We start from the raw sequence: 56,360 nt of genomic DNA, 5'->3' as shown, positions 1-56,360 counted from the left end.
TCCCCGGCAATCTCACATCAAAAATCCGCTTTCAACACCACGCGGTAGCGGGCTTTGCCGTCACGCACGTGCTGGATCGCTTCGTTGATTTTCGACATCGGATACAGTTCGGTTGTCGGGGCCACTTTGGTGCGTCCGGCAAACTTCATCAGCTTGCGCAACTCGTACGGCGTACCGGTTGCAGAACCGGATATGCTGCGATCGCCGCCAATCAGGGTAAATGCCGGCACCGGCAGCGGCTTCATCACCGCACCCACGGTGTGGAAGTTACCGCCGTACGCCAGCGCTTCAAAGTACGGCTGCCAGTCGAGATCGACATTCACGGTGTTGATGATCAGATCAAACTGACCCGCCAGTGCGTTCAGTGCTTCCGGATCGCGGCTGTTCACCACTTTATCCGCACCCATCGCCAGCACTTCTTTCTCTTTCGCCGGGTTAGAACTGAATGCCGTCACTTCGCAACCCATCGCGTGCAGCAGTTTGATGGCGATATGGCCCAGGCCGCCAATACCGATCACGCCCACACGACTGGTGGCGGTGATATGGTGCATCAGCAGCGGTTTGAAGACGGTGATACCGCCGCACAGCAGCGGACCGGCGGATTCGATATCAATGCTGTCCGGCAACGGGATGACCCATTGCCAGTCGGCGCGCAGCTTATCGGCAAAACCGCCTTTATTCAGGATGGTGGGAACGGCACCTTCGAGGCAGTTGATCTGGTTGCCGCTGATACAGGCGTCGCAGTGACCACAGCTGCGTGCCGTCCAGCCAATGCCCACGCGCTGGCCTACCTTCAGCCCTTTGTCCTGCGCGGCGCTACCGAGCGCCACGACGCGGCCAATGACTTCGTGCCCGGCAACCAGCGGGTAGCTGGAGAAGCCCCATTCGTTGTCGATCATCGAGAGATCCGAGTGGCAGATCCCGCAGTAATCAACCTGTACTTCGACGTCTTCTGCTTTTAGTTCGCCCGCATCGTACTCGTACAGCTCAAGTTCTGCACCCGCCTGCGGTGCGGCGTAGCTTTTTATCTTCGACATCGTGTTTCCCCTGTTATGGTGTGAACTGTGAGTGTAGAGCATCCGGTTTACAGCCGCTTAACAGAAGAGGGCAGGAACGGAAGTTACAGACTTTTCAGCATTCTGACTTCGCAATCAACGTGGCCGGTACAGCCCAGCGGCGCATCAATATGCTCAAAGCCAAGATGCTCATACAGGCCGATGGCCTCTTTGAGGAAGGCTGTGGTTTCGAGGTAACAGCGTTTGAAACCCTGGGTGCGCGCGTGCTCCAGGGCGACCAGTGCCAGCTTTTTCGCCAGACCCTGCCCGCGAACCGACGGCAGAAAATACATTTTCTGCAGCTCACAAATATCCGGCTCGCTGCAGCTTAGTGGTGCCACGCCGCCGCCGCCCACGACCTTGCCATTCTGCTCGATAACCCAGTAGGCATGGCCCGGCTGGTTGTACAGATGGAAAAGCTCATCGAGATTAGGATCGGCCACGGTGTAGCCTTTATCGGCTGTCAGCCCATATTCGGCGGAAACCGTGCGGATAACAGCGGCAATGGCCGGGTTGTCCTGCTCAGTGATCCGACGCATTGTCGTCGCGACGGGGGTAATCACGCTCATAGCATTACTCATGACAAAAATTGACACACAACTGCTGTTAATAGCACTGCAGAAAGGGGAGTGCAAGCGAGGAGTTTTCAGGAAGGTTACCCCTTACGCCCTGGAGCGTAAGGGGTAAAAGCATTACAGAGCGGCAATAACCGCCTGCTGCTCAATCAGTTTGGTCTTCGCATCGGCGAAAGCAACCAGACGTTCACGCTCTTTGGCGATGACCGCTTCCGGCGCGCGGGCCACAAAGCCTTCGTTCGCCAGTTTGCTTTCGATTTTGCCAATTTCCACGTCGACTTTCGCCACTTCTTTCGCCAGACGCGCCAGTTCGGCGTCTTTGTCGATCAGGCCCGCCATCGGGATCAGCAGCTCGGCACCGTCGATGATTTTGGTCACGGAAACCGGACCTTTTTCATCAGCAGGCAGCACGGTGATGCTTTCCAGACGCGCCATGGTCTTGAGGAAGGTGTTGTTCTCGCTGACGCGACGCACAGCAGCCTCGCTGCAGCCACGCAGCAGCAGCTCCAGTGGTTTGCCCGGGGCAATGTTCATTTCAGCACGGATGTTACGTACCGCAACGATCGCCTGTTTCAGCCACTCGGTGTCCGCAGACGCCGCTTCATCAACCTTCGCCGCATCGAATTCCGGGAACGGCTGCAGCATGATGGTGTCAGCGTTGATGCCTGCAATCACCTTCACGCGCTGCCAGATGGTTTCGGTGATGAATGGAATGACCGGATGCGCCAGGCGCAGCAGACCTTCCAGAACGGTAATCAGCGTGTTGCGCGTGCCGCGCAGCTCCGTCTCAGAACCGCCGTTCATCACCGGCTTCGCCAGCTCCAGATACCAGTCACAGAACTGGTTCCAGGTGAATTCGTACAGGATGCCCGCGGCGATATCGAAGCGGTAGCTATCCAGCGCGTCGCGGAACGCTTTCACCGTCTGGTTGAATTCCGCCAGGATCCAGCGGTCCGCCAGCGACAGGGTCATTTCGCCGCCGTTGAAGCCGCAATCCTGATCTTCGGTGTTCATCAGCACGAAGCGGCTGGCGTTCCAAAGCTTGTTACAGAAGTTACGGTAACCTTCCAGACGCTTCATGTCCCAATTGATGTCACGGCCGGTAGAGGCCAGCGCCGCCAGGGTGAAGCGCAGGGCGTCGGTACCGTGAGACTCGATCCCGTTCGGGAACTGCTTCTCGGTGCGCTTGCGGATTTTCTCAGCCAGCTGCGGCTGCATCATGTTGCCGGTACGTTTTTCCAGCAGGTCTTCCAGAGAGATACCGTCAACCATGTCCAGCGGGTCAATAACGTTGCCCTTGGACTTGGACATTTTCTGCCCTTCGTCGTCGCGGATCAGACCGGTCATGTAGACGGTGTGGAACGGAACCTGCGGCTTGCCGTCTTCGTCTTTGATGAAGTGCATGGTCATCATGATCATGCGGGCAATCCAGAAGAAGATGATGTCGAAACCGGACACCATCACGCTGGTTGGGTGGAACTGACGCAGCGCGTCGGTGTTTTCCGGCCAGCCGAGCGTGGAGAAGGTCCACAGCGCGGAGGAGAACCAGGTGTCCAGGACGTCTTCGTCCTGACGCAGGGCAACATCCGCGCTCAGGTTGTTTTCCTGACGCACTTCGTCTTCGGTGCGGCCAACGTAGACATTGCCTTCGTTGTCGTACCATGCCGGGATGCGGTGACCCCACCACAGCTGACGGGAGATACACCAGTCCTGAATATCGCGCATCCAGGAGAAGTACATGTTTTCATACTGCTTCGGCACGAACTGGATGCTGCCGTTCTCAACCGCTTCAACAGCCGGTTTCGCCAGCACGTCGGCACGCACGTACCACTGGTCGGTCAGCATTGGCTCGATAACCACGCCACCACGGTCGCCGTACGGCACGGTCAGATCGTGAGGTTTTATCTCTTCCAGCAGGCCGAGCGCGTCGACGGCAGCCACAATCGCTTTACGCGCGGCAAAACGTTCCAGCTTCTGGAACTCAGCCGGGATGTCGCTGGAGTAAACGTCAGACTCTTCGCCTTTGGTGTCGTACACTTCTGCGCTTTCGCGGATATCGCCGTCGAAGGTCAGAATGTTGATCATCGGCAGGGCGTGACGACGGCCGACTTCGTAGTCGTTGAAGTCGTGCGCCGGGGTGATTTTTACGCAGCCGGTGCCTTTTTCCATGTCGGCATGTTCGTCGCCCACAATCGGAATACGGCGGTTTACCAGCGGCAGCACCACGAATTTGCCGATCAGATCTTTATAACGTGGATCTTCCGGGTTAACGGCTACGCCGGTATCGCCCAGCAGAGTTTCCGGACGAGTCGTTGCGACCACCAGGTAATCTTTGCCGTCGGCGGTTTTCGCGCCGTCGGCCAGCGGATAGCGGATGTGCCACATGGAGCCTTTAGACTCGCGGTTTTCCACTTCCAGGTCAGAAATTGCGGTGCGCAGTTTCGGATCCCAGTTTACCAGGCGCTTGCCGCGGTAAATCAGGTCTTCTTTATACAGGCGCACGAAGACTTCTTTCACGGCGTTGGACAGGCCTTCGTCCATGGTGAAGCGCTCGCGCTCCCAGTCCACGGAGTTGCCGAGACGACGCATCTGGCGGGTAATGGTACCGCCGGATTCTGCCTTCCACTGCCAGATTTTGTCGATGAACGCGTCGCGACCGTAGTCGTGGCGGGTTTTACCTTCTTCAGCGGCAATTTTACGCTCAACCACCATCTGGGTTGCGATACCCGCGTGGTCAGTCCCCGCCTGCCACAGGGTGTTTTTACCCTGCATGCGCTGGTAGCGGATCATGGTGTCCATGATGGTCTGCTGGAAAGCATGTCCCATATGCAAACTGCCGGTGACGTTCGGCGGCGGGATCATGATGCAGAAGGACTCTTTGCTTTCGTCGCCGTTAGGCTTGAAATAGCCCTGCTGTTCCCAGTGCTCGTAAAGCGGCTGTTCGATATCGCGTGGGTTATATGTCTTTTCCATTATTTCCAGGTTGCCGTATTCAGGTTAAAACCAGCCAGGCGGTACGCTTTATAGCGTTCGCGCGCCAGTTGTTTCAAAGATTCTTCGTAAGGGACAAAGTCTACCACTTCTGTGAAAGCGGTGGCAAAATCTGCAAAGTCTACCCGCAGGCTAATGAGAATATCGCGCGCGCTGCTGTTGCGCTTCTGCGGCCAGGCAATTTCAACCGGCGCTCCACCGCGCGGACCTTCGCCCGACAGGTTATGCGGCACAAAACTCTCCGGCGGGCGGGCCCACAGCGCTTCATCAAGGCGAATCGCCTGCTGCTCATCTTCACAGGCAATCAACACGCGTTTACCTGCGCGCCAACGTTCTGCGGCAATGTCACACACCAGCTGTTCGACGGCGCTGAGGCCATCCTGATGCGTGTCGTTGTCCAGAAGGTAGAACGTTGCATTCTTCATATATGGGGCTTCTTGTCGTGGATTTAAATGCAAAGCCGGGTGGGGCTACGCTTACCCGGCCTACGGTTGAGTGACGTTGTAGGCCGGGTAAGGCGAAGCCGCCACCCGGCGTTTTTCATCACTCGTCGCCGTTAAAACCCGCACGATTAAGCAGGAACTGCGACAGCAGCGCGACCGGACGACCGGTTGCGCCCTTGGCTTTACCGGAGCGCCATGCGGTGCCCGCGATATCCAGGTGCGCCCAGTTGTACTTGCGGGTGAAGCGCGCCAGGAAGCAGCCCGCGGTGATCGCACCGCCAGGACGACCGCCGATGTTCGCCATATCCGCAAAGTTGGACTCCAGCTGCTCCTGGAACTCATCGCCCAGCGGCAGACGCCACGCGCGGTCACCGGCCTGTTCGGACGCGCCGATAAGCTCGTGTGCCAGCGGGTTGTGGTTCGACATCAGGCCGGTGATGTGGTGGCCCAGCGCAATCACGCAGGCGCCGGTCAGCGTTGCCACGTCGATTACCGCTTCAGGTTCGAAGCGCTCAACGTAGGTCAGCACGTCGCACAGCACCAGACGGCCTTCGGCGTCGGTATTCAGCACTTCAACAGTCTGGCCGGACATGGTGGTCAGCACGTCGCCAGGACGGTAAGCGCGACCGCCAGGCATGTTTTCACAGCCCGCCAGCACGCCGATGACGTTAATCGGCAGCTGAAGCTCAGCGACCATGCGCATGACGCCGTAAACCGCCGCCGCACCGCACATGTCGTACTTCATCTCGTCCATGCCTTCGGCAGGCTTGATGGAGATACCGCCGGAGTCGAAAGTCAGGCCTTTACCGACGAGCACGATCGGGCGCGCGTCTTCGGATGGGTTGCCCTTGTACTCAATCACCGACATCAGGGATTCGTTCTGCGAGCCGTTGCCGACCGCCAGATAAGAGTGCATTCCCAGCTCTTTCATCTGCTGTTCGCCGATGACGCGAGTGATGACATTCTTGCTGTAGGAATCCGCCAGCTGACGTGCCTGAGAGGCCAGGTACGCGGCGTTACAGATGTTTGGCGGCATGTTGCCGAGATCTTTAGCGGCTTTAATACCGGCGGCAATCGCCAGACCGTGCTGAATAGCGCGCTCGCCGCTGGTCAGCTCACGGCGTGTAGGCACGTTGAAGACCATTTTACGCAGCGGGCGGCGCGGCTCGCTTTTATTGGTCTTGAGCTGGTCGAAGCTGTACAGGCTCTCTTTTGCGGTTTCGACGGCCTGGCGCACTTTCCAGTAGGTGTTACGGCCTTTGACGTGCAGTTCCGTCAGGAAGCAGACGGCTTCCATTGAGCCGGTATCATTCAGGGTATTAATCGTTTTCTGAATCACCTGCTTATACTGACGCTCATCCAGCTCACGCTCTTTGCCGCAGCCAATCAGCAGAATGCGTTCGGACAGGACGTTCGGAACATGGTGCAGTAACAGCGTCTGCCCAGGTTTACCTTCCAGTTCGCCACGGCGCAGCAGGGCGCTGATGTAGCCGTCACTGATTTTATCGAGTTGTTCGGCGATCGGGGAGAGTCGGCGCGGTTCAAACACACCCACAACGATGCAGGCACTCCGCTGTTTCTCCGGGCTACCGCTTTTTACACTGAACTCCATGCACTACGCTCCTGAATCTTAAAGACAACGGCGGCAGCTACGGATAGAATTGAAACCTTTCGTAACTCATGTCCGCGGTTGTGGTGACTTCGTGTTAATCTTACGTTACTACGGTTTCGGCACGTCATTAAATGTTCTGAAGCGCGAATCCGCCGGGTTTTTTAATCTTAGCGATGATTTCGACGACTCAAGAGAATAAATGACGTTTAAGCCATGAAACAAGCTAAATTCCTGCAAAAGACGAGTTTTAACGGGCGTATTTAAAGTGATAATCATAAGATATCTGGTGCGGGAGACGCTGAAGAGCCAACTGGCGATCCTCTTTATCCTTCTTCTGATCTTTTTCTGTCAGAAGCTGGTCAAGATCCTCGGCGCGGCGGTTGACGGTGAAATCCCAACAAATCTGGTGCTTTCTCTGCTCGGATTAGGCGTGCCTGAAATGGCACAGCTCATTCTGCCGTTAAGCCTTTTCCTCGGTTTACTGATGACGCTCGGTAAGCTGTATACCGAAAGTGAAATCACGGTGATGCACGCCTGCGGCTTAAGCAAAGCCGTGTTGGTGAAAGCGGCTATGGTGCTGGCGTTGTTCACGGGGATCGTTGCTGCCGTAAACGTCATGTGGGCAGGCCCGGCGTCATCCCGTCATCAGGACGAAGTGCTGGCGGAAGCAAAAGCTAACCCGGGGTTGGCCGCGCTGGCACAGGGTCAGTGCCAGCAGGCCACCGACGGTAACTCTGTTCTCTTTATCGAAAGCGTTGACGGCAGCCGCTTTAACGATGTGTTTCTTGCTCAGTTGCGTACTAAAGGTAACGCCCGTCCTTCCGTGGTGGTCGCCGATTCTGGTCAACTGGCACAGCGTAAAGATGGTTCCCAGGTTGTGACGCTGAACAAAGGGACGCGCTTTGAAGGCACAGCGATGCTGCGCGATTTCCGTATCACCGATTTCCAGAACTACCAGGCGATTATTGGTCATCAGGCCGTCGCGCTCGATCCGACTGACACCGAACAGATGGATATGCGTACCCTGATCAACACCGATACCGATCGTGCGCGTGCTGAACTGCACTGGCGCATCACGCTGGTATTCACCGTGTTTATGATGGCATTGATGGTTGTTCCGCTGAGCGTGGTGAACCCGCGTCAGGGACGCGTGCTGTCGATGCTTCCGGCCATGCTGTTGTATCTGGTGTTCTTCCTGCTCCAGACGTCAATTAAGTCCAACGGTGGCAAAGGGAAAATTGACCCGGTTGTCTGGACCTGGGTAGTGAATGGTCTGTATCTGCTGCTGGCGGTGGGCCTCAACTTGTGGGATACGGTGCCAATGCGTCGAATCCGTGCCCGGTTTACGCGTAAAGGAGCCATCTAATGCAGGCATTTGGCGTTCTTGACCGCTATATCGGTAAAACGATTTTTACCACCATCATGATGACCCTGTTCATGCTGGTGTCGCTCTCCGGCATTATCAAGTTTGTCGACCAGCTGAAAAAAGCCGGGCAGGGGAGCTATGACGCGCTGGGCGCCGGGATGTATACCCTGCTCAGCGTGCCAAAAGACGTGCAAATCTTCTTCCCGATGGCGGCTTTGCTCGGCGCGCTGCTGGGGCTGGGGATGCTGGCGCAGCGTAGCGAACTGGTGGTGATGCAGGCTTCCGGCTTTACCCGTATGCAGGTTGCGCTGTCCGTCATGAAAACCGCGATCCCACTGGTGCTGTTAACCATGGCGATTGGCGAGTGGGTGGCACCGCAGGGCGAACAGATGGCGCGTAACTACCGCGCTCAGGCCATGTACGGCGGCTCACTGCTCTCAACGCAGCAAGGTCTGTGGGCGAAAGACGGTAATAGCTTCGTCTATATCGAGCGCGTGAAAGGTGATGACGAACTGGGCGGTGTGAGTATTTACACCTTCAACGATGAACGTCGTTTGAAGTCTGTGCGTCACGCCTCCTCTGCAAAATTTGATGCTGAACACAAGCAGTGGCGTCTCTCTCAGGTGGATGAGTCTGACCTGAACGATCCGAAACAGATCACCGGGACGCAGACGGTTTCCGGTACCTGGAAGACCAACCTGACGCCGGACAAGCTGGGCGTGGTTGCGCTGGACCCTGATGCGCTCTCTATCAGCGGCCTGCATAACTACGTGAAGTATCTGAAGTCGAGTGGACAAGACGCCGGGCGTTATCAGCTCAATATGTGGAGCAAAATTTTCCAGCCGATGTCTGTCGCGGTAATGATGCTGATGGCGCTGTCGTTTATCTTCGGTCCATTGCGCAGCGTGCCGATGGGTGTGCGCGTCGTGACCGGGATCAGCTTCGGCTTTGTGTTCTACGTCCTAGACCAGATCTTCGGTCCGTTGACGCTGGTTTACGGTATCCCGCCGATTATCGGCGCGCTGCTGCCAAGCGCCAGCTTCTTCCTGATCAGCCTCTGGCTGCTGCTAAAACGTTCCTGATTGTTCTCTCCTCGCTTCCGGTTTGCCGGAAGCGAGGCTAATCTCCTGTTTCACCCCGCACTTTTTCTCACAACCTTCAACGCCTCGCTGCGAATTTGAGTATTATTGAGCGATAACGTCGTGAAGGGATCCCCTATGAAGCAAATTCGAATGCTGGCCCAGTATTACGTCGACCTGATGATGAAGCTCGGGCTGGTGCGTTTCTCCTTACTGCTGGCACTGGCGCTGGTCGTTCTGGCGATTGTCGTGCAAATGGCCGTGACCATGGTTCTGCATGGGCAGGTTGAAAGCATCGACGTGATCCGCTCTATTTTCTTCGGCCTGTTGATCACGCCGTGGGCGGTCTATTTCCTGTCGGTGGTAGTGGAGCAACTGGAGGAGTCCCGTCAGCGTTTATCAAAACTGGTGGATAAGCTGGAAGAGATGCGCGATCGCGATCTCAAGCTTAACGTCCAGCTCAAGGATAATATTGCGCAGTTGAATCAGGAGATTTCGGACCGCGAGAAGGCTGAAGCTGAACGTCAGGCTACGCTGGAGCAACTGAAAATCGAGATGAAAGAGCGCGAAGTGACGCAGATCCAGCTCGAACAACAATCCTCTTTCCTGCGCTCCTTCCTGGATGCCTCGCCGGATCTGGTTTTCTATCGTAACGAAGATAAAGAATTCTCCGGCTGTAACCGCGCAATGGAGCTGCTGACCGGCAAAAGTGAAAAACAGCTGGTTAACCTCAAACCGCAGGATGTCTATTCCGAAGAAGCGGCTGCCAAAGTGATGGAGACGGATGAAAAAGTCTTCCGCCACAACGTGTCGCTCACCTATGAACAGTGGCTGGATTATCCCGACGGGCGTAAAGCCTGCTTTGAGATCCGCAAAGTGCCGTATTACGACCGCGTGGGGAAACGCCACGGGCTGATGGGCTTTGGCCGCGATATCACCGAGCGTAAGCGCTATCAGGATGCGCTGGAACGCGCCAGCCGCGACAAGACCACCTTTATCTCAACCATCAGCCACGAGCTGCGTACGCCGCTGAACGGCATCGTTGGGCTGAGCCGTATTCTTCTCGACACCGATCTGACCGGCGAGCAGGAAAAATACCTCAAAACGATCCATGTCTCGGCAGTCACGCTGGGCAATATCTTTAACGATATTATCGACATGGATAAAATGGAGCGCCGTAAGGTGCAGCTTGATAACCAGCCGGTGGATTTCACCGGTTTCCTGGCAGACCTGGAGAACCTCTCCGGCCTGCAGGCCCAGCAAAAAGGGCTGAGCTTTGTGATGGAGCCAACCCTGCCGCTGCCGCATAAAGTGGTTACGGACGGCACGCGCCTGCGCCAGATCCTGTGGGACTTGATCAGCAACGCCGTGAAGTTTACCCAGAAGGGGCGGGTTGCGGTGCGTATTCGCTATGACGAAGGGGATATGCTGCACTTCGAGGTTGAGGACTCGGGTATCGGCATTCCGCAGGAAGAGCAGGATAAGATCTTTGCCATGTACTACCAGGTAAAAGACAGTAACGGCGGTAAACCGGCGACCGGGACCGGTATTGGTCTGGCGGTGTCGAAACGTCTGGCGAAAAGCATGGGCGGTGATATCACGGTTGCCAGCCATCCGGGCAAAGGTTCAACCTTTACCCTGACGGTGCATGCGCCTGCGGTGGCTGAAGAGGTGGAAGATACCTTTGAGAACGACGATATGCCGCTGCCCGCTCTGCATGTTCTGCTGGTGGAGGACATCGAACTGAACGTTATTGTGGCGCGTTCCGTACTGGAAAAACTCGGTAACAGCGTGGATGTGGCGATGACAGGTAAAGCGGCGCTGGAGATGTTTACGCCTGGCGAGTATGACCTGGTCCTGCTGGATATTCAGCTTCCTGACATGACCGGGCTGGATATCTCCCGTGAGCTTACGCGCAAATATGCTGCCGATGAGCTGCCGCCGCTGGTGGCGCTGACGGCGAACGTACTGAAAGACAAAAAAGAGTACCTCGATGCCGGTATGGATGATGTGCTCAGGAAGCCGCTGGCGGTGCCTGCCCTGACCGCCATGATCAAGAAGTTCTGGGATACCCGTGATGAAGAGGAGAGCACCATGACGTCTGTTGATAGCGCGAAAGCACATACCCTACTCGATACCGCAATGCTGGAGCAGTATATCGATCTGGTGGGGCCAAAACTGATTACCGATGGTCTGGCGGTTTTCGAAAAAATGATGCCGGGCTACTTAAGCGTGCTTGAGTCCAACCTGACGGCGCGCGATCGGAAAGGTATTGTTGAAGAGGGGCACAAAATCAAAGGTGCGGCCGGCTCGGTGGGGCTACGCCATCTTCAGCAGTTGGGTCAACAGATTCAATCGCCTGATTTACCTGCGTGGGAAGATAATGTTGGTGAATGGGTTGAAGAGATGAAACAAGAGTGGCAAAACGATGTGGCGGTGCTGAAAGCCTGGGTGGATGCCAGAAAAAAATGACCCCGGCTTAACCGGGGTGCGCGAATACTGCGCCAACACCAGGGAAATCGTGGCTGCGCCTGATTTTTCGTGTTGTTTTCGCTTGGACGCCGCCTGAATATTGAGGCCGCACGCAGATAAGATAGCAAATCTTAAATGGTTTGTTACATGAATCAGTGAAATGTGTGAAGCATAGCGGTTTAATCAGAATTTTTAATGTGCTTCAGCAGGTTGCAAAGAAGGGACGTCATAATGAAAAAGATTGGTGTCGTGCTGAGCGGTTGTGGTGTTTACGACGGTTCAGAGATACATGAAGCCGTATTAACGCTGCTGGCATTATCTCGTCAGGGCGCTGAAGCGATCTGCTTCGCGCCGGATAAAAGCCAGGCGGATGTGATCAACCATCTTACCGGCGAGCCGATGGCGGAAACGCGTAACGTCCTGATTGAAGCCGCGCGTATCGCCCGAGGCGCTGTCCAACCCCTGTCGCAGGCTGATTCCTCAACGCTGGATGCGTTGATCGTGCCGGGTGGCTTTGGCGCAGCTAAAAATCTCAGCACTTTTGCTTCGGAAGGGGCAGAGTGCCATGTCGATCCCGATTTAAAACGGCTTGCCCTGGCGCTGCATGCAGCAGGCAAGCCACTGGGTTTCATCTGTATTGCCCCGGCCATGCTGCCCCGGATCTTTGACTTCCCGCTGCGCCTGACCATCGGGACCGATATTGATACCGCAGAGATCGTCGAAGATATGGGCGGCGAGCATGTTCCTTGTCCGGTGGATGATATTGTGGTCGATGAAGACAACAAGATCGTCACCACGCCCGCCTATATGCTGGCGCAATCCATCGCTGAAGCTGCTACGGGCATTGATAAGCTGGTGGACAGAGTGCTGGTTCTCTCGCAATGAGCCGTAAATTTGTTGCGGGTACGTGGATAAAACGTACCCTGTTACGCGTTGTGCTTGTACTGGCCGTCTTCTGGGGCGGCGGGATCGCCTTATTCAGCGTTCTGCCGGTACCCTTTTCCGCCGTGATGGTTGAGCGCCAGCTCAGCGCGTGGTTGACCGGTGATTTCGGCTATGTCGCCCATTCGGACTGGGTAAGCATGGATGAGATCTCACCGTTCATGGGGCTGGCCGTGATTGCGGCAGAAGATCAGAAATTCCCGGAGCACTGGGGTTTTGACATGGCGGCCATCGAGAAGGCGATCGCCCACAACGAGCGTCATGAAAATCGCGTGCGCGGTGCGTCGACGTTGTCGCAGCAGACGGCCAAAAATCTGTTTTTATGGGATGGTCGAAGCTGGGTGCGAAAAGGGCTGGAAGCGGGGTTAACCCTGGGGATGGAAACGGTCTGGAGCAAAAAGCGCATTCTGACCGTCTATCTCAACGTCGCTGAATTTGGCGACGGCATATTCGGCGTGGAAGCTGCCGCGCAGCGTTATTTCAATAAGCCAGCCAGCCGTCTGAGTATGTCAGAAGCGGCGCTATTGGCCGCTGTTTTACCGAATCCCATCCGTTTTAAAGCGAGTGCGCCGTCAGGGTACGTGCGAAGCCGTCAGGCGTGGATCATGCGCCAGATGCGTCAGCTAGGTGGGGAAGGGTTTATGCAGCGAAATAATCTTATGTAGGGCGGGTAAGCACAGCGCCACCCGCCTGACTGGCAGACCTTAATCTTCGTCGAACCCTGCGTTGAACAGCGCAATCACCGCCGCCAGCGCTTCCTCTTCCTGGGGGCCGGTGGCCTCGACTTCAATCTGGCGACCTTTCGCTGAGTCCAGCATCAGCAGCGCAATGACGCTATTCGCTTCAGCTTCAGTGCCTTCGTCATTGCGCAGCAAAACGTCTGCATCAAAACCCTGCATCAGTTCAAACAATTTCATTGCCGGGCGTGCATGCATGCCCAGCTTGTTGGTGATCTCAACGGTTTGTTTTACGGTCATGTTTTACGTTTTTCCAGCGTGCGATGACGGGACTGAACGTTCTTTCCGCGTGAGCGGAAGTAGTCGGCCAGCTGTTCGGCGATATAAACCGAACGATGTTTACCGCCGGTACAGCCAATCGCTACCGTCAGATAGCTACGATTGTTTGTCTCCAGCATAGGTAACCATAGCTCAAGGTAGCTTCGCGTCTGGTAGATAAAATTGTGAACTTCTGTGTGTCTGTCGAGGAAGGCCGCCACGGGCTTATCCAGACCGGTCATTGGACGCAGTTTGGGATCCCAGTGCGGGTTCGGCAGGAAGCGCACGTCGAAAACATAATCCGCATCGATAGGGATACCGTGCTTAAAGCCGAAGGATTCAAACACCATCGTCAATTCACGCTCGCGTTTACCCAGCAGACGGGTTCGCAGCATTTCCGCCAGTTCGTGCACGGACATTTCGGAGGTGTCAACAATCAGGTCGGCCCGGGAGCGCAGTGGTTCCAGCAGATCGCTCTCTTCGTCGATGGCACTTTCCAGCGAAAGGTTTTTACTGGAAAGCGGGTGCAAACGACGGGTATCGCTGTAGCGACGGATCAGGGTGTTACGATCGGCATCAAGGAACAACAGCTGAGGCGAGAAGCACTCTGGCAGATTGCTCATGGCCTGTTCAAAGACCTCAGGTGATTCTGGCATGTTACGGACATCGATGCTGACGGCGGCAGAAATTTGTCTGTCCGCTAGCGTCCGCGCCAGATCGGGCAACAGCACCACCGGCAGGTTATCTACGCAGTAAAACCCCATATCTTCCAGCGCGCGCAGGGCGACGGATTTCCCCGACCCCGAGCGACCGCTGACGATCATCAGCACCATGTTCCGTTTCTCCTCAGGACAACAGATGTGAAGGCCATCTCCCGGTTACGCATCATCCTGATTGCCTTCTGCTTCAGTGATAATCTGGAAGAGCTCTTCATCACTTTGCGCTGAACGCAGTCGACGGCAAATGGTTTTATCGGCCAGGCGTTTAGCGACCAGCGACAACGTATGCAGATGGGTCTTTGTCTGGTCTGCTGGCACCAGCAGCGCGAAGAGGAGATCGACGGGCTGGTTATCAATGGCATCAAAGGCGATGGGTGTTTCAAGCTGCACAAACACGCCGACGGCACGCAAGGTGTCTTCTTCGAGTTTGCCATGCGGGATCGCGATGCCGTTGCCGATGCCGGTACTGCCCATTTTTTCACGGGTCAGGATAGCTTCGAACACCACCTGTGGCGGCAGGCCCAGCTGTTTTGCGGCCAGTTCACTGATGATCTCCAGCGCACGTTTTTTGCTCTGGCAGTGAACCCCACTGCGGGTACATTCCTGGTTAAGGACATTGCTCAGTTGAAGAGCCGAATCGTTGTTCATCATAATTTCACCTAAGCGCTAACTGTACAAATGGCCTGTTGTGTCGCACAACAGGCCGTCCTGCACCCGTTAACTGCCCGGACAATTAGTGTTGTTTCAGTTTATCTTTATGTTTATTGAGCTGTCGCGCAAGCTTATCAATCAAGCCGTCGATAGCCGCGTACATGTCTTGCCCTTCCGCACTGGCATGGAGTTCACCCCCGTTAACGTGCAGGGTTGCATCCGAGATATGAGTCACTTTCTCCACTTTCAACACAATATAGACCTGATTGATCCTTTCGAAATACTGTTCGAGCTTCGCGAACTTCGTGTTCAGAAACTCGCGTAAAGCCTCAGTAATCTCGACGTTGTGTCCTGTGATGTTGAGCTGCATAGTGTCTTCCTTATCGGTTGTGTCAAACCAGTTGTTTACGCTGGTTAGACGGCGGAATGGATAAAGACTCTCGATACTTCGCAACAGTACGACGTGCCACCATAATACCCTGGTCGGACAGCATGGTGGTTAACTTACTGTCACTCAGTGGCTTCGCGGGGTTCTCCGCGGCGATCAACTTCTTCACCAGTGCGCGAATGGCCGTTGACGAGGCTTCGCCGCCGCCTTCGGTATTCACATGACTGGAGAAGAAATACTTAAGCTCAAAAATACCGCGCGGACTGTGCAGATACTTCTGCGTGGTCACGCGAGAAATGGTTGATTCATGCATCTCGACGGCCTGGGCGATGTCCGCCAGTACCATCGGTTTCATAAACTCTTCGCCCTGCTCAAAAAAAGCCTGCTGTTGTTCAACAATACAGCGGCTCACGCGCAGCAGCGTGTCATTTCGACTCTCCAGACTTTTGATCAGCCAGCGTGCTTCCTGCAAATTGCTACGAATATATTGATTATCGGAGTCATTGCGCGCGCTGGTGCACATGGAGGCGTACTGCTGGTTGATTTGCAGGCGAGGAATGCTGTCTGAGTTCAGCTCGACCACCCAGCGACCGTTATGTTTTCTGACTAACACATCCGGAATGACATATTCCGGTTCGCTGGTCTGGATCGACTGGCCGGGACGCGGATCGAGAGACTGGATCAGATTCACCGCCTCTTTCAGCACCTCTTCTTTCAGACGCGTGACGCGCATCAGGGAGCGGAAATCGTGATTCGCCAGCAGATCAAGATGATCGCTGATGATTAAGCGGGCTTCTTCAATCCACGGCGTCTCTTTGGCGAACTGCGACAGTTGGATCAGCAGGCAATCGCGGAGATCTTTCGCGGCCACACCGACCGGGTCGAAACGCTGAATGCGCTTCAGAACCGCTTCGATCTCTTCGAGCTCGATCTCGTCGTCGCCGATACTTTCCAGGATGTCGTCCAGGGTTACGGTTAAATAACCCGTATCGTCAACGGCATCGACAATCGAGGTCGCAATGGCGCGGTCGGTATCAGAGAAGGGGGTCAACTCCACTTGCCACATCAGGTAATCCTGCAGCGACTGGGTGGTTTCACCCTGATAAACCGGTAGCTCGTCGTCCTGGTAGTCTGCACGCGTGCCGGAAGGGGTTCCGGCGGGGTAGATTTCATCCCAGCTGGCGTCCAGCGGCAACTCGTCCGGCATCTCTTTTTGTTCGAGCGCATCAGCGGTGTCGAGCGTTTCAGTGTCCTGCGTTTGCTGGGTTTCTACCTCGTCATGAAGATCGGTTTGCTCCAGCAACGGATTACTGTCCAGCGCCTGCTGGAGCTCCTGCTGGAGTTCTAACGTGGACAGCTGCAACAGACGAATCGCCTGCTGTAGCTGCGGCGTCATCGCCAATTGTTGGCTGAGCCTTAATTGCAAACCTTGCTTCATGTTCAGAGCATTTTTCTCCGGTTCGGCGTTACGTTACCTCTACCCTATCAGAGTCTGAAGTCTTCCCCAAGGTACACGCGCTTAACATGCTCATCTTCGAGGATTTGCTGCGGTGTACCGTGGGCAATCAGATGGCCCTGGCTTACAATGTAGGCGCGTTCACAGACGGCCAGCGTTTCACGGACGTTGTGGTCGGTGATCAGCACGCCAAGCCCGCTGTCGCGCAGGTGTTCGATAATGCGTTTGATATCAATAACGGAGATCGGGTCAACGCCCGCGAAGGGTTCATCCAGCAGGATGAATTTCGGGTTGGCGGCCAGCGCACGTGCAATCTCGACACGACGACGCTCACCCCCGGACAACGCCTGACCAAGACTGTCGCGAAGATGTTCGATATGAAACTCTTCCATCAGCTCGTTGGCGCGGTCGGTGCGCTGCTCGCTGGTCAGGTCGTCACGGATCTGCAGCACGGCCATCAGGTTGTCGTAGACGCTCAAACGACGAAAGATTGAGGCTTCCTGCGGCAGGTAGCCGATACCACGGCGCGCGCGCGCGTGCAGCGGCAGCAGGCTAATGTCTTCGTCATCAATGATGATGTTGCCAGCATCACGCGGCACAATGCCCACCACCATGTAGAAGGTGGTGGTTTTCCCTGCACCGTTAGGGCCAAGCAAACCCACAATTTCGCCGGAGTTGACGGTCAGGCTGACATCTTCGACGACACGGCGGCCCTTATACGCTTTCGCGAGGTTTTTTGCAGTTAATGTTGCCATAACGAATTAGTTACTCTTCTTTTGTGCCGGAGCCTGGCCTTTGCCTTTATCCTGCAGCTGCGATGGAACCAGCACGGTGGTGACGCGTTTGCCTTTCTCGCTGGAGGCCTGCATTTTCTGTTCTTTGACCAGATATGTGATCTTGTCGCCTGTAATATTGCTGTCCAGCTGTTCCAGATAGGCGTTACCGGTCAGGATGACCAGATCCTTCGCCAGCTCATAGTGCATATGCGAGGCGCGGCCTTTCACCGGTTTGCCGTTGTCCTGCATCTGGTAGAACGTGGCCGGATTACCATAGCCATCAATAATCTCTTTGCCCTGCTCGCCGCCCGGACGGGTAACGACCACTTTATCGGCGTTAATTTTGATGGTGCCCTGGGTCATCACTACGTTACCGGTGAAGGTGACGACGTTACCTTGCATATCAAGGGACTGAGTGTCGGATTCGATATGAATCGGCTGTTCGGTATCGCCAGTCACAGCAATCGCGGGAAGACTGGCCGCCAGCAGTGCGCTGGCGATAATGGCTTTAAGGCTGAGTTTGTTTGTTTTGAATTTCATAGGAGGTTCTAACCTTTTCAATCAGCTCGGCGTTTTTGCTGCGTAAGTTCCCGCGCATTCTTAAACCGCTGGAATTAAATGTTGTGCCATACAGTGTGACCAAATCTTGCGAAGTCACGTCCTGGGTCACCAGGTTGATCTGGGCGTTATCCGTCGTAATTTTGCGCAGCTGTGAGTCAGCGGTCAGGGCGTTGACTTCAACGTGGCCGTACAGATAAAGCATACGGTCATTTGTCAGTTTTGCCCGGTCTGACTTAATTGACCATGTCGGGTTTTTGTCAGTATCAAAAGTGGTCATCACCGGTTGGGTAAACCACGAGATACCGTCATCGGAAAAATATTCCACATGCTGGGCAATCAGGCGATAGTTCAGCGCACCTTCAGGGCTATACACCACAGTATCACTGTGATCGCTTTTATAGGTTGGGTCGCTCGTATTAACCACTTCTGTTTGTGCATCGTCACGGTCGGCAAGGTTCACGCCAATCAGTATCAATGCGACAAGCGAAAGCAGAATGATAACCCAACGTCTGGTTTTACTCATATCGATTGCCCTTTGGCCTCATCAAGCTTGCCCTGCGCGAGCAGAAGCAGATCGCAGACTTCACGGACCGCCCCACGTCCACCGTTGATCCGGGTGACGTAATCCGCGCGTGGGAGAAGCAGCGGGTGTGCGTCAGCAACCGCTACGCTCAGACCCACTTCAGCCATCACCGGCCAGTCGATCAAATCATCGCCAACATAGGCCACGTTCTCAGGTGCGATAGCCAGCTTCGCCAGCAAATCGTTAAAGGCGACCATTTTATCGGACTGCCCCTGATACAAATGGGTAATGCCCAGCGTTTCGCAGCGGTCTTCTAAAAGTTTAGCTTTCCGTCCGGTGATAATAGCAACTTCAATGCCGGACGTGAGCGCGCAACGAATACCGTACCCGTCGCGAACGTTAAATGCTTTCAGCTCTTCGCCGCTGTTGCCCATATAAATCAGGCCATCGGAGAGCACGCCATCCACATCAAGGATCAACAGACGGATGTTTTCCGCCTTTGCCATCATGTGCGCGCTTACCGGACCATAACAGGTTGCAAGGGATGCACCCGCATTACTCATTGTCTTATCCTTCATTACACTACGCCTGCGCGCAGAAGATCATGCATATGTACCACACCCAGCAACTGGTCGCCATCGGCAACCATCACTGCGGTAATATGACGGGACTGCATCAGGTTCAGGACATCTACCGCAAGGATGCCCGGACGCACGCGAATTCCGCCTGGCGTCATGACGTCTGCGATACCCAATGTGCGAACGTCCACGCCCATATCGAACACCCGGCGTAAGTCGCCGTCGGTGAATATTCCCTGAATTTTCATCAGATCGTCGCACACCACCGTCATACCCAGATTTTTACGGGTAATTTCCAGTAACGCGTCGCGCAGGGAAGCCTCTTTGCTGACGTGAGGGATCTCATCGCCCGTGTGCATAATATCGTTGACCCTGAGCAGCAGCTTACGGCCCAGCGCACCGCCTGGGTGAGAAAGCGCAAAATCTTCTGGGGTAAAACCACGGGCTTCAAGCAGCGCAACGGCAAGGGCATCGCCCATCACCAGTGCTGCCGTCGTGCTGGACGTTGGCGCAAGGCCAAGCGGGCAGGCTTCTTTGGGCACTTTTACGCACAGATGAATATCCGCCGCACGCGCCATGCTGCTTTCCGGGCGGCTGGTCATACAGATAAGCGGGACCTGTAGTCTCTTCAGTACCGGGATCAGGGCCAGGATCTCATTGGATTCACCGGAATTCGACAGTGCGATAACCACGTCCTGCGGGGTGACCATCCCGAGGTCGCCGTGCGCGGCTTCCCCTGGGTGCACGAAGAACGATGACGTTCCCGTGCTGGCAAAGGTCGCCGCCATTTTGCGTCCAATGTGGCCGGACTTGCCCATTCCCATTACCACGACTTTACCGGCACAGTAGAGTATCTTCTCACATGCCAGACTAAAATCCTGATTAATGTACTGATCTAACTGCGCCAGACCTTCACGTTCAATCTCCAGAACCTCTTTTCCTGCTTTCTGAAAGTCAAAACCCGGCTGCAATTCTATTTGCGACATAATGCGTTTCCGTTTACCCAGAGAGAAGCGGCGAGAGCCAGTACAGCATCGCCATCCATACGATAAATCCACCCGTCAGCAGTGCACCTGCGCCTTTGCCAATTTGTCGTTGCCGCCGCCAGCAGAGCAGGGCAAAAATGACGCTGACAAGCAACATCACTCCGTAATCGCGCGTGAACGCCATCGGGTTAAACGGCCCCGGTGAGATCAGGGCTGGCAGGCCCGTCACGATCGCGATATTGAAAATATTCGAGCCGATGATATTACCAATGGCGATATCATCTTCACCTTTGCGCGCGCCCGCGATGGCGGTGGCCAGCTCAGGCAGACTGGTACCGATAGCAATCACCGTCAGGCCGATTGTCAGTTCGCTCATGGCGAAATAGTTTGCCAGCACCGTCGCGTTATCGACGACCATGCGCGTTGCCATCGGCATAATGATTAGCGCGACGCCCAGCCACAATAACGCCACAGGCAGCGTACCTTCACGCGGGAGTTCGGCAACCTGTTCTCGGGTCAGGCTGTCGTGCCCCTGTTTTTCTGCCTGACGGGCGATTTTAACACTATACAGCAGCCATATCCCGGCGAGGGCGAGCAAGAAAATGCCATCATCGTAGCTCAGCACCCCGTCATACAGCACATAGCCCGCCAGCAAACTTACGATTAACATTAGCGGCAATTCACGGCGCAGAACATCGGAATGCACGCGAAATGGGTGCAGCAATGCGGCTAAACCTAAAATCAGTAGGATATTGACGATGTTGGAGCCAATCGCGGTGCCAATAGCAAGGTCTGTCTGGTCATGCAGCGATGCCGTGACAGAGACGATGATTTCAGGGAGTGAGGTGCCGACGCTAACAACCGTCATTCCGATGACGAGAGGGGGGACGCCAATCAGTCGGCACAAAATTGATGCGGCAAACACTAAACGGTCAGCACTGTAGACCACCAAAAGTAAACCAATTATTAACAGTGCTGTTGCTAAAAGCATCAAAAGTCCTTTCTTCAGGTATACTTGCCGGTCCACCGCGCAGGAATTGTTGGCGCTGCATACAGCCTGAGTCGTAACGAATTCCTAATTTTGACTTTATGCGCCGGAAAAGTAAAACAAATGCCAGCTTTCGCTAACCTCTACAGGCAATATTCTGTAAAAATGTGGCGTTTAGGGCTGATTTAAGCCTCATGCTTAGCCTGAGGCAGGGTAAGAAAGGAACCATAAATGAGCCAAACGATGGCGAATTTAGTCGATGTCCGTGGTGTCAGTTTCTCTCGCGGCAACCGATTGATATTTGATGATATTTCGCTGACTGTGCCGCATGGCAAAATCACCGCCATTATGGGCCCGTCAGGGATCGGTAAAACGACGTTGCTGCGTCTTATTGGAGGGCAAATCCCCCCGGACGGCGGCGAAATCCTCTTCGACGGCGAGAACGTCCCGGAGATGTCGCGCTCGCGTCTGTATACCGTCCGCAAACGCATGAGCATGCTCTTTCAGTCGGGGGCTTTGTTCACGGATATGAACGTCTTTGACAACGTGGCATACCCGCTGCGTGAACATACCCATCTACCGCCCGAACTGCTGAAAAGCACCGTCATGATGAAGCTTGAAGCTGTTGGTCTGCGGGGCGCGGCGAAATTGATGCCGTCTGAACTCTCTGGCGGTATGGCGCGCCGTGCCGCGCTGGCGCGTGCCATTGCGCTTGAACCCGATTTAATCATGTTTGACGAACCGTTTGTGGGACAAGACCCTATCACCATGGGCGTGCTGGTGAAGTTAATTTCTGAATTAAACAGCGCGCTGGGCGTCACCTGCATTGTGGTATCACACGATGTGCCGGAAGTGTTGAGCATTGCCGATTACGCCTACATCGTGGCGGACAAAAAGATCGTCGCACACGGTAGCGCCCAGGCGCTGCAGGAAAATTGCGATCCACGGGTGCGGCAGTTCCTCGACGGTATTGCCGATGGCCCTGTGCCATTCCGCTACCCGGCTGGCGACTATCGTGACGATTTACTGGGAATAGGGAGTTAAGCCACTCATGCTGTTAAATGCGTTGGCTGCGCTCGGACACCGTGGCATAAAAACCATCAGGACGTTCGGGCGTGCCGGATTGATGTTATTCAACGCGCTGGTCGGCAAACCGGAATTCCGCAAGCACGCGCCTTTGCTGGTGCGGCAACTTTATAATGTCGGCGTGTTGTCGATGCTGATCATCATCGTGTCCGGTCTGTTTATTGGTATGGTGCTTGGGCTGCAAGGCTACCTGGTGCTGACAACCTACAGTGCGGAAACCAGCCTCGGAATGCTGGTGGCGCTCTCGCTGCTGCGTGAGCTGGGGCCGGTTGTTGCCGCGCTGCTGTTCGCCGGACGTGCGGGCTCTGCCTTAACGGCAGAAATCGGATTGATGCGCGCTACCGAGCAACTTTCCAGTATGGAAATGATGGCGGTCGATCCGCTGCGTCGCGTCATCTCACCGCGTTTTTGGGCGGGTGTGATTTCGTTACCGCTGCTGACTATCCTCTTTGTGGCGGTCGGTATCTGGGGTGGGTCGTTAGTCGGCGTGCACTGGAAAGGTATTGATGCCGGTTTCTTCTGGTCCGCGATGCAGGACGCCATCGACCTGCGGATGGATCTTGTGAACTGTCTAATCAAGAGCGTGGTCTTTGCCATTACGGTCACCTGGATTGCGTTATTCAACGGGTATGATGCTATTCCAACCTCGGCAGGCATCAGCCGTGCAACGACACGTACCGTCGTTCATTCGTCGCTGGCCGTACTGGGTCTGGATTTTGTGCTCACCGCACTGATGTTTGGGAATTGAGTTCATGCAAACGAGAAAAAATGAAATTTGGGTTGGCGTATTCCTGTTACTGGCGCTGCTGGCAGCCCTGTTTATCTGCCTGAGAGCGGCGGATATCACCTCTGTCCGCACCGAGCCGACGTATCGCGTTTATGCCACCTTCGATAACATCGGTGGCCTGAAGGCGCGCTCACCGGTCCGTATTGGCGGCGTGGTGATTGGACGCGTATCAGACATTACGCTGGATGAGAAAACCTATCTGCCGCGCGTAGCGATGGATATTGAAGAGCGTTATAACCACATTCCTGATACCAGCTCACTCTCCATCCGTACCTCCGGTCTGCTTGGCGAACAATATCTGGCACTTAACGTAGGCTTTGAAGATCCTGAACTGGGAACGACTATCCTTAAAGACGGGAGCGTGATCCAGGATACGAAGTCCGCGATGGTGCTGGAAGATATGATTGGTCAGTTCCTTTATAACAGTAAAGGGGATGATAAAAAGTCTGACGCTGCCCCTGCGCAGAGTGAAGACCCTACCAATGTTGCGCCAACCCCTGGTGCTGCGAATTAATTTCAGGAGAAGTCATTCATGTTTAAACGACTGCTAATGGTTGCCATGTTGGTCATTGCCCCTCTCACTGCGGCACAGGCTGCAGATCAGAGCAACCCGTACAAACAGATGGACGCGGCCGCGAAGAAAACCTTCGATCGTCTTAAAAACGAACAGCCGAAGATTCGTGCTAATCCTGATTACCTGCGTGATGTGGTCGATCAGGAACTGTTGCCGTATGTGCAGATCAAATATGCAGGCGCGCTGGTGCTGGGCCGTTACTACAAAGATGCGACCCCTGCACAGCGTGAGGCTTACTTTGCTGCGTTCCGTGAATACCTGAAACAGGCTTACGGCCAGGCGCTGGCCATGTACCACGGCCAGACCTACCAGATTGCGCCTGAACAGCCGCTGGGCGATGCCACCATCGTGCCTATCCGCGTGACGATTAACGATCCTAACGGCCGTCCGCCGGTTCGTCTGGACTTCCAGTGGCGTAAAAACAGCCAGACTGGAAACTGGCAGGCGTATGACATGATTGCCGAAGGGGTGAGCATGATCACCACCAAACAGAATGAGTGGAGCGACCTGCTGCGCACGAAAGGCATTGATGGCCTGACCGCACAGCTGCAGTCTATCTCTCGTCAGAAAATTACCCTGGACGAGAAAAAGTAATGTCGCAGCAACTGAGCTGGTCGCGTGAAGGCGAGACGTTAAAGCTGTCTGGTGAGCTCGATCAGGATCTGCTGAACCCGCTGTGGGATAAACGCCACGAAGCCATGCAGGGCGTGACGCTGATTGATTTAAGCGATGTCTCGCGGGTCGATACGGCGGGTGTTGCGCTGCTCACGCATCTGATCGCAGTGGGTAAAACGCAGGGAGCAAGCGTCAGGCTTCACGGCGCGAGCGATAACGTCATGACCCTGGCGCAGCTTTATAACCTGCCTCAGGACGTTTTACCGCACTAATATTTTCAGTGCGTTACTTCTGAAAGCCCTGACAGTTTCATCGTCGGGGCTTTTTGCTTGTTTAAGACGACGCCACTTTGCTCTAAGATGTTGGGCTTGTTTTCACTATCAGATGATATAGACCCCATGGAAAATAATGAAATCCAGGCAGTGCTGATGAATGCACTCACCCTTCAGGAAGTCCACGTCTCAGGCGATGGCAGTCACTTCCAGGTTATTGCTGTGGGTGAGATCTTTGACGGGATGAGTCGTGTGAAGAAACAGCAGGCTGTCTATGCGCCGCTGATGGAATACATTGCGGATAACCGCATCCACGCCCTGTCGATTAAAGCGTTCACCCCGCAAGAGTGGGCACGCGATCGCAAACTAAACGGTTTTTGAGCTGAGGGCGAGACGCCCGCAGCACGGTTGAATTTATAAGAGAGCAATTACATGGACAAATTTCGTGTACAGGGGCCAACGCGTCTCCAGGGCGAAGTCACAATTTCTGGCGCAAAAAACGCTGCGCTGCCCATCCTCTTTGCTGCATTGCTCGCGGAAGAGCCGGTAGAAATTCAGAACGTACCTAAGCTGAAAGATATCGACACCACCATGAAGTTGCTCACCCAGTTGGGCACGAAAGTCGAGCGTAACGGCTCCGTCTGGATCGACGCCAGCAACGTGAACAACTTCTCTGCGCCATACGATCTGGTGAAAACCATGCGCGCATCCATCTGGGCGCTCGGCCCGCTGGTGGCGCGTTTTGGTCAGGGTCAGGTATCACTGCCGGGCGGCTGCGCCATCGGTGCGCGTCCGGTTGACCTGCACATCTTTGGCCTGGAGAAACTGGGCGCGGAGATCAAACTGGAAGAAGGTTACGTCAAGGCGTCCGTTAACGGTCGTCTGAAAGGTGCGCACATTGTCATGGACAAAGTGAGCGTGGGCGCTACCGTCACCATTATGTCTGCGGCGACGCTGGCAGAAGGCACGACCATCATCGAAAACGCCGCACGTGAACCGGAAATTGTGGATACCGCAAACTTCCTCGTGGCGCTGGGTGCGAAGATTTCCGGCCAGGGCACTGACCGTATCACCATCGAAGGCGTTGAACGCCTGGGCGGCGGTGTCTATCGCGTTCTGCCGGACCGTATCGAAACCGGTACTTTCCTGGTCGCTGCGGCGATCTCTGGCGGAAAGATTGTTTGTCGCAACGCACAGCCTGATACCCTGGATGCGGGGCTGGCTAAACTGCGCGATGCGGGTGCGGATATCGAAATTGGCGAAGACTGGATCAGCCTTGATATGCACGGCCAGCGTCCAAAAGCCGTCAATGTGCGTACTGCACCGCATCCTGCGTTCCCGACGGACATGCAGGCTCAGTTTACGCTGTTAAACCTGGTTGCTGAAGGCACTGGCTTCATCACTGAAACCATCTTCGAGAACCGCTTCATGCACGTACCGGAACTCATCCGTATGGGCGCACACGCTGAGATCGAAAGCAACACGGTCATTTGCCACGGCGTGGAAAAACTGTCTGGTGCGCAGGTGATGGCAACCGATCTTCGTGCGTCTGCAAGCCTGGTGCTGGCTGGGTGTATCGCGGAAGGGACGACCGTTGTTGACCGTATCTACCACATCGATCGTGGCTATGAGCGTATCGAAGACAAACTGCGCGCGCTGGGTGCAAATATCGAGCGTGTTAAAGGCGAGTAATCGTTCTTGCACCCCCCTGGCCTGTAAAGGCCGGGGGATTGCTGATGCTGTCAAATTTGCAGTGTTACTTCGACTGCTCCTTCTGCAACTTCTTCTGGCGCATCGTGCGCGTTCTGTCGATAAATTCGTGAGTTATGGGGTCGTGATAGCGTGACGGCCAGATGATCCATGGGTGCGTTTCCAGCGCCGTCGCAATAATCAATTCTCCCTTCGGCCACGGGCGAGTCAGTGCGTTTGCCAGCGTCGATGAACTCAACCCGTTACGGCGCGATTCCGCCGCCAGTGATGTCCCTTTTTTGCGCAGCGCCGCAATAATATCCGCTGAGTGCCAGTCGATCAGTTTCATATCCATAAAGCTGTCCTTGTGTTCGTTTTCACCCACGCCATTTCTTCTGAAATGACAGGGCTACTATACCTTCTTCGAACATGTGTTCTAAAAAGTTCGCGTTACTGGAAGCAATATTCAGAATATGACATGGCTTTAATCATGCTGAATGTAAGTCGATGATTTAACGTGATTATGGAATTTATTGGTGCTTATTAGAATCTCCCCGTGTAGCCACGGGGAGAAGGGGGAAGGATTAACGATCGCGTTGAACGGCGATATGGGCAAGGCCAATAAGCGCATCACGCCACGGGCTGTCCGGAATCACCTGAAGTGCTTCGATGGCTTTATCTGCCTCTTCTTCAGCACGCTGACGCGTCCATTCCAGCGATCCGCAGAGTGCCATTGTTTCCAGTACAGGTTCCAGAAGATGGCGACCATTTCCTTGCTCGATCGCTTCACGGATCAGTTTCGCCTGCTCGGGGGTTCCGTGACGCATTGCATGGAGCAGCGGCAGCGTTGGTTTACCTTCGTTCAGGTCATCCCCAACGTTTTTGCCGAGCGTTTCGCCATCGGCACTGTAGTCCAGCAAATCATCGATCAGCTGGAAGGCAGTCCCCAGATAACGGCCATAATCCTGAAGCCCTTTTTCCTGGGCTTCAGTGCAGCCAGCAAGGATGCCAGAGCATTGCGCCGCCGCTTCAAACAGGCGCGCCGTCTTGCTGTAAATCACGCGCATGTAGTTTTCTTCGGTGATATCCGGGTCGTTAACGTTCATCAACTGCAGGACTTCACCTTCAGCGATAACGTTTACCGCTTCAGACATCACTTCCAGCACTTTCAGCGAGCCGAGGCTGGTCATCATCTGGAAAGCACGGGTATAGATGAAATCCCCCACCAGAACGCTGGCTGCGTTGCCAAATGCTGCGTTCGCGGTTGCTTTGCCACGGCGCATGTCTGATTCATCCACCACGTCATCATGCAGCAGCGTGGCTGTGTGGATAAATTCGATCAGGGCCGCAATCGTGACGTGGGCATTTCCCTGATAGCCAACGGCGCGAGCGGCCAGAATGGCAATCATCGGGCGAATGCGTTTACCGCCGCCGCTAACGATGTAATAGCCCAACTGATTGATCAGCTGAACATCAGAGTTGAGTTGCTCCAGGATTGCTGCATTTACACCCGCCATATCTTGCGCGGTTAACTCGTTGATTTTTTCTAAATTCATCGCAAAAGCCGGGCTTTTTATCCTGTTTATCCCACGGAGTGTGGGTTCACAAAGGGTTTCGGTTTATCAATAGTATCGCTGATTGTACTGAAAAAACGGCTCAGATAAACGTTACCGTACGTGTTGTGTTTTTTTTCTTCATGTATTGATGGTAGCACTTGTCAAAGGCTCGCGTTTTGCGTAATATTCGCGCCCTATTGTGAATATTTATAGCGCACTCTGATTCATACGAGGATGTGCGCGGAAGCGGAGTTTATATGTACGCGGTTTTCCAAAGTGGTGGTAAACAACACCGAGTAAGCGAAGGTCAGACCATTCGCCTGGAAAAGCTGGACATCGCAACTGGCGAATCTGTTGAATTCGCTGAAGTTCTGATGATCGCAAACGGTGAAGAAGTCAAAATCGGCGTTCCTTTCGTTGATGGCGGCGTGATCAAAGCTGAAGTTGTTGCACACGGTCGTGGCGAGAAAGTTAAAATCGTTAAGTTTCGTCGTCGTAAGCACTACCGTAAGCAGCAGGGCCACCGTCAGTGGTTCACTGATGTGAAAATTACTGGCATCAGCGCCTAAGACCTGAGGAGAGATTTAAATGGCACATAAAAAGGCTGGCGGCTCCACACGTAACGGTCGCGATTCAGAAGCTAAACGCCTTGGCGTTAAGCGTTTCGGTGGCGAATCCGTTCTGGCGGGGAGCATCATCGTTCGTCAACGTGGTACCAAATTCCACGCTGGCAACAACGTAGGTTGCGGTCGTGACCACACTCTGTTTGCTAAAGCAGACGGTAAAGTGAAATTTGAAGTTAAAGGCCCGAACAACCGTAAATACATCAGCATCGTTGCTGAGTAAGGTTTTCTCGGTCCGGTAACGGATTAAAGCCCCGCAACGTGTTGCGGGGCTTTTTACATTGGAAACCCGGAAAATTTTCTGTAGGGAAAACGGGCATGAAGCAGCAGGCCGGCATAGGGATTCTTTTGGCGCTCACCACCGCAATGTGCTGGGGTGCACTGCCAATTGCAATGAAGCAGGTACTGGACGTGATGGAGCCGCCGACGGTAGTGTTTTATCGCTTCCTGATGGCAAGCATAGGCCTCGGTGCCATTCTGGCGATCAAAGGTAAGCTTCCACCGCTGCGTCTCTTCCGAAAGCCGCGCTGGCTGGTTTTACTGGCTATTGCGACGGGCGGTCTGTTCGGTAACTTCATCCTGTTTAGCTCCTCCCTGCAATATCTCAGCCCCACGGCGTCGCAGGTGATCGGCCAGCTTTCACCGGTCGGCATGATGGTCGCCAGCGTCTTTATCCTCAAGGAGAAGATGCGCGGAACGCAGATTATCGGGGCGAGTATGCTGCTCTGTGGTCTGGTGATGTTTTTCAACACCAGCCTGGTTGAGATTTTCACCCGCCTGACGGATTACACCTGGGGTGTGATTTTCGGTGTCGGGGCAGCAACGGTCTGGGTGAGTTATGGCGTCGCGCAAAAGGTGTTATTGCGTCGTCTGGCCTCACAGCAGATCCTCCTTTTGTTGTACACTTTGTGTACAATAGCATTGCTGCCGTTAGCAAAGCCGGGTGTGATTACTCAGCTTAGCGACTGGCAACTGGCGTGCCTCATCTTTTGTGGGCTTAATACGCTGGTCGGTTATGGCGCGCTGGCTGAAGCAATGGCGCGCTGGCAGGCAGCGCAGGTAAGTGCGTTAATCACGCTGACTCCGCTGTTTACGCTGTTATTTTCAGATTTGTTATCAATGGCCTGGCCCGATGTCTTCGTCAAGCCGATGCTCAACTTGTTGGGTTATCTCGGTGCGTTTGTCGTGGTTGCGGGTGCGATGTATTCCGCCATTGGTCATCGTCTCTGGGGGCGTTGGCGCAAAAATGAAGCGGTCGTAGTAGTCCCCCGCTCAGGCGAATGAGTTACGGAGAGTAAAATGAAGTTTGTTGATGAAGCGACGATTCTGGTCGTGGCAGGTGATGGCGGTAACGGTTGTGTAAGCTTCCGCCGTGAAAAATATATTCCTCGTGGCGGCCCTGACGGCGGTGACGGTGGCGATGGTGGTGACGTGTGGCTGGAGGCGGATGAAAACCTCAACACGCTGATCGACTACCGTTTCGAAAAATCTTTCCGTGCCGAGCGCGGCCAGAACGGCCAGAGCCGTGACTGTACGGGTAAACGTGGTAAAGACGTCAACATCAAGGTTCCGGTCGGTACGCGAGTGATTGACCAGGGCACTGGTGAAACCATGGGTGATATGACCAAACACGGTCAGCGCCTGCTGGTTGCTAAAGGTGGCTGGCACGGTCTGGGTAACAGCCGTTTTAAATCATCGGTTAACCGTGCTCCGCGTCAGAAAACCATGGGGACACCGGGCGATACGCGCGAGTTGCAGCTGGAACTGATGCTGCTGGCTGACGTCGGTATGCTGGGTATGCCTAACGCCGGTAAATCGACGTTTATCCGTGCTGTATCAGCCGCTAAGCCAAAAGTGGCAGATTATCCGTTTACGACGCTGGTGCCAAGCCTGGGCGTTGTCCGTATGGACCACGAAAAGAGCTTTGTTGTCGCTGATATCCCTGGTTTGATCGAGGGCGCAGCAGAAGGCGCAGGACTGGGTATTCGCTTCCTGAAACACCTTGAGCGCTGCCGCGTATTGCTGCACATCGTTGATATTAACCCAATCGATGAGTCCGATCCGGTCGAAAACGCCCGTATCATCATTGGCGAACTGGAAAAATACAGCGAAAAACTCGCAGGTAAACCACGCTGGCTGGTCTTCAACAAGATCGACCTGATGGATAAAGCCGAAGCTGAAGCAAAAGCGAAAGCCATTGCTGAAGCGATGGGTTGGGAAGATAAATATTACCTGATCTCTGCGGCAAGCCAGGTTGGCGTGAAAGATCTCTGCTGGGATGTGATGACCTTTATCATCGAGAACCCAATCGTTCAGGCGGAAGAGGCGAAACAGCCTGAAAAAGTCGAATTCATGTGGGATGACTACCACCGTCAGCAGCTCGAAGAGCTGGAAGCGGAAGAGGATGATGAAGACTGGGACGATGACTGGGATGAAGACGACGAAGAAGGCGTTGAGTTCATCTACAAGCATTAATACCTGAAAGAAGCCCCGCTAAGGGGCTTTTTTTTATCCTAACGTCGACGGCAACCAGCAACTGGCGATTAAGCCGCCCTCAGCGCCGTTCTCCAGCATTAAATTACCATGGTGGAGTTGGACGATACGCTGAACAATACTCAGCCCCAGGCCGCTGCCACCGTAGCGCTGGTCGAGCCGACGGAAAGGCTCGGTAATGGACTGTCGATGTGCCTCATCGATTCCGGGGCCCTGATCCACCACGCTGACCTGCGTTCCGCCGTCAATTTCCACTAATTTGACTTCGATGGTCGTCCCCGTTGGGCTATAGCGGGCGGCATTCTCCAGCAAATTTCTGAGCATCAGGCGCAGGAGTACAGCGTCTCCCTGCACGGTAAGAGTGCTTTTAGCGGGCCATATCACCGTATGGTCTTTGGCTTCGTGCTCAAGACCCAGCGGCGCAATAATATTCTCTGTCCAGTGGACGGTATCGTAGTGACCGCTTGCCATCGCCTGTCCGGCTCGCGCCAGCATGAGCAGTTGCTCAACGGTGTGCATCAACTGATCGATACGACTAATCAACGTGGTGGCTTGTGGTGAGCCAGACTGGGCCATTAATTCAAGATGCAACCGAATCCCGGCAAGCGGTGTGCGTAGCTCGTGTGCGGCATCAGCGGTGAAAAGACGCTCCTGCTGTAAGGTGTGATCAAGACGCGCCAGCAGTTGGTTTAGCGATGTCGTCACTGCTCCAATTTCTTCCATATCGGAATACATGGGCAGCGGCGTAAGATTGTCGGCTGACCGGTTGGCCAGGCTGGCACGTAATTTGTTAAGCGGGCGGGTTATCCAGGTCACCGCCCAGAAGGAGAAGAGCAGGGTAAAACCGACCATCACCAGAGAAGGGACCAGCAGCGACGCAATCGCTTCACGGATCTCTTTCTCAACGTGCTTGTTACGTGCTTTCGCCGAGAGTGTTTCATTCACCAGAAAGCCAATCTGTTCACGGCTTTCATGCCATAACCAGATGACGCTTATTAACTGAAAAAACAGCAAGATAATCGCCAGCAAAACCATTAATCGCCGACGCATACTGTTCATTTCTGGCTCTCCAGGCGGTATCCAACGCCACGGACTGTTTTGATCCGTTCTTTGCCGAGCTTGCGGCGCAGATTGTGAATATGAACTTCAAGGGTATTTGAACCCGGATCGTCCTGCCAGGAGTAGATATCCTGCTGCAGCGTCTCGCGATGTACTGTTTGACCGCTCCGCATGATGAGACGCGTCAGGAGGGCAAATTCTTTTGGGGTCACTTCGACAGGCTGAGACTTACGCAACACCTGCTGCGTCTGGAGATTCAGCGTAATATCACCGTCAGTCAGCATGTTATCGCTGTGTCCCTGATAGCGGCGGATCAGTGCCCGCACGCGCGCCTGAAGTTCTGCGAGGGCAAAAGGTTTAACCAGATAATCATCCGCACCGGAGTCCAGACCGTGAATGCGGTCTTCAATGGCATCGCGCGCCGTGAGGATCAGCACTGGATTTTCAATGCCACGGCGGCGCCACTGGCTGAGCAGCGTCGCGCCGTCTTTATCCGGTAAACCTAAATCGAGGATCACCAGGCTATATTCACCGCTCTGGATCAGCGCATCGGCTTCTGCCGCCGTAGCGGCGCAATCGAGCGCATATCCTTCATTCGCCAGCGCGAGCGCCAACCCTTCCTGCAATAACAAATCGTCTTCAACTATGAGTAGTTTCATCGTTAGTTATTCTGGTAGATGTCCTTGTATAGCCTGCTTTCGAAGCGCACCAGCGGAATACGGCGATTACGCTGATCGGTCGGTTCGACGGCATAGCCGGAAAGATACTGCACGAATGCCATGCGTTGTCCGCTGGCTGTGGTGATAAAGCCTGCAAGGTTATAAACCCCCTGCAGTGAACCTGTTTTCGCTGACACTTTGCCATCAACACCCGCAGCATGAAGCCCTGCCCGATACTGAAGCGAACCGTCATGCCCGGCAAGTGGCAGCATCGAAATAAAGTTTAGCTCAGTGTCATGTTGGGCAATGTACTGAAGCACTTGCATCATGGTGGCTGGAGAGATCAGATTGTGACGCGATAACCCGGAGCCGTCGACGGCGATGGTATTACCAAGATCGATCCCCGCCTGCTGGCGCAGGATCTGACGAACGGCGTCTGAGCCCGCACGCCAGGTACCGGGTACACCGAAACGGGCGTGACCAATCATGCGGAATACGGTGTCAGCAATCATGTTATCTGACTTTTTCAGCATAATCCTAAGCAGGTCATGTAGTGGCGCAGACTGCTTGCTGGCGATGACGGTACCCGGTTGATTAACCTGTGTCTGACGCATCAGTGAGCCAGAATAGGTGATGCCAGCCTGTTTCAGTTCGTCTTTCAGTATCGCACCCGCATAACCCGCTCCGTCCTGAATGGCGAAGGCCAGCGGCAGCGGATCGGCACGCTGCGTCAGGCAGCCGGTGAGAGTGAAACGGTTAAGATCGCCCGGCACGACGTCCAGTTCGCAATACTGCGCATCCGGCGATCCTTTTGCTAATGTGCGTACCTGGCTGAACATCGTGACCGGGTAGTAGGACGCCACGCGGATAAAGGCTAAATCATCCGGCTTGGGGGCGCTGTAGAGCGACACGGAGAAGCAGTTACGGTCAACGATGGCCGCAGCAGGCGGGGCGCTAAAGCACTGCGTCATGTCATTCCACGGCCAGCCGGGCGCTTTATCGTGGCTGGCGAAAATGGAGGTATCGATCAGCACATTGCCATCGATTTTTGTCACGCCGGATTTTTTCAGCACCGCCACCATATTGCGGATATCCTGGCGCTTGAAGGTTGGATCACCCCCAAAGCGGGCAATCAGATCGCCTTTCAGTTCGCCACCTTCTACGTTACCTTTGGTCTCAAGCGTGGTAGTAAACCGGAAGTCAGGGCCAAGCTGAAGCAGGGCGGCGAGCGCAGTGATCACCTTCTGGGTACTGGCAGGCAGCGCCATCTGTTGACTGTGAAAGTCAATGTCAGGGGCCTGGGCGCCAACCTTCTGCACCATTAGCGCAAGGTTAGCGCCTGCGGGCAGCTGATTAATGTACTCATCAACGTTCGCGGCCTGAGCGGCGAACGCCATACTGGTAGTCAATCCGATGATAAAACTGGAAAATCGCATAATCTCGCGCTAACAACCCGAAAACAAACCGTCATACTACGGTGCATAGCACTGCAAAGTAAACGATGACCCATAGTGAACTTCGCGGTAAAATGCGTATCAAATTGAAAAATTGCTGCTGACCTGGGGCGTTGCTCCCGGGTCGGTTTTCTTTTTGCTTCTTGCCCGCTTAGGGGGGCAGGAGCAGGGAACACTGCTCCCAACAGGAATGTTTAAGAGGTATAACAAATGCAAGCTATTCCGATGACCTTACGTGGTGCCGAAAAACTGCGCGAAGAGCTGGATTTCCTGAAATCCGTGCGTCGCCCTGAAATCATCGCCGCTATCGCGGATGCGCGCGAGCATGGCGACCTGAAAGAGAACGCTGAATACCATGCGGCGCGTGAGCAGCAGGGCTTCTGTGAAGGGCGTATTAAAGACATCGAAGCAAAGCTGTCTAATGCTCAGGTGATCGACATCACTAAGATGCCAAACAATGGTCGCGTGATCTTTGGTTCTACCGTAAGTGTCCTGAACCTGGACAATGACGAAGAGCAAACGTATCGCATCGTGGGTGACGATGAGGCAGACTTTAAGCAGAACCTCATTTCAGTGAACTCACCCATCGCACGTGGCCTGATTGGCAAAGAGCAAGACGATGTAGTTGTGATCCGTACCCCAGGTGGTGAAGTGGAATACGAAATTATTAAGGTCGAGTACCTGTAATTCGCTTCTCCACAGAGATGTTGATACATTGTAAAGAAAAGAAAAAGGCCGCATAGCGGCCTTTTAACAACTCAAGGAGCGTGGCATTTTGCTCACCTGCTGACAGAAATCCCTCGTTTTACACAGAAAATGTGTTCGATTAGGGATATCCTTAACGTGGCAGCGAGATTTTGCGCTCTTTAGATGGGCGGTAGAGCACCAGCGTTTTACCGATGACCTGTACATTACAGGCGCCGGTTTCGCGCACGATGGCTTCCACGATCAGGTTTTTAGTGTCTCTGTCTTCAGAGGCGATTTTCACCTTGATCAGCTCGTGGTGTTCCAGCGCTTGTTCAATCTCGGCAAGCACCCCTTCGGTCAAACCATTGTTGCCAAGCATAACTACAGGCTTGAGCGGATGTGCCAGACCTTTAAGGTGCTGTTTTTGTTTAGTACTCAGATTCATCGTATATTTTTGCTTACGTTGGGATTGAAAACGGTTCATTCTACCGCCATCTCCCTAATATCGCCAAATAGCAGCGTAGAAATTTACGTCAAAGGTAAGCAACGATGAACCCGGACGGAAAAGTTAAATGACAGGTAAAAAGCGTTCTGCCAGTTCCAGCCGCTGGCTTCAGGAACACTTTAGCGATAAATATGTTCTGCAGGCGCAGAAAAAGGGGTTACGTTCCCGCGCCTGGTTTAAACTTGATGAAATACAGCAAAGTGACAAACTTTTTAAACCGGGGATGACGGTTGTTGACCTCGGTGCTGCCCCTGGCGGATGGTCCCAGTATGCGGTAACGCAGATCGGCGGAGCGGGTCGAATCATCGCATGCGATCTTTTACCAATGGATCCCATCGTCGGTGTCGACTTCCTTCAGGGCGATTTTCGTGATGAATTAGTGCTAAAAGCGTTACTTGAACGTGTGGGTGACAGTAAGGTCCAGGTTGTCATGTCTGATATGGCACCAAATATGTGCGGAACACCGGCGGTGGATATCCCCCGCGGCATGTATCTGGTGGAGCTAGCGTTAGAAATGTGTCGTGATGTACTAGCGCCTGGTGGTAGTTTTGTTGTGAAGGTGTTTCAGGGCGAAGGTTTCGAGGAGTACCTTAAGGAAATTCGCTCCCTGTTTGCGAAGGTTAAAGTTCGTAAGCCGGACTCTTCCCGGGCGCGTTCCCGTGAAGTGTATATTGTAGCGACCGGGCGAAAATGATAACCGGTAGATTTCAGGCGAAAGTTTGAATGAAACTGGATATAGAGTATCCTGACGCTGTTTTTAACACAGTTGTAATGTGAGGTTAATCCCTTGAGTGACATGGCGAAAAACCTAATTCTCTGGCTGGTCATTGCCGTCGTGCTGATGTCAGTATTCCAGAGCTTTGGGCCCAGCGAGTCGAATGGCCGCAAGGTGGATTATTCTACCTTCCTGCAGGAGGTCAATCAGGACCAGGTTCGCGAAGCGCGTATCAACGGACGTGAGATAAACGTTACCAAGAAAGATAGTAACCGTTACACGACCTACATCCCGGTGAACGATCCTAAGCTGCTCGATAACCTTCTGACTAAAAACGTCAAAGTGGTCGGCGAGCCGCCAGAAGAACCAAGCCTGCTGGCTTCTATCTTCATTTCCTGGTTCCCGATGCTGCTTCTTATCGGCGTCTGGATCTTCTTTATGCGTCAGATGCAGGGCGGCGGTGGCAAAGGTGCCATGTCGTTCGGTAAGAGCAAAGCGCGTATGCTGACGGAAGATCAGATCAAGACCACGTTTGCTGACGTTGCAGGTTGTGACGAAGCAAAAGAAGAAGTGGGCGAACTGGTTGAATACCTGCGTGAGCCGAGCCGTTTCCAGAAACTGGGCGGTAAGATCCCGAAAGGCGTTCTGATGGTGGGTCCTCCGGGTACCGGTAAAACCCTGCTGGCGAAAGCTATCGCGGGTGAAGCGAAGGTGCCGTTCTTTACTATTTCAGGTTCTGACTTCGTAGAAATGTTCGTGGGTGTGGGTGCATCTCGTGTGCGTGACATGTTCGAACAGGCCAAGAAGGCAGCACCGTGCATCATCTTCATCGATGAAATCGACGCCGTAGGCCGCCAGCGTGGCGCAGGTCTGGGCGGTGGTCATGATGAACGTGAGCAGACGCTGAACCAGATGCTGGTTGAAATGGACGGCTTCGAAGGTAACGAAGGTATTATCGTTATCGCGGCGACTAACCGTCCGGACGTACTTGACCCAGCTCTGCTGCGTCCGGGCCGTTTCGACCGTCAAGTCGTGGTGGGTCTGCCGGATGTTCGCGGTCGTGAACAGATTCTGAAAGTCCACATGCGTCGCGTACCGCTGGCGCCAGATATCGACGCAGCAATTATTGCGCGCGGTACCCCGGGCTTCTCCGGTGCGGACCTGGCTAACCTGGTCAACGAAGCTGCCCTGTTTGCCGCACGCGGTAACAAGCGCGTGGTGTCCATGGTGGAGTTCGAGAAAGCGAAAGACAAAATCATGATGGGTGCGGAACGTCGCTCCATGGTGATGACGGAAGCGCAGAAAGAGTCCACGGCATACCACGAAGCAGGTCACGCGATTATCGGTCGCCTGGTACCGGAACACGATCCGGTGCATAAAGTGACGATTATCCCGCGTGGTCGCGCGCTGGGTGTGACCTTCTTCCTGCCTGAAGGCGACGCGATCAGCGCCAGCCGTCAGAAGCTGGAAAGCCAGATCTCGACCCTGTACGGCGGTCGTCTGGCAGAAGAGATTATCTATGGTGTTGAACATGTTTCTACCGGTGCGTCTAACGACATCAAAGTCGCGACAAACCTGGCACGTAACATGGTGACGCAGTGGGGCTTCTCCGACAAACTCGGTCCGCTGCTGTATGCAGAGGAAGAGGGTGAAGTGTTCCTGGGCCGTTCTGTGGCTAAAGCGAAACATATGTCCGATGAGACGGCACGTATCATCGACCAGGAAGTAAAATCTTTGGTAGAGCGTAACTATGCACGTGCTCGCCAGATCCTGAACGACAATATGGATATCCTGCATTCGATGAAAGATGCACTCATGAAATATGAGACCATCGATGCACCGCAGATTGACGACCTGATGGCACGCCGTGAAGTGCGTCCGCCAGCTGGCTGGGAAGATCCAGGTGCTTCCAACAATTCTGACAACAATGGCACCCCGCGTGCGCCGCGCCCGGTTGATGAACCGCGTACGCCAAACCCGGGTAATACCATGTCAGAACAGTTGGGCGACAAGTAAGTCTCTTCTGTTGAAATGTTTGTCTGTACCTCAAACCCTGGAGCTTGCTCCGGGGTTTTTCTTATCCATTAAACCTTATAAATACCAGGGATTTTAGCCATGAAACTCTTCGCCCAGGACTCGCATCTCGATCTGTCACATCCTCATGTGATGGGGATCCTGAATGTTACCCCTGACTCCTTCTCTGACGGCGGCACGCATAACACGCTTATTGAGGCGGTTAAGCACGCAAATTTAATGATTAATGCAGGTGCCACCATCATTGACGTTGGCGGCGAATCGACGCGTCCGGGGGCGGCGGACGTGTCCGTGGAAGAAGAGCTGGCGCGCGTGGTGCCAGTGGTGGAAGCAATTGCACAACGCTTCGAAGTATGGATATCCGTAGACACTTCCAAACCTGAAGTGATCCGTGAAGTGGCGAGAGTGGGCGCTCACATTATCAATGATATTCGTTCACTCACTGAGCCTGGCGCGATTGAGGCGGCGGCGGAAACTGGCCTACCGGTCTGCCTGATGCACATGCAGGGGCAGCCGAAAACCATGCAGGAAGCGCCGAAGTACGACGATGTCTTTGCCGATGTGAATCGCTTCTTTATTGAGCATATTGCGCGCTGCGAGCGTGCGGGTATCGCAAAAGAGAAATTGCTGCTCGACCCGGGGTTCGGTTTCGGTAAAAATCTCTCTCACAATTATGCGCTGCTTGCGCGCTTATCAGAATTTCATCACTTCGGCCTGCCGTTGCTGGTGGGGATGTCGAGAAAGTCGATGATTGGGCAGTTGCTGAATGTGGGGCCGAGCGAACGCCTGAGTGGTAGCCTGGCCTGCGCGGTGATCGCAGCGATGCAAGGCGCGCACATTATTCGTGTCCATGATGTCAAAGAAACAGTAGAAGCCATGCGTGTGGTGGAAGCCACACTGGCAGCGAAGGAAAACAAACGCTATGAGTAATCGTAAATATTTTGGTACCGATGGTATCCGTGGGCGCGTAGGCGATGCTCCAATCACCCCTGATTTTGTCCTGAAGCTGGGCTGGGCTGCTGGCAAGGTGCTGGCACGTCATGGTTCCCGTAAGATCATCATCGGTAAAGACACCCGTATTTCAGGCTATATGCTGGAATCTGCGCTGGAAGCCGGTCTGGCAGCGGCGGGGCTTTCTGCCTCCTTTACAGGCCCAATGCCAACGCCTGCTGTGGCTTACCTGACGCGCACCTTCCGTGCGGAAGCGGGGATTGTTATCTCGGCTTCTCATAACCCGTTCTACGACAACGGCATCAAGTTCTTCTCCATTGACGGCACCAAGCTGCCGGATGATGTTGAAGAGGCCATTGAAGCGGAAATGGAAAAAGAGATTACCTGTGTCGACTCCGCTGAGCTGGGTAAAGCTAACCGTATCGTCGATGCCGCGGGTCGCTATATCGAATTCTGCAAAGGCACCTTCCCGAATGAGCTGAGTCTGGCCCATCTTAAAATTGTGGTGGACTGTGCAAACGGCGCGACCTACCACATTGCTCCGAATGTTTTCCGCGAGTTGGGTGCGAAAGTCATCACCATCGGCTGTGAGCCGGATGGTCTTAACATCAACGAAGAAGTGGGAGCGACGGACGTGCGTGCCCTGCAGGCGCGCGTGCTGGCGGAAAAAGCCGATCTGGGTATTGCCCTCGATGGCGACGGTGACCGTGTGATCATGGTCGACCACGAAGGTAACAAGGTCGACGGCGATCAGATCCTCTACATCATTGCACGTGAAGGTCTGCGTCAGGGGCAGCTGCGTGGCGGCGCGGTAGGTACGCTGATGAGCAACATGGGCCTGGAGCTGGCGCTGAAACAGCTCGGTATTCCGTTTGTCCGCGCGAAAGTGGGCGACCGCTATGTGCTGGAAAAATTGCAGGAGAAGGGCTGGCGAATCGGTGCGGAAAACTCCGGTCACGTGATCCTGCTCGATAAAACCACCACCGGTGACGGCATCGTGGCGGGTCTGCAGGTTGTTGCTGCCATGGCGCGCAACCATATGAGCCTGCACGATCTCTGCAGCGGTATGAAGATGTTCCCGCAAATCCTCGTTAACGTGCGTTTCACAGCGGGTAAAGGCGATCCGCTTGAAAATGACAACGTGAAAGCGGTGATGGCTGACGTTGAAGCGGCCCTGGGCAATCGTGGCCGTGTACTGCTGCGTAAATCGGGTACCGAGCCACTGATTCGCGTGATGGTTGAAGGCGAAGACGAAGCGCAGGTGACTGAATTCGCGCATCGCATTGCGGATGCGGTGAAAGCTGCATAACTTTTCACAGTAAGTGTTTAAAAAGGCGGCGCTTGCCGCCTTTGTTTTAAGCATTTAATGGCTTTTTGCTGTTTTTTTCCGCAGTTGATACAATGCGTCGAAAATGCCCTTGCGAAGGTCATTCGCTTTGGTTAGTATTCACACCCGCTTCAGTGGGAAACAAAAATCCTGCTAATTGGTCGAAGCATTGGTATGCGGCAAATCCGCAAGGAACAGGTTGATTATGTACGAAGCTCTTTTAGTTATTTTCCTTATTGTAGCCATCGCTCTTGTAGCGCTGATCATGCTGCAGCAAGGTAAAGGCGCTGATATGGGAGCCTCCTTCGGAGCAGGCGCTTCCGGTACGCTGTTTGGTTCAAGTGGTTCTGCGAACTTCATGACCCGTACGACGGCGATTCTGGCTACGCTGTTCTTCATCATCAGTCTGGTGCTGGGTAATATCAACAGCAACAAGACCAGTAAAGGAAGCGAGTGGGAAAATCTGAGCGCGCCAGCGAAAACTGAGCAAACTCAGCCAGCTGCACCGGCTAAGCCGACCAGCGATATCCCGCAGTAAGTATTCCGTACCGAGGTGGTGGAATTGGTAGACACGCTACCTTGAGGTGGTAGTGCCCTAACGGGCTTGTGGGTTCGAGTCCCATCCTCGGTACCAATATTCCAGAAGAAAGACGTCGAAAGACGTCTTTTTTTTCGTCTGTATGTTGTGGTGGCGGCCAAAATGGCGGGTGGCGCTGCGCTTACCCGCCCTACAAATACCAAATAAAAAAGGCGCCTGTTGGGCGCCTTTTGCATGTCTTGCTGTCGATTATTTCTTATCGCTGTGTTCCAGGTTTTCAACCTGCGGCAGGCCGTTACCTGAGTTCGCGGAAAGCAAGCCATTCTCAATATAGTTGAACAGCTTCTCACGGGTATCGGTGATGTCCAGGTTACGCATGGTCAGTTGACCGATACGGTCATCCGGAGAGAAGACCGAATCACCTTTCTCCATGGTCAGACGTTCTGCTTTATAGGTCAGGTTGTCAGACACGGTATTCAGGATGGAGTAGTCATTGCCACGACGCAGCTCCAGCGTTACTTCACCGGTGATCGCGCTTGCCACCCAACGCTGCAGTGCATCACGCAGCATCAGCGCCTGCGGATCGAACCAGCGGCCCTGGTACAGCAGTTTACCCAACTGACGACCATGAGAGTGATACTGTTCGATAGTGTCTTCGTTATGAATACCGGTCAGCAGGCGCTCGTAAGCGATGTGCAGCAGCGCCATTCCCGGGGCTTCATAGATGCCACGGCTTTTCGCTTCGATGATACGGTTTTCAATCTGATCGCTCATGCCCAGACCGTGACGACCGCCAATGCGGTTAGCTTCCAGCATCAGCTCAACGTCGTCTGAGAAAGTTTTACCGTTCAGAGCAACCGGATGGCCGCGCTCGAAGCGTACGGTGACTTCTTCAGCCTGAATTTTGACGTTCTCGTCCCAGAACTTAACGCCCATGATCGGGTTAACGATCTTCACGCTGGAGTTCAGGAATTCCAGGTCTTTCGCTTCATGCGTTGCACCCAGCATATTGGAGTCGGTGGAGTACGCTTTTTCAACGGACATCTTATAGTCAAAACCGCAGGCAATCATGAATTCAGACATCTCATGACGACCACCCAGTTCGTCGATGAAGTCGGTATCCAGCCACGGTTTGTAAATCTGCAGCTCGGCGTTGGTCAGCAGGCCATAACGATAGAAACGTTCGATATCGTTGCCTTTATAGGTACTGCCGTCACCCCAGATATTCACGCCATCTTCTTTCATGGCGGCAACCAGCATGGTACCCGTCACGGCGCGGCCCAGCGGAGTGGTATTGAAATAGGTCAGGCCGCCAGTGGTGTTATGAAAAGCACCGCACTGAATCGCAGCGATACCTTCGGCTACCAGCTGCTTGCGGCAGTCAATCAGTCGTGCGTTCTCTGCGCCATACTCCATGGCACGACGAGGGATCGCGTCATAATCTTCCTCATCTGGCTGTCCCAGGTTCGCAGTATATGCATACGGAACCGCTCCCTTTTGGCGCATCCACAGCAGTGCAGCGCTGGTATCCAGGCCGCCTGAGAAAGCGATGCCAATACGTTGTCCTACCGGAAGATGCTTGAGAATCGTCGTCATATAATAAAACCCTGCTTGATTGACTGATTAGAGACCGCTTTCGCTCTCTTGTGCATTTTTATGCAAAATAAGTGAGTATTCATTTAATCATCTTTTGCCGAAGACCGGAAGAGACTCATGCGTTTTTTGTAAAAAATTTGGTCTAATCGATCTGGCGGAAGTCGCCTTGACAGGCGGGGTCAACTATCAATATACTGAACGCCGATTTTACGTCCCGTCTTCGGTACCAAATCCCAGCATTATTTGCATTTTCTACCTAAAACGCGTAGAATTTGCCACGTTTCAGGCGCGGGGTGGAGCAGCCTGGTAGCTCGTCGGGCTCATAACCCGAAGGTCGTCGGTTCAAATCCGGCCCCCGCAACCACTTTCCCATAAAGTTCTTTTTCAAATATACTGTGAAGACTTAGAGCCTTCGTAGCTGGATTTGAAAAAATTCTTTCGGAGAGTGCTCCAGGCCACAGTTGTGGCTATAGGGTTCAGTTATCTAAAACCCCGATTTATCGGGGTTTTTTGTTATCTGACTACAGAATAACTGGGCTTTACGCCCTTTTTTTATGTCTTGGGGGTGGGCTTGTCCACATTAGAGCAAAAATTAACAGAGATGATTACTGCACCGGTCGAAGCACTGGGCTACGAACTGGTCGGCATCGAATTCGTTCGCGGCCGTACATCGACGCTGCGCATCTATATTGATAGTGAAGATGGCATCAATGTTGATGATTGTGCTGATGTTAGCCACCAGGTGAGTGCGGTTCTTGATGTTGAAGACCCGATTACCGTTGCGTACAACCTGGAAGTTTCCTCACCTGGCCTCGATCGCCCGATGTTCACGGCCGAGCACTATGTGCGCTTTACCGGTGAAGAAGTGGCTCTCGTTCTGCGTAGGGCCGTACAGAACCGCCGTAAATGGCAGGGAATTATCAAAGCCGTTGATGGTGAAATGATCACGGTGACAGTCGACGGCAAAGATGAAGTGTTCGCGCTGAGTAATATCGAGAAGGCGAACCTGGTTCCCCACTTTTAACAGTCTGGATTGAGGTGAAAAGCCCGCGATGAACAAAGAAATTTTGGCTGTTGTTGAAGCCGTCTCCAACGAGAAATCACTGCCGCGTGAGAAGATTTTCGAAGCGCTGGAAAGTGCACTGGCTACAGCAACCAAGAAAAAATACGAACAAGAGATCGATGTTCGCGTAGAAATCGATCGTAAAAGCGGTGACTTCGATACATTCCGTCGTTGGGTAATCGTTGAAGAAGTGACCCAGCCGACCAAAGAGATCACGCTGGAAGCGGCGCGTTATGAAGACGAAAGTCTGAACGTGGGTGAGTACGTTGAAGATCAGATTGAATCTGTGACCTTCGACCGTATCACGACCCAGACCGCTAAACAGGTTATCGTGCAGAAAGTTCGCGAAGCCGAGCGCGCGCTGGTTGTCGATCAGTTCCGCGATCAGGAAGGCGAAATCATCACCGGCGTGGTGAAGAAAGTGAATCGCGACAACATCTCTCGGGAGATCAAATCCGAAGGGATGCCGGGTAACGCTGAAGCCGTAATCCTGCGCGAAGACATGCTGCCGCGTGAAAACTTCCGTCCAGGCGACCGTATCCGTGGTGTTCTGTACGCCGTGCGTCCTGAAGCGCGTGGTGCACAGCTGTTCGTGACCCGTTCTAAACCAGAAATGCTGGTTGAACTGTTCCGTATCGAAGTGCCGGAAATCGGTGAAGAAGTTATCGAGATCAAAGCGGCGGCTCGCGATCCGGGTTCCCGTGCGAAAATTGCGGTGAAAACCAACGACAAGCGTATCGACCCGGTCGGTGCTTGCGTCGGTATGCGCGGCGCGCGTGTTCAGGCGGTTTCGACCGAACTGGGCGGCGAGCGTATCGATATCGTTCTGTGGGACGACAACCCGGCGCAGTTCGTGATCAACGCAATGGCTCCGGCTGATGTAGCGTCTATCGTTGTTGACGAAGACAAACACACCATGGATATCGCTGTAGAAGCGGGCAACCTGGCGCAGGCGATTGGCCGTAACGGTCAGAACGTACGTCTGGCGTCACAGCTGAGCGGCTGGGAACTCAACGTGATGACCGTTGACGACCTGCAGGCTAAGCATCAGGCTGAAGCCCATGCGGCGATCGATACCTTCACTAAATACCTCGACATTGACGAAGATTTCGCCACTGTTCTGGTTGAAGAAGGTTTCTCTACGCTGGAAGAACTGGCCTATGTGCCAATGAAAGAGCTGCTGGAAATTGACGGTCTGGATGAACAGACTGTTGAAGCCCTGCGTGAACGCGCTAAAAACGCACTGACCACCCTGGCACTGGCTCAGGAAGAAAGCCTTGGCGATAAGAAGCCGGCTGATGACCTGCTGAATCTGGAAGGTCTTGATCGTGCGATTGCGTTCAAGCTGGCTGCCCGTGGTGTTTGTACGCTGGAAGATCTCGCTGAGCAAGGCGTTGATGACCTGGCTGATATCGAAGGTTTAACCGACGAGAAAGCCGGCGAGCTCATCATGGCCGCACGTAATATTTGCTGGTTCGGCGACGAAGCGTAATAAACTGTAGCAGGAAGGAACAGCATGACTGATGTAACTGTAAAATCGCTGGCTGCTGAGATTCAGACCTCCGTGGACCGCCTGGTACAGCAATTTGCTGATGCAGGGATCCCGAAGTCCGCTGATGACTCGGTGACCGCGCAAGAAAAACAAACCTTGTTAACGCACCTGAACCGTGAACACGGCTCTACGCCTGACAAGTTAACGCTGCAGCGCAAAACGCGTAGCACGTTAAATATCCCTGGTACCGGTGGCAAAAGTAAATCGGTACAAATTGAAGTCCGCAAGACGCGCACCTTTGTAAAACGTGATCCGCAAGAGGCAGAACGCCTTGCTGCGGAAGAGCAGGCACAGCGTGAAGCGGAAGAACAAGCTCAGCGTGCGGCGGAAGCAACCGCCAAACGTGAAGCAGAATTAAAAGCTGAACGTGAGGCCGCAGAAAAAGCGAAACGCGACGCAAGTGATAAAGTGAAGCGTGACGCTGCGGAAAAAGACAAAGTGAGCAATCAACAGACAGACGAAATGACCAAAACCGCCCAGGCTGAAAAAGCCCGCCGTGAAAATGAAGCTGCCGAGCTGAAGCGTAAAGCGGAAGAAGAAGCCCGCCGTAAGCTGGAAGAAGAAGCTCGCCGTGTTGCTGAAGAAGCGCGCCGTATGGCAGAAGAAAACGAGAAGAATGGCGTGAATACCGCTGAAACGACTGAAGACACCAGCGACTATCATGTGACCACTTCTCAGCACGCGCGTCAGGCTGAAGACGACAACGACCGTGAAGTTGAAGGCGGCCGTGGCCGTGGTCGCAACACCAAAGCCGCGCGTCCAGCGAAAAAAGGTAACAAGCACGCTGAATCTAAAGCTGACCGTGAAGAAGCGCGTGCAGCCGTTCGCGGTGGTAAAGGCGGCAAGCGTAAAGGTTCCGCTCTGCAGCAGGGCTTCCAGAAGCCAGCTCAGGCCGTTAACCGTGACGTTGTGATTGGTGAAACCATCACCGTTGGCGATCTGGCGAACAAGATGGCCGTTAAAGGCTCTCAGGTCATCAAAGCGATGATGAAGCTGGGTGCAATGGCGACCATCAACCAGGTCATCGACCAGGAAACCGCACAGCTGGTTGCTGAAGAGATGGGCCACAAAGTTATCCTGCGTCGTGAAAACGAGCTGGAAGAAGCAGTAATGAGCGACCGTGACACTGGCGCAGCGGCTGAACCGCGTGCACCTGTTGTGACCATCATGGGTCACGTTGACCACGGTAAAACCTCTCTGCTTGACTACATTCGCTCGACTAAAGTGGCATCCGGGGAAGCGGGTGGTATTACCCAGCACATCGGTGCTTACCATGTAGAAACCGAAAACGGCATGATCACCTTCCTGGATACCCCAGGCCACGCAGCGTTTACCTCAATGCGTGCTCGTGGTGCTCAGGCAACGGATATCGTTGTACTGGTTGTTGCGGCAGACGATGGCGTGATGCCACAGACCATTGAAGGTATCCAGCACGCAAAAGCGGCGCAGGTACCTCTGGTTGTTGCAGTCAACAAAATCGATAAGCCAGAAGCCGATATGGATCGCGTGAAGAACGAACTGTCTCAGTACGGCGTTATGCCGGAAGAGTGGGGCGGTGAAGCACAGTTCATCCCAGTATCTGCAAAAGCGGGTACCGGTATTGACGACCTGCTGAACGCTATCCTGCTGCAGGCTGAAGTTCTGGAGCTCAAAGCGGTTCGTAAAGGTATGGCAAGCGGCGCGGTTATCGAATCCTTCCTGGATAAAGGTCGTGGTCCGGTTGCAACCGTTCTGGTTCGCGAAGGCACGCTGAACAAAGGCGACATCGTTCTGTGTGGCTTCGAATACGGTCGCGTTCGTGCGATGCGTAACGAACTGGGTCAGGAAGTGCTGGAAGCGGGTCCGTCCATTCCAGTGGAAATCCTGGGCCTGTCCGGTGTTCCGGCTGCCGGTGACGAAGTGACCGTTGTGCGTGACGAGAAGAAAGCGCGTGAAGTTGCACTGTATCGTCAGGGTAAATTCCGTGAAGTTAAACTGGCTCGTCAGCAGAAATCTAAACTCGAGAACATGTTCGCTAACATGACCGAGGGCGAAGTTCACGAAGTGAACGTTGTTCTGAAAGCTGACGTTCAGGGTTCTGTGGAAGCGATCTCCGACTCCTTGCTGAAACTGTCTACCGACGAAGTGAAAGTGAAGATCATCGGTTCTGGGGTAGGTGGTATCACCGAAACCGACGCAACCCTGGCTGCTGCCTCTAACGCTATCCTGGTTGGCTTCAACGTTCGTGCGGATGCGTCTGCGCGTAAAGTGATTGAAGCTGAAAGCCTGGATCTGCGCTACTACTCCGTCATCTATAACCTGATCGACGAAGTGAAAGCAGCGATGAGCGGCATGCTGTCTCCTGAGCTGAAACAGCAGATCATCGGTCTGGCTGAAGTACGTGACGTGTTCAAATCACCGAAATTTGGTGCGATCGCGGGCTGTATGGTTACCGAAGGTAACATCAAGCGTCACAACCCAATCCGCGTACTGCGCGACAACGTGGTTATCTACGAAGGCGAGCTGGAATCCCTGCGCCGCTTCAAAGATGACGTTAACGAAGTCCGTAACGGCATGGAATGTGGTATCGGCGTGAAGAACTACAACGACGTTCGCGTTGGCGATATGATCGAAGTGTTCGAGATCATCGAAATTCAGCGTACCATCGCTTAATTACCGATTGTAAGCCGGGATCGCCTCGCGCCACCCGGCAATAATTTTAAAAGGGGCTTTTAGCCCCTTTTTTGTCTGGAGAATTTATTATGGCGAAAGAATTCGGTCGCCCTCAGCGCGTAGCGCAGGAAATGCAAAAAGAGATCGCACTCATTCTGCAACGTGAAATTAAAGATCCGCGTATTGGTATGATGACCACCGTGTCTGGCGTTGAGATGTCCCGCGATCTGGCTTATGCCAAAGTGTTCGTGACTTTCCTGAACGATCAGGACGAAGCCGCGGTGAAAAACGGCATTAAAGCGCTGCAGGAAGCCTCTGGTTTCATCCGCTCTCTGCTCGGCAAAGCGATGCGTCTGCGTATCGTGCCTGAGCTGACCTTCTTCTACGATAACTCGCTGGTAGAAGGTATGCGCATGTCCAACCTGGTGACCAGCGTGGTGAAACATGACGATGAGCGTCGTGTGAACCCAGCGGACGACAGCAAGGAGGACTGATGAGTCGTCCTCGTCGTCGCGGTCGCGACGTGCATGGCGTACTGCTGCTGGATAAACCGCAGGGCGCATCCAGCAACGACGTACTGCAAAAAGTGAAGCGTATTTTTAACGCCAACCGTGCGGGCCATACGGGCGCGCTGGATCCGCTGGCGACCGGTATGCTGCCGGTTTGCCTGGGAGAGGCAACAAAATTCTCCCAGTATCTGCTGGATTCCGATAAGCGTTATCGCGTTATCGCTAAACTGGGCCAGCGCACGGATACCTCCGACGCGGATGGCCAGGTCGTGGAAGAGCGCCCGGTGACCTTCAGCGCAGAGCAGCTTGATGCGGCGCTGGAAAGCTTCCGTGGTGACACGATGCAGGTGCCGTCGATGTATTCGGCGCTGAAATATCAGGGCAAGAAGCTCTACGAATATGCGCGCCAGGGCATCGACGTTCCGCGTGAAGCCCGTCCTATTACCGTGTATGAACTGCTGTTCATTCGCCATGAAGGCGATGAGCTGGAGCTGGAAGTACACTGTTCGAAAGGCACCTATATTCGTACCATCATCGATGATCTCGGTGAAAAGCTGGGCTGCGGGGCGCATGTGATTTACTTGCGTCGTCTGGCTGTCAGCAAGTATCCGGTCGAACGCATGGTGACGCTTGAGTATCTTCGCGAGCTGGTTGAACAGGCGGAAGTGCAGGGAATAGCGCCAGCAGAATTGCTGGATCCCTTGCTGATGCCAATGGACAGTCCGGCGGCGGACTTCCCGATCGTTAATCTTCCTTTAACATCGTCCGTTTACTTTAAGAACGGCAACCCGGTTCGTACGGCGGATGCGCCGCTTGAAGGGCTGGTACGCGTGACGGAAGGTGACGACGGGAAATTCATCGGTATGGGCGAAATGGACGGTGAAGGGCGCGTTGCGCCGCGTCGTCTGGTCGTCGAGTATCCGATCGAAGCGTGACGGCGATAACACCTCACCTTGCGATAAGCAGGGGAGACGAGTAGAATATCGCCGCTTAACGATCTGCAAATTGTTTAACAATGTGTTGGTCGTATACTGGGATTGCTGAATTAGAGATCGGCATCCTTACATTCTTTATATTCTGGAGTTTGAAAATGTCTCTAAGCGTTGAAGCTAAAGCTAAAATCGTTTCTGAGTTTGGTCGTGGTACTAACGACAGCGGTTCTACCGAAGTTCAGGTTGCACTGCTGACTGCACAGATTAACCACCTGCAGGGTCACTTTGCAGAGCACAAAAAAGATCACCACAGCCGTCGTGGTCTGCTGCGTATGGTTTCTCAGCGTCGTAAACTGCTCGACTACCTGAAACGTAAAGATGTTGCACGTTACACCGCGCTGATCGAGCGTCTGGGTCTGCGTCGCTAAGTCTTGCGAGTTTCAGAAAAGGGGGGCTGATGGCCCCTTTTTTCAACCAGACGGCAGCAATTCACTGGAAACTATTGTATTGTTGCTATAAATGATCTTCATTGCAGAGGTTCGCGCGGCTAATGAGAGGCTTCACCCATGGGGGTGTCGGTTGTCATTAGTCGCGAGGATGCGAAGAAGGTCGGGTTAAATCGTCAGCACACCTGTGGTGTGCTGTCATACATTTAAGAAAGGACAGAACTTTGCTGAATCCGATCGTTCGTAAATTCCAGTATGGTCAACATACCGTCACGCTGGAAACCGGCATGATGGCACGTCAGGCTACTGCTGCCGTTATGGTAAGCATGGATGACACCGCGGTATTCGTTACCGTTGTTGGCCAGAAAAAAGCTAAACCAGGTCAGGACTTCTTCCCGCTGACCGTTAACTACCAGGAGCGTACCTACGCTGCCGGTAAAATCCCGGGTGGTTTCTTCCGTCGTGAAGGCCGTCCAAGCGAAGGCGAAACCCTGATCGCGCGTCTGATTGACCGCCCGGTTCGTCCACTGTTCCCGGAAGGCTTCGTTAACGAAGTTCAGGTTATCGCGACCGTTGTTTCCGTTAACCCACAGGTTAACCCGGACATCGTTGCTATGATCGGCGCATCTGCTGCCCTGTCACTGTCTGGTATTCCATTCAATGGCCCAATCGGTGCCGCGCGCGTTGGCTACATCAACGACCAGTATGTGCTGAACCCAACCCAGGAAGAGCTGAAAGAAAGTAAGCTGGACCTGGTGGTTGCGGGTACTGAAGCAGCGGTTCTGATGGTTGAGTCCGAAGCTGAACTGCTGAGCGAAGACCAGATGCTGGGCGCAGTGGTATTTGGCCACGACCAGCAGCAGATCGTTATCCAGAACATCAACGACCTGGTGAAAGAAGCCGGTAAACCACGTTGGGACTGGCAGCCAGAAGCGGTTAACGACGCGCTGAATGCACGCGTTGCTGCACTGGCAGGCGCACGTCTGAGCGATGCATACCGCATCACCGACAAACAAGAGCGTTACGCTCAGGTTGACGTCATCAAATCTGAAACCATCGCGACGCTGTTGGCTGAAGATGAATCCCTGGATGCTAACGAGCTGAGCGAAATTCTGCACGCTATCGAGAAAAACGCCGTTCGTAGCCGCGTACTGGCAGGCGAACCGCGTATCGATGGCCGCGAAAAAGACATGATCCGTGGTCTGGACGTTCGTACTGGCGTACTGCCACGTACTCACGGTTCCGCACTGTTCGCCCGTGGCGAAACGCAGGCGCTGGTTACCGCGACCCTGGGTACCGCACGTGACGCACAGAACATCGACGAACTGATGGGCGAGCGTACTGACAGCTTCCTGTTCCACTACAACTTCCCTCCGTACTCCGTAGGTGAGACCGGTATGGTTGGCTCGCCGAAGCGTCGTGAAATTGGTCACGGTCGTCTGGCGAAGCGCGGCGTACTGGCAGTGATGCCAGAAGCTGACAAATTCCCGTACACCGTACGTGTGGTTTCTGAAATCACCGAATCTAACGGTTCTTCTTCCATGGCTTCCGTGTGTGGTGCCTCTCTGGCGCTGATGGATGCAGGCGTACCAATCAAAGCCGCTGTAGCTGGTATCGCTATGGGTCTGGTGAAAGAAGGCGACAACTTTGTTGTTCTGTCTGACATCCTGGGCGACGAAGACCACCTGGGCGATATGGACTTCAAAGTCGCGGGTTCCCGCGAAGGTATCTCTGCGCTGCAGATGGATATCAAAATTGAAGGTATCACCAAAGAGATCATGCAGGTTGCTCTGAACCAGGCTAAAGGTGCGCGTCTGCACATCCTGGGCGTGATGGAACAGGCGATTAACGCGCCACGTGGCGACATTTCTCAGTTCGCTCCGCGTATCCACACCATCAAGATCAATCCAGACAAGATCAAAGACGTTATCGGTAAGGGCGGTTCCGTAATCCGTGCGCTGACCGAAGAGACTGGCACCACGATCGAAATCGAAGATGACGGTACTGTGAAGATCGCAGCAACCGACGGCGAAAAAGCGAAATTCGCTATCCGCCGCATCGAAGAGATCACTGCAGAGATCGAAGTGGGCCGTATCTATGCTGGTAAAGTGACCCGTATCGTTGACTTTGGCGCATTCGTTGCCATTGGTGGCGGTAAAGAAGGTCTGGTTCACATCTCTCAGATCGCTGACAAGCGCGTTGAGAAAGTGACCGATTACCTGCAGATGGGTCAGGAAGTGCCGGTTAAGGTTCTGGAAGTTGACCGTCAGGGCCGTATCCGTCTGAGCATTAAAGAAGCAACCGAGCAGTCTCCTGCCGCTGCGCCAGAAGCGCCAGCCGCAGAACAAGGCGAGTAAGGTAGCATTTGCCCTCCGCTTCGGCGGAGGGTTTATTATCAGGCAGGACGCCTTGTTAAGCCGCCGGGGGACAGGACGTTCATCCAATAGTTGTCTTCGGGAGTGGGAAATGAAGCCTTTTTTGCGCTGGTGTTTCGTTGCGACAGCTTTAACGCTGGCAGGATGCAGCAACTCTGCCTGGCGTAAGAGCGAAGTCCTCGCAGTGCCATTGCAACCGACTTTGCAGCAGGAAGTGATTCTGGCACGCATGGAACAAATTCTTGCCAGTCGGGCTTTAACCGATGACGAACGCGCACAGCTTTTATATGAGCGCGGAGTGTTGTATGATAGTCTCGGTCTGAGGGCATTAGCGCGGAATGATTTTTCACAAGCGCTGGCAATTCGACCTGATATGCCTGAAGTATTCAATTACTTAGGCATTTACTTAACGCAGGCAGGCAATTTTGATGCTGCCTATGAAGCGTTTGATTCTGTACTTGAGCTTGATCCAACTTACAACTACGCGCACTTGAATCGCGGTATCGCATTGTATTACGGCGGTCGTGATAAGTTAGCGCAAGATGATCTGCTGGCGTTTTATCAAGACGATCCTAATGATCCTTTCCGCAGCCTGTGGCTTTACATCGTTGAGCAGAAGCTCGATGAGAAGCAGGCCAAAGAAGCACTGAAACAGCGCTTCGAGAAATCGGACAAGGAACAATGGGGATGGAACATTGTCGAGTTCTACCTGGGCAACATTAGCGAAGCAACGCTAATGGAACGCCTCAAGGCGGACGCAACGGATAACACCTCGCTCGCTGAGCATCTCAGTGAAACCAACTTCTATTTAGGTAAGTACTACCTAAGTCTGGGGGATATGGACAGCGCTACGGCACTGTTCAAATTAGCGGTTGCTAACAACGTACACAACTTCGTTGAGCACCGTTATGCATTGTTGGAATTATCGCTCTTGGGCCAGGAGCAAGACGACCTGGCAGAATCGGACCAGCAATAGCTGACGACATAAACATCAGCCCGTAATCTTTTGATTGCCATCACCTTAACTGGTGAGGGCGTTGTTGTTCGTCAATACACCTACTTTGAGCCGGTTCACACTTTCAATGAAAATTACCGAAAATTTTCACGATGAGTTATGTAGACTGGCCGCCATTAATATCGAGGCACTTGTACTACATGGCTGAATTCGAAACCACTTTTGCAGATCTGGGCCTGAAGGCTCCTATCCTTGAATCCCTTAACGATCTGGGTTACGAAAAACCATCTCCGATCCAGGCAGAATGCATACCGCATTTACTCGCCGGTCGTGACGTGCTGGGCATGGCCCAGACTGGTAGCGGAAAAACCGCAGCGTTCTCGCTGCCGCTGCTGAACAACATCGATCCGGACCTGCGTGCTCCGCAGATCCTCGTCCTGGCTCCAACCCGTGAACTGGCTGTTCAGGTTGCTGAAGCAATGACGGAATTCTCTAAACATATGCGCGGCGTAAACGTGGTAGCCCTGTACGGCGGCCAGCGTTATGACGTGCAGTTACGCGCCCTGCGCCAGGGCCCACAGATTGTCGTCGGTACGCCGGGTCGTCTGCTGGATCACCTGAAGCGCGGTACTCTGGACCTCTCTAAACTGAGCGGCCTGGTACTGGATGAAGCAGATGAAATGCTGCGTATGGGCTTCATCGAAGACGTCGAAACCATCATGGCGCAGATCCCGGAAGGTCATCAGACCGCTCTGTTCTCTGCAACCATGCCAGAAGCTATCCGTCGCATTACCCGCCGCTTCATGAAAGAGCCGCAGGAAGTGCGTATTCAGTCCAGCGTGACCACTCGCCCGGACATCAGCCAGAGCTACTGGTCTGTGTACGGCATGCGCAAAAACGAAGCGCTGGTACGTTTCCTGGAAGCAGAAGATTTTGATGCGGCGATCATCTTCGTTCGTACCAAAAACGCGACCCTGGAAGTGGCTGAAGCCCTGGAGCGTAGCGGCTACAACAGCGCAGCGCTGAACGGCGACATGAACCAGGCTCTGCGTGAGCAGACTCTGGAGCGTCTGAAAGACGGTCGTCTGGATATCCTGATTGCAACCGACGTGGCAGCACGTGGTCTGGACGTTGAGCGTATCAGCTTGGTTGTTAACTACGACATCCCAATGGACTCTGAGTCTTACGTTCACCGTATCGGTCGTACCGGTCGTGCGGGTCGTGCGGGCCGTGCGCTGCTGTTCGTTGAGAACCGCGAGCGTCGTCTGCTGCGTAACATTGAACGCACCATGAAGCTGACCATTCCAGAAGCTGACCTGCCAAACGCAGAACTGCTGGGCAAACGCCGCCTGGAAAAATTCGCCGCGAAAGTCCAGCAGCAGCTGGAAAGCAGCGATCTGGATCAGTACCGTGCGCTGCTGTCGCAGATTCAGCCTGTTGCTGAAGGCGAAGAGCTGGACATGGAAACCCTGGCTGCAGCACTGCTGAAAATGGCTCAGGGCGAACGTAGCCTGATCGTGCCACCAGATGCGCCAATGCGTCCTAAGCGTGAATTCCGTGACCGTGACGATCGTTTCGAACGTCGTGGCGACCGTAATGACCGCAATGACCGTGGCCCACGCGGTGACCGTCCAGAGCGTGGTGGTGAAGACCGTCCACGTCGCGAGCGTCGTGACGCTGGCGAAATGGAACTGTACCGCATTGAAGTTGGCCGTGATGACGGTGTTGAAGTTCGTCATATCGTTGGCGCGATTGCTAACGAAGGCGACATCAGCAGCCGTTACATTGGTAACATCAAGCTGTTCGGTACTCACTCCACCATCGAACTGCCAAAAGGCATGCCGGGCGAAGTACTGCAGCACTTTACGCGTACTCGCATCCTGAACAAGCCGATGAACATGCAGCTGATGGGTGATGCACAGCCTCGCTCTGACCGCGGTGGCGAACGTCGTGGCGGTGGCCGCAGCTTCGGTGGCGAACGTCGTGAAGGCGGTCGTAGCGAAGGTCGTGGTGAACCACGTCGTTTCTCCGGCGAACGCCGTGAAAGCCGTGGCCCACGTCGTGACGACAGCTCAAGCCGTCGCCGTGACGCGTAAGCCTTACGCCACTGACGTAAAGTAATATATACAGCCCCGATAATTGTTATCGGGGCTTTTTTTATTCCCTTTGTACTCTTGTACTGGTACAGTGCTGCACATTAAACTGCATACCACATTTTTGACTGGAGTAATGGCTGTATGGCGACACTAACCACCACCCAAACGTCACCCTCGCTGCTTGGCGGCGTGGTGATCATCGGCGGTACCATCATTGGTGCTGGGATGTTCTCCCTGCCAGTGGTCATGTCCGGTGCGTGGTTCTTCTGGTCGCTGGCGGCGCTGGTGTTCACCTGGTTCTGCATGCTCCACTCCGGGCTGATGATCCTTGAGGCGAACCTGAACTATCGCATTGGCTCCAGCTTCGACACCATCACCAAAGATCTGCTGGGCAAAGGCTGGAACCTGGTGAACGGGCTGTCCATCGCGTTTGTGCTCTACATCCTGACCTATGCGTATATCTCCGCGAGTGGCTCGATTCTGCACCACACTTTTGCTGAGATGTCGTTGAACGTTCCGGCGCGTCTGGCGGGGCTCTGCTTTGCACTGGGCGTGGCGTTTATCGTCTGGATGAGTACCAGGGCGGTGAGCCGCATGACGGCGATCGTGTTGGGCGCTAAGGTCATCACCTTCTTCCTGACCTTCGGCAGCCTGCTGGGGCACGTGACGCCCGCCACGCTGTTTAACGTCGCCGAAGTGAATACCTCCTACACGCCGTACCTGCTGATGACGCTGCCGTTCTGTCTGGCGTCGTTTGGCTACCACGGCAACGTGCCGAGCCTGATGAAGTACTACGGCAAAGATCCGCGCACCATTGTGAAGTGTCTGGTCTACGGTACGCTGCTGGCGCTGGGGCTGTACGTGATTTGGCTGCTGGGGACGATGGGCAACATCCCACGTCCAGAATTTATCGGCATTGCACAGAAGGGCGGTAACATCGACGTGCTGGTGCAGGCCCTGAGCGGCGTACTGAACAGCCGCAGCCTGGATCTGCTGCTGGTGGTCTTCTCTAACTTTGCGGTGGCGAGTTCATTCCTCGGCGTGACGCTTGGCCTGTTTGACTACCTGGCGGATCTGTTTGGCTTTGATGATTCTGCGATGGGGCGCTTCAAAACCGCGCTGCTGACCTTCCTGCCGCCGATTGTGGGGGGTCTGCTGTGGCCGAACGGTTTCCTCTACGCCATCGGCTATGCCGGACTGGCGGCGACCATCTGGGCGGCAATTGTGCCGGCGCTGCTGGCACGTAAATCACGTAAACGCTTCGGCAGCCCTAAATTCCGCGTCTGGGGCGGCAAGCCGATGATTGCACTGATCCTGGTGTTTGGTGTGGGTAACGCGCTGGTGCATGTGCTGTCGAGTTTTAACCTGTTGCCTGTTTACCATTAAACCGTGCGGCCTGATTCC

56 protein-coding genes and 2 tRNA genes are annotated in these 56,360 nt (G+C 54.1%); 35 read left to right on the top strand and 23 right to left on the bottom strand.

Annotation, left to right across the window (positions count from 1 at the left end):
- Positions 1–17: 17 nt before the first annotated feature.
- The 5 genes from ahr to pepA form a co-directional block, all read right to left on the bottom strand.
- Entirely contained in the window at positions 18–1,037 is a 1,020-nt protein-coding gene (ahr, locus tag ENTMO_RS0121650; protein ID WP_010436092.1) for an NADPH-dependent aldehyde reductase Ahr, read from the bottom strand.
- Between the two features lie 83 nt (positions 1,038–1,120).
- Positions 1,121–1,624, bottom strand: a complete 504-nt coding sequence (locus ENTMO_RS0121645) for a GNAT family N-acetyltransferase (RefSeq protein ID WP_010436090.1) — start codon at positions 1,622–1,624, stop codon at positions 1,121–1,123.
- Positions 1,625–1,747: 123 nt separating this feature from the next.
- Positions 1,748–4,603: a valine--tRNA ligase gene (locus ENTMO_RS0121640; RefSeq protein WP_010436088.1), complete on the bottom strand. Its 2,856-nt coding sequence runs from the start codon at positions 4,601–4,603 to the stop codon at positions 1,748–1,750.
- Positions 4,603–5,046: a DNA polymerase III subunit chi gene (holC, locus tag ENTMO_RS0121635; protein WP_010436086.1), complete on the bottom strand. Its 444-nt coding sequence runs from the start codon at positions 5,044–5,046 to the stop codon at positions 4,603–4,605. The genes ENTMO_RS0121640 and holC overlap by 1 nt, the downstream gene beginning before the upstream one ends.
- 118 nt (positions 5,047–5,164) lie before the next feature.
- Positions 5,165–6,676 carry a leucyl aminopeptidase gene (gene pepA, locus ENTMO_RS0121630; RefSeq protein WP_010436084.1) on the bottom strand — a complete coding sequence of 504 codons (1,512 nt, stop codon included), beginning with the start codon at positions 6,674–6,676 and terminating at the stop codon, positions 5,165–5,167.
- A gap of 265 nt (positions 6,677–6,941) precedes the next feature.
- Here pepA and lptF point away from each other — a divergent pair, with 265 nt between their 5' ends.
- The 5 genes from lptF to mtgA all read left to right on the top strand — a co-directional run bounded on the left by lptF (position 6,942) and on the right by mtgA (position 13,200).
- Positions 6,942–8,042 (top strand): LPS export ABC transporter permease LptF, encoded by a 1,101-nt coding sequence (gene lptF, locus ENTMO_RS0121625; RefSeq protein WP_010436081.1) that lies wholly within the window; start codon positions 6,942–6,944, stop codon positions 8,040–8,042.
- Positions 8,042–9,124 carry an LPS export ABC transporter permease LptG gene (lptG, locus tag ENTMO_RS0121620; RefSeq protein WP_010436079.1) on the top strand — a complete coding sequence of 361 codons (1,083 nt, stop codon included), beginning with the start codon at positions 8,042–8,044 and terminating at the stop codon, positions 9,122–9,124. Before lptF ends, lptG begins: the two co-directional genes overlap by 1 nt.
- A 135-nt stretch (positions 9,125–9,259) precedes the next feature.
- Complete coding sequence (gene arcB, locus ENTMO_RS0121615; protein ID WP_010436076.1) at positions 9,260–11,593, top strand: aerobic respiration two-component sensor histidine kinase ArcB; 2,334 nt, start codon at positions 9,260–9,262, stop codon at positions 11,591–11,593.
- Positions 11,594–11,824: 231 nt separating this feature from the next.
- Positions 11,825–12,478 carry an isoprenoid biosynthesis glyoxalase ElbB gene (elbB, locus tag ENTMO_RS0121610; RefSeq protein ID WP_010436073.1) on the top strand — a complete coding sequence of 218 codons (654 nt, stop codon included), beginning with the start codon at positions 11,825–11,827 and terminating at the stop codon, positions 12,476–12,478.
- Positions 12,475–13,200: a monofunctional biosynthetic peptidoglycan transglycosylase gene (mtgA, locus tag ENTMO_RS0121605; RefSeq protein ID WP_010436070.1), complete on the top strand. Its 726-nt coding sequence runs from the start codon at positions 12,475–12,477 to the stop codon at positions 13,198–13,200. Before elbB ends, mtgA begins: the two co-directional genes overlap by 4 nt.
- A gap of 39 nt (positions 13,201–13,239) precedes the next feature.
- Here mtgA and npr read toward each other — a convergent pair whose 3' ends face one another.
- The 11 genes from npr to ENTMO_RS0121550 all read right to left on the bottom strand — a co-directional run bounded on the left by npr (position 13,240) and on the right by ENTMO_RS0121550 (position 21,159).
- Complete coding sequence (gene npr / locus ENTMO_RS0121600) at positions 13,240–13,512, bottom strand: PTS phosphocarrier protein NPr (protein ID WP_010436067.1); 273 nt, start codon at positions 13,510–13,512, stop codon at positions 13,240–13,242.
- On the bottom strand, positions 13,509–14,363 hold the full coding sequence (gene rapZ, locus ENTMO_RS0121595; protein ID WP_010436066.1) for an RNase adapter RapZ: 855 nt from the start codon (positions 14,361–14,363) through the stop codon (positions 13,509–13,511). Before rapZ ends, npr begins: the two co-directional genes overlap by 4 nt.
- Before the next feature lie 45 nt (positions 14,364–14,408).
- Complete coding sequence (gene ptsN, locus ENTMO_RS0121590; protein WP_010436064.1) at positions 14,409–14,900, bottom strand: PTS IIA-like nitrogen regulatory protein PtsN; 492 nt, start codon at positions 14,898–14,900, stop codon at positions 14,409–14,411.
- Between the two features lie 82 nt (positions 14,901–14,982).
- Positions 14,983–15,270 carry a ribosome hibernation promoting factor gene (gene hpf / locus ENTMO_RS0121585; protein WP_010436063.1) on the bottom strand — a complete coding sequence of 96 codons (288 nt, stop codon included), beginning with the start codon at positions 15,268–15,270 and terminating at the stop codon, positions 14,983–14,985.
- Positions 15,271–15,292: 22 nt separating this feature from the next.
- Positions 15,293–16,726, bottom strand: a complete 1,434-nt coding sequence (rpoN, locus tag ENTMO_RS0121580) for an RNA polymerase factor sigma-54 (RefSeq protein ID WP_010436062.1) — start codon at positions 16,724–16,726, stop codon at positions 15,293–15,295.
- Positions 16,727–16,773: 47 nt separating this feature from the next.
- Entirely contained in the window at positions 16,774–17,499 is a 726-nt protein-coding gene (gene lptB / locus ENTMO_RS0121575; protein ID WP_010436061.1) for an LPS export ABC transporter ATP-binding protein, read from the bottom strand.
- Positions 17,500–17,505: 6 nt separating this feature from the next.
- Positions 17,506–18,060 carry a lipopolysaccharide ABC transporter substrate-binding protein LptA gene (gene lptA / locus ENTMO_RS0121570; protein WP_010436059.1) on the bottom strand — a complete coding sequence of 185 codons (555 nt, stop codon included), beginning with the start codon at positions 18,058–18,060 and terminating at the stop codon, positions 17,506–17,508.
- Positions 18,029–18,604, bottom strand: a complete 576-nt coding sequence (gene lptC / locus ENTMO_RS0121565; protein ID WP_010436058.1) for an LPS export ABC transporter periplasmic protein LptC — start codon at positions 18,602–18,604, stop codon at positions 18,029–18,031. The genes lptA and lptC overlap by 32 nt, the downstream gene beginning before the upstream one ends.
- Positions 18,601–19,167 carry a 3-deoxy-manno-octulosonate-8-phosphatase KdsC gene (kdsC, locus tag ENTMO_RS0121560; RefSeq protein WP_010436057.1) on the bottom strand — a complete coding sequence of 189 codons (567 nt, stop codon included), beginning with the start codon at positions 19,165–19,167 and terminating at the stop codon, positions 18,601–18,603. The genes lptC and kdsC overlap by 4 nt, the downstream gene beginning before the upstream one ends.
- Before the next feature lie 14 nt (positions 19,168–19,181).
- A complete protein-coding gene (kdsD, locus tag ENTMO_RS0121555; protein WP_010436053.1) occupies positions 19,182–20,168 on the bottom strand; it encodes an arabinose-5-phosphate isomerase KdsD in 987 nt (328 codons plus the stop codon).
- Between the two features lie 13 nt (positions 20,169–20,181).
- Entirely contained in the window at positions 20,182–21,159 is a 978-nt protein-coding gene (locus ENTMO_RS0121550) for a calcium/sodium antiporter (protein ID WP_010436050.1), read from the bottom strand.
- 228 nt (positions 21,160–21,387) lie between these two features.
- On the opposite strand from ENTMO_RS0121550, the gene mlaF reads away from it, so the two are divergent.
- The 7 genes from mlaF (at position 21,388) to murA (ending at position 26,182) form a co-directional block, all read left to right on the top strand.
- Complete coding sequence (mlaF, locus tag ENTMO_RS0121545; RefSeq protein ID WP_010436047.1) at positions 21,388–22,200, top strand: phospholipid ABC transporter ATP-binding protein MlaF; 813 nt, start codon at positions 21,388–21,390, stop codon at positions 22,198–22,200.
- 7 nt (positions 22,201–22,207) lie between these two features.
- Positions 22,208–22,990 carry a lipid asymmetry maintenance ABC transporter permease subunit MlaE gene (gene mlaE / locus ENTMO_RS0121540; RefSeq protein WP_010436044.1) on the top strand — a complete coding sequence of 261 codons (783 nt, stop codon included), beginning with the start codon at positions 22,208–22,210 and terminating at the stop codon, positions 22,988–22,990.
- Positions 22,991–22,994: 4 nt separating this feature from the next.
- Positions 22,995–23,543 (top strand): outer membrane lipid asymmetry maintenance protein MlaD, encoded by a 549-nt coding sequence (mlaD, locus tag ENTMO_RS0121535; protein ID WP_010436042.1) that lies wholly within the window; start codon positions 22,995–22,997, stop codon positions 23,541–23,543.
- 18 nt (positions 23,544–23,561) lie between these two features.
- Positions 23,562–24,197, top strand: a complete 636-nt coding sequence (gene mlaC, locus ENTMO_RS0121530) for a phospholipid-binding protein MlaC (protein ID WP_010436040.1) — start codon at positions 23,562–23,564, stop codon at positions 24,195–24,197.
- Positions 24,197–24,490: a lipid asymmetry maintenance protein MlaB gene (mlaB, locus tag ENTMO_RS0121525; protein ID WP_010436037.1), complete on the top strand. Its 294-nt coding sequence runs from the start codon at positions 24,197–24,199 to the stop codon at positions 24,488–24,490. Before mlaC ends, mlaB begins: the two co-directional genes overlap by 1 nt.
- A 126-nt stretch (positions 24,491–24,616) precedes the next feature.
- Positions 24,617–24,871 (top strand): BolA family iron metabolism protein IbaG, encoded by a 255-nt coding sequence (gene ibaG / locus ENTMO_RS0121520; protein ID WP_010436035.1) that lies wholly within the window; start codon positions 24,617–24,619, stop codon positions 24,869–24,871.
- Positions 24,872–24,922: 51 nt separating this feature from the next.
- On the top strand, positions 24,923–26,182 hold the full coding sequence (murA, locus tag ENTMO_RS0121515; RefSeq protein WP_010436033.1) for a UDP-N-acetylglucosamine 1-carboxyvinyltransferase: 1,260 nt from the start codon (positions 24,923–24,925) through the stop codon (positions 26,180–26,182).
- A gap of 64 nt (positions 26,183–26,246) precedes the next feature.
- Here the strand turns inward: murA and sfsB are convergent, their stop codons facing one another.
- Positions 26,247–26,534 (bottom strand): DNA-binding transcriptional regulator SfsB, encoded by a 288-nt coding sequence (sfsB, locus tag ENTMO_RS0121510; RefSeq protein WP_010436030.1) that lies wholly within the window; start codon positions 26,532–26,534, stop codon positions 26,247–26,249.
- A gap of 229 nt (positions 26,535–26,763) precedes the next feature.
- Positions 26,764–27,735 carry an octaprenyl diphosphate synthase gene (gene ispB, locus ENTMO_RS0121505; protein ID WP_010436028.1) on the bottom strand — a complete coding sequence of 324 codons (972 nt, stop codon included), beginning with the start codon at positions 27,733–27,735 and terminating at the stop codon, positions 26,764–26,766.
- Between the two features lie 257 nt (positions 27,736–27,992).
- On the opposite strand from ispB, the gene rplU reads away from it, so the two are divergent.
- The 4 genes from rplU (at position 27,993) to cgtA (ending at position 30,833) form a co-directional block, all read left to right on the top strand.
- Positions 27,993–28,304 (top strand): 50S ribosomal protein L21, encoded by a 312-nt coding sequence (gene rplU / locus ENTMO_RS0121500; protein ID WP_010436026.1) that lies wholly within the window; start codon positions 27,993–27,995, stop codon positions 28,302–28,304.
- A gap of 19 nt (positions 28,305–28,323) precedes the next feature.
- Positions 28,324–28,581, top strand: coding sequence for a 50S ribosomal protein L27 (rpmA, locus tag ENTMO_RS0121495; protein WP_004385076.1), 258 nt, complete (start codon positions 28,324–28,326; stop codon positions 28,579–28,581).
- 95 nt (positions 28,582–28,676) lie between these two features.
- Positions 28,677–29,642, top strand: a complete 966-nt coding sequence (locus ENTMO_RS0121490; RefSeq protein ID WP_010436020.1) for a DMT family transporter — start codon at positions 28,677–28,679, stop codon at positions 29,640–29,642.
- 15 nt (positions 29,643–29,657) lie between these two features.
- Positions 29,658–30,833 carry an Obg family GTPase CgtA gene (gene cgtA, locus ENTMO_RS0121485; protein ID WP_010436018.1) on the top strand — a complete coding sequence of 392 codons (1,176 nt, stop codon included), beginning with the start codon at positions 29,658–29,660 and terminating at the stop codon, positions 30,831–30,833.
- Positions 30,834–30,866: 33 nt separating this feature from the next.
- On the opposite strand, the gene pmrB is transcribed toward cgtA, so the two are convergent.
- From pmrB to dacB, 3 genes are read right to left on the bottom strand one after another with little or no spacing between them, the layout of a single operon-like run.
- On the bottom strand, positions 30,867–31,910 hold the full coding sequence (pmrB, locus tag ENTMO_RS0121480) for a two-component system sensor histidine kinase PmrB (RefSeq protein WP_010436015.1): 1,044 nt from the start codon (positions 31,908–31,910) through the stop codon (positions 30,867–30,869).
- Complete coding sequence (gene pmrA, locus ENTMO_RS0121475) at positions 31,907–32,569, bottom strand: two-component system response regulator PmrA (protein WP_010436013.1); 663 nt, start codon at positions 32,567–32,569, stop codon at positions 31,907–31,909. The genes pmrB and pmrA overlap by 4 nt, the downstream gene beginning before the upstream one ends.
- A 2-nt stretch (positions 32,570–32,571) precedes the next feature.
- Positions 32,572–34,005: a serine-type D-Ala-D-Ala carboxypeptidase gene (dacB, locus tag ENTMO_RS0121470; RefSeq protein ID WP_010436012.1), complete on the bottom strand. Its 1,434-nt coding sequence runs from the start codon at positions 34,003–34,005 to the stop codon at positions 32,572–32,574.
- Positions 34,006–34,233: 228 nt separating this feature from the next.
- Between dacB and greA the strand changes: the two genes are divergently transcribed.
- Positions 34,234–34,710 (top strand): transcription elongation factor GreA, encoded by a 477-nt coding sequence (gene greA / locus ENTMO_RS0121465; RefSeq protein WP_010436008.1) that lies wholly within the window; start codon positions 34,234–34,236, stop codon positions 34,708–34,710.
- A gap of 151 nt (positions 34,711–34,861) precedes the next feature.
- Here the strand turns inward: greA and yhbY are convergent, their stop codons facing one another.
- Positions 34,862–35,155 (bottom strand): ribosome assembly RNA-binding protein YhbY, encoded by a 294-nt coding sequence (yhbY, locus tag ENTMO_RS0121460; RefSeq protein ID WP_003861814.1) that lies wholly within the window; start codon positions 35,153–35,155, stop codon positions 34,862–34,864.
- Between the two features lie 127 nt (positions 35,156–35,282).
- Here yhbY and rlmE point away from each other — a divergent pair, with 127 nt between their 5' ends.
- The 6 genes from rlmE (at position 35,283) to ENTMO_RS0121430 (ending at position 40,876) form a co-directional block, all read left to right on the top strand.
- A complete protein-coding gene (gene rlmE / locus ENTMO_RS0121455; protein WP_010436004.1) occupies positions 35,283–35,909 on the top strand; it encodes a 23S rRNA (uridine(2552)-2'-O)-methyltransferase RlmE in 627 nt (208 codons plus the stop codon).
- 102 nt (positions 35,910–36,011) lie between these two features.
- Positions 36,012–37,946 (top strand): ATP-dependent zinc metalloprotease FtsH, encoded by a 1,935-nt coding sequence (gene ftsH, locus ENTMO_RS0121450; protein WP_010436002.1) that lies wholly within the window; start codon positions 36,012–36,014, stop codon positions 37,944–37,946.
- A gap of 99 nt (positions 37,947–38,045) precedes the next feature.
- On the top strand, positions 38,046–38,894 hold the full coding sequence (gene folP, locus ENTMO_RS0121445; RefSeq protein WP_010436001.1) for a dihydropteroate synthase: 849 nt from the start codon (positions 38,046–38,048) through the stop codon (positions 38,892–38,894).
- Positions 38,887–40,224 (top strand): phosphoglucosamine mutase, encoded by a 1,338-nt coding sequence (gene glmM, locus ENTMO_RS0121440; protein WP_010436000.1) that lies wholly within the window; start codon positions 38,887–38,889, stop codon positions 40,222–40,224. The genes folP and glmM overlap by 8 nt, the downstream gene beginning before the upstream one ends.
- Before the next feature lie 223 nt (positions 40,225–40,447).
- Entirely contained in the window at positions 40,448–40,780 is a 333-nt protein-coding gene (secG, locus tag ENTMO_RS0121435) for a preprotein translocase subunit SecG (RefSeq protein WP_003861803.1), read from the top strand.
- A gap of 9 nt (positions 40,781–40,789) precedes the next feature.
- A tRNA-Leu gene (locus tag ENTMO_RS0121430) sits at positions 40,790–40,876 on the top strand.
- 153 nt (positions 40,877–41,029) lie between these two features.
- Here ENTMO_RS0121430 and argG read toward each other — a convergent pair.
- Positions 41,030–42,376 (bottom strand): argininosuccinate synthase, encoded by a 1,347-nt coding sequence (argG, locus tag ENTMO_RS0121425; protein WP_010435998.1) that lies wholly within the window; start codon positions 42,374–42,376, stop codon positions 41,030–41,032.
- A 287-nt stretch (positions 42,377–42,663) separates the two neighbouring features.
- Between argG and ENTMO_RS0121420 the strand changes: the two genes are divergently transcribed.
- The 12 genes from ENTMO_RS0121420 to mtr all read left to right on the top strand — a co-directional run bounded on the left by ENTMO_RS0121420 (position 42,664) and on the right by mtr (position 56,342).
- Positions 42,664–42,740: transfer RNA gene (locus tag ENTMO_RS0121420), tRNA-Met, on the top strand.
- Positions 42,741–42,947: 207 nt separating this feature from the next.
- Positions 42,948–43,400 (top strand): ribosome maturation factor RimP, encoded by a 453-nt coding sequence (gene rimP, locus ENTMO_RS0121415; RefSeq protein WP_010435996.1) that lies wholly within the window; start codon positions 42,948–42,950, stop codon positions 43,398–43,400.
- Between the two features lie 28 nt (positions 43,401–43,428).
- Positions 43,429–44,931: a transcription termination factor NusA gene (gene nusA / locus ENTMO_RS0121410; protein ID WP_010435993.1), complete on the top strand. Its 1,503-nt coding sequence runs from the start codon at positions 43,429–43,431 to the stop codon at positions 44,929–44,931.
- A gap of 24 nt (positions 44,932–44,955) precedes the next feature.
- Positions 44,956–47,643, top strand: a complete 2,688-nt coding sequence (gene infB, locus ENTMO_RS0121405) for a translation initiation factor IF-2 (protein WP_010435990.1) — start codon at positions 44,956–44,958, stop codon at positions 47,641–47,643.
- 89 nt (positions 47,644–47,732) lie between these two features.
- The gene (gene rbfA, locus ENTMO_RS0121400; RefSeq protein WP_010435986.1) at positions 47,733–48,137 is read left to right on the top strand and encodes a 30S ribosome-binding factor RbfA; all 405 of its coding nucleotides are present in this window, start codon (positions 47,733–47,735) and stop codon (positions 48,135–48,137) included.
- The gene (truB, locus tag ENTMO_RS0121395; protein ID WP_010435983.1) at positions 48,137–49,087 is read left to right on the top strand and encodes a tRNA pseudouridine(55) synthase TruB; all 951 of its coding nucleotides are present in this window, start codon (positions 48,137–48,139) and stop codon (positions 49,085–49,087) included. The genes rbfA and truB overlap by 1 nt, the downstream gene beginning before the upstream one ends.
- Positions 49,088–49,242: 155 nt before the next feature.
- Positions 49,243–49,512, top strand: a complete 270-nt coding sequence (gene rpsO, locus ENTMO_RS0121390; RefSeq protein WP_003861789.1) for a 30S ribosomal protein S15 — start codon at positions 49,243–49,245, stop codon at positions 49,510–49,512.
- Positions 49,513–49,754: 242 nt separating this feature from the next.
- The gene (gene pnp, locus ENTMO_RS0121385; RefSeq protein ID WP_010435980.1) at positions 49,755–51,887 is read left to right on the top strand and encodes a polyribonucleotide nucleotidyltransferase; all 2,133 of its coding nucleotides are present in this window, start codon (positions 49,755–49,757) and stop codon (positions 51,885–51,887) included.
- 109 nt (positions 51,888–51,996) lie between these two features.
- Entirely contained in the window at positions 51,997–52,881 is an 885-nt protein-coding gene (gene nlpI, locus ENTMO_RS0121380) for a lipoprotein NlpI (RefSeq protein ID WP_003861782.1), read from the top strand.
- Between the two features lie 106 nt (positions 52,882–52,987).
- The gene (gene yrbN, locus ENTMO_RS26210) at positions 52,988–53,068 is read left to right on the top strand and encodes a protein YrbN (RefSeq protein WP_098946273.1); all 81 of its coding nucleotides are present in this window, start codon (positions 52,988–52,990) and stop codon (positions 53,066–53,068) included.
- Complete coding sequence (locus ENTMO_RS0121375) at positions 53,061–54,956, top strand: DEAD/DEAH family ATP-dependent RNA helicase (protein WP_010435975.1); 1,896 nt, start codon at positions 53,061–53,063, stop codon at positions 54,954–54,956. Before yrbN ends, ENTMO_RS0121375 begins: the two co-directional genes overlap by 8 nt.
- 141 nt (positions 54,957–55,097) lie before the next feature.
- On the top strand, positions 55,098–56,342 hold the full coding sequence (gene mtr / locus ENTMO_RS0121370; protein WP_029485209.1) for a tryptophan permease: 1,245 nt from the start codon (positions 55,098–55,100) through the stop codon (positions 56,340–56,342).
- Positions 56,343–56,360 lie beyond the last annotated feature (18 nt).

The organism is Enterobacter mori LMG 25706 (genome assembly GCF_000211415.1).
GTDB lineage: Bacteria > Pseudomonadota > Gammaproteobacteria > Enterobacterales > Enterobacteriaceae > Enterobacter > Enterobacter mori.
This window is presented reverse-complemented; position numbering and strand designations above follow the sequence as displayed.

Coding starts and splice junctions, on each gene's coding strand:
- ahr (WP_010436092.1), bottom strand. CDS start 1,037: ATGTCGAAGATAAAAAGCTACGCCGCACCGCAGGCGGGTGCAGAACTT.
- ENTMO_RS0121645 (WP_010436090.1), bottom strand. CDS start 1,624: ATGAGCGTGATTACCCCCGTCGCGACGACAATGCGTCGGATCACTGAG.
- ENTMO_RS0121640 (WP_010436088.1), bottom strand. CDS start 4,603: ATGGAAAAGACATATAACCCACGCGATATCGAACAGCCGCTTTACGAG.
- holC (WP_010436086.1), bottom strand. CDS start 5,046: ATGAAGAATGCAACGTTCTACCTTCTGGACAACGACACGCATCAGGAT.
- pepA (WP_010436084.1), bottom strand. CDS start 6,676: ATGGAGTTCAGTGTAAAAAGCGGTAGCCCGGAGAAACAGCGGAGTGCC.
- lptG (WP_010436079.1), top strand. CDS start 8,042: ATGCAGGCATTTGGCGTTCTTGACCGCTATATCGGTAAAACGATTTTT.
- arcB (WP_010436076.1), top strand. CDS start 9,260: ATGAAGCAAATTCGAATGCTGGCCCAGTATTACGTCGACCTGATGATG.
- elbB (WP_010436073.1), top strand. CDS start 11,825: ATGAAAAAGATTGGTGTCGTGCTGAGCGGTTGTGGTGTTTACGACGGT.
- mtgA (WP_010436070.1), top strand. CDS start 12,475: ATGAGCCGTAAATTTGTTGCGGGTACGTGGATAAAACGTACCCTGTTA.
- npr (WP_010436067.1), bottom strand. CDS start 13,512: ATGACCGTAAAACAAACCGTTGAGATCACCAACAAGCTGGGCATGCAT.
- rapZ (WP_010436066.1), bottom strand. CDS start 14,363: ATGGTGCTGATGATCGTCAGCGGTCGCTCGGGGTCGGGGAAATCCGTC.
- ptsN (WP_010436064.1), bottom strand. CDS start 14,900: ATGATGAACAACGATTCGGCTCTTCAACTGAGCAATGTCCTTAACCAG.
- hpf (WP_010436063.1), bottom strand. CDS start 15,270: ATGCAGCTCAACATCACAGGACACAACGTCGAGATTACTGAGGCTTTA.
- rpoN (WP_010436062.1), bottom strand. CDS start 16,726: ATGAAGCAAGGTTTGCAATTAAGGCTCAGCCAACAATTGGCGATGACG.
- lptB (WP_010436061.1), bottom strand. CDS start 17,499: ATGGCAACATTAACTGCAAAAAACCTCGCGAAAGCGTATAAGGGCCGC.
- lptA (WP_010436059.1), bottom strand. CDS start 18,060: ATGAAATTCAAAACAAACAAACTCAGCCTTAAAGCCATTATCGCCAGC.
- lptC (WP_010436058.1), bottom strand. CDS start 18,604: ATGAGTAAAACCAGACGTTGGGTTATCATTCTGCTTTCGCTTGTCGCA.
- kdsC (WP_010436057.1), bottom strand. CDS start 19,167: ATGAGTAATGCGGGTGCATCCCTTGCAACCTGTTATGGTCCGGTAAGC.
- kdsD (WP_010436053.1), bottom strand. CDS start 20,168: ATGTCGCAAATAGAATTGCAGCCGGGTTTTGACTTTCAGAAAGCAGGA.
- ENTMO_RS0121550 (WP_010436050.1), bottom strand. CDS start 21,159: ATGCTTTTAGCAACAGCACTGTTAATAATTGGTTTACTTTTGGTGGTC.
- mlaF (WP_010436047.1), top strand. CDS start 21,388: ATGAGCCAAACGATGGCGAATTTAGTCGATGTCCGTGGTGTCAGTTTC.
- mlaE (WP_010436044.1), top strand. CDS start 22,208: ATGCTGTTAAATGCGTTGGCTGCGCTCGGACACCGTGGCATAAAAACC.
- mlaD (WP_010436042.1), top strand. CDS start 22,995: ATGCAAACGAGAAAAAATGAAATTTGGGTTGGCGTATTCCTGTTACTG.
- mlaC (WP_010436040.1), top strand. CDS start 23,562: ATGTTTAAACGACTGCTAATGGTTGCCATGTTGGTCATTGCCCCTCTC.
- mlaB (WP_010436037.1), top strand. CDS start 24,197: ATGTCGCAGCAACTGAGCTGGTCGCGTGAAGGCGAGACGTTAAAGCTG.
- ibaG (WP_010436035.1), top strand. CDS start 24,617: ATGGAAAATAATGAAATCCAGGCAGTGCTGATGAATGCACTCACCCTT.
- murA (WP_010436033.1), top strand. CDS start 24,923: ATGGACAAATTTCGTGTACAGGGGCCAACGCGTCTCCAGGGCGAAGTC.
- sfsB (WP_010436030.1), bottom strand. CDS start 26,534: ATGGATATGAAACTGATCGACTGGCACTCAGCGGATATTATTGCGGCG.
- ispB (WP_010436028.1), bottom strand. CDS start 27,735: ATGAATTTAGAAAAAATCAACGAGTTAACCGCGCAAGATATGGCGGGT.
- rplU (WP_010436026.1), top strand. CDS start 27,993: ATGTACGCGGTTTTCCAAAGTGGTGGTAAACAACACCGAGTAAGCGAA.
- rpmA (WP_004385076.1), top strand. CDS start 28,324: ATGGCACATAAAAAGGCTGGCGGCTCCACACGTAACGGTCGCGATTCA.
- ENTMO_RS0121490 (WP_010436020.1), top strand. CDS start 28,677: ATGAAGCAGCAGGCCGGCATAGGGATTCTTTTGGCGCTCACCACCGCA.
- cgtA (WP_010436018.1), top strand. CDS start 29,658: ATGAAGTTTGTTGATGAAGCGACGATTCTGGTCGTGGCAGGTGATGGC.
- pmrB (WP_010436015.1), bottom strand. CDS start 31,910: ATGAACAGTATGCGTCGGCGATTAATGGTTTTGCTGGCGATTATCTTG.
- pmrA (WP_010436013.1), bottom strand. CDS start 32,569: ATGAAACTACTCATAGTTGAAGACGATTTGTTATTGCAGGAAGGGTTG.
- dacB (WP_010436012.1), bottom strand. CDS start 34,005: ATGCGATTTTCCAGTTTTATCATCGGATTGACTACCAGTATGGCGTTC.
- greA (WP_010436008.1), top strand. CDS start 34,234: ATGCAAGCTATTCCGATGACCTTACGTGGTGCCGAAAAACTGCGCGAA.
- yhbY (WP_003861814.1), bottom strand. CDS start 35,155: ATGAATCTGAGTACTAAACAAAAACAGCACCTTAAAGGTCTGGCACAT.
- rlmE (WP_010436004.1), top strand. CDS start 35,283: ATGACAGGTAAAAAGCGTTCTGCCAGTTCCAGCCGCTGGCTTCAGGAA.
- ftsH (WP_010436002.1), top strand. CDS start 36,012: ATGGCGAAAAACCTAATTCTCTGGCTGGTCATTGCCGTCGTGCTGATG.
- folP (WP_010436001.1), top strand. CDS start 38,046: ATGAAACTCTTCGCCCAGGACTCGCATCTCGATCTGTCACATCCTCAT.
- glmM (WP_010436000.1), top strand. CDS start 38,887: ATGAGTAATCGTAAATATTTTGGTACCGATGGTATCCGTGGGCGCGTA.
- secG (WP_003861803.1), top strand. CDS start 40,448: ATGTACGAAGCTCTTTTAGTTATTTTCCTTATTGTAGCCATCGCTCTT.
- argG (WP_010435998.1), bottom strand. CDS start 42,376: ATGACGACGATTCTCAAGCATCTTCCGGTAGGACAACGTATTGGCATC.
- nusA (WP_010435993.1), top strand. CDS start 43,429: ATGAACAAAGAAATTTTGGCTGTTGTTGAAGCCGTCTCCAACGAGAAA.
- infB (WP_010435990.1), top strand. CDS start 44,956: ATGACTGATGTAACTGTAAAATCGCTGGCTGCTGAGATTCAGACCTCC.
- rbfA (WP_010435986.1), top strand. CDS start 47,733: ATGGCGAAAGAATTCGGTCGCCCTCAGCGCGTAGCGCAGGAAATGCAA.
- truB (WP_010435983.1), top strand. CDS start 48,137: ATGAGTCGTCCTCGTCGTCGCGGTCGCGACGTGCATGGCGTACTGCTG.
- rpsO (WP_003861789.1), top strand. CDS start 49,243: ATGTCTCTAAGCGTTGAAGCTAAAGCTAAAATCGTTTCTGAGTTTGGT.
- nlpI (WP_003861782.1), top strand. CDS start 51,997: ATGAAGCCTTTTTTGCGCTGGTGTTTCGTTGCGACAGCTTTAACGCTG.
- yrbN (WP_098946273.1), top strand. CDS start 52,988: ATGAAAATTACCGAAAATTTTCACGATGAGTTATGTAGACTGGCCGCC.
- ENTMO_RS0121375 (WP_010435975.1), top strand. CDS start 53,061: ATGGCTGAATTCGAAACCACTTTTGCAGATCTGGGCCTGAAGGCTCCT.
- mtr (WP_029485209.1), top strand. CDS start 55,098: ATGGCGACACTAACCACCACCCAAACGTCACCCTCGCTGCTTGGCGGC.